This window comes from Mesorhizobium sp. WSM4817 (assembly GCF_055811135.1).
This window is the reverse complement of the sequence record NZ_JBVVQQ010000004.1, coordinates 55,887-112,698: the sequence shown is the minus strand read 5'-3', so window position 1 is coordinate 112,698 and position 56,812 is coordinate 55,887. Positions and strand designations below refer to the sequence as shown.

General features: G+C 62.2%; 57 protein-coding genes (2 of these 57 only partly in view). 37 read left to right on the top strand and 20 right to left on the bottom strand.

Features of this window, described 5'->3' with window-relative positions; all coding sequences use genetic code 11:
* Positions 1–3,644, bottom strand: the 5' portion of a protein-coding gene (locus tag AC0L2K_RS07625) for a kinesin (protein WP_473531024.1). 3,532 nt of this gene lie to the left of the window's left edge; only the first 3,644 of its 7,176 coding nucleotides appear in the window; it begins with the start codon at positions 3,642–3,644; its stop codon lies beyond the left edge, outside the window.
* 288 nt (positions 3,645–3,932) lie between these two features.
* Here AC0L2K_RS07625 and AC0L2K_RS07620 point away from each other — a divergent pair, with 288 nt between their 5' ends.
* The 3 genes from AC0L2K_RS07620 to AC0L2K_RS07610 all read left to right on the top strand — a co-directional run bounded on the left by AC0L2K_RS07620 (position 3,933) and on the right by AC0L2K_RS07610 (position 5,958).
* Complete coding sequence (locus AC0L2K_RS07620) at positions 3,933–4,301, top strand: Hpt domain-containing protein (RefSeq protein ID WP_027151987.1); 369 nt, start codon at positions 3,933–3,935, stop codon at positions 4,299–4,301.
* Between the two features lie 100 nt (positions 4,302–4,401).
* Positions 4,402–4,722: a 2Fe-2S iron-sulfur cluster-binding protein gene (locus AC0L2K_RS07615; protein WP_006334837.1), complete on the top strand. Its 321-nt coding sequence runs from the start codon at positions 4,402–4,404 to the stop codon at positions 4,720–4,722.
* Between the two features lie 207 nt (positions 4,723–4,929).
* Entirely contained in the window at positions 4,930–5,958 is a 1,029-nt protein-coding gene (locus AC0L2K_RS07610) for an NAD(P)/FAD-dependent oxidoreductase (protein WP_473531023.1), read from the top strand.
* A 42-nt stretch (positions 5,959–6,000) separates the two neighbouring features.
* Here AC0L2K_RS07610 and AC0L2K_RS07605 read toward each other — a convergent pair whose 3' ends face one another.
* Positions 6,001–6,618 carry a DUF922 domain-containing Zn-dependent protease gene (locus AC0L2K_RS07605; protein ID WP_031255671.1) on the bottom strand — a complete coding sequence of 206 codons (618 nt, stop codon included), beginning with the start codon at positions 6,616–6,618 and terminating at the stop codon, positions 6,001–6,003.
* An 84-nt stretch (positions 6,619–6,702) separates the two neighbouring features.
* Here AC0L2K_RS07605 and folP point away from each other — a divergent pair, with 84 nt between their 5' ends.
* The 3 genes from folP (at position 6,703) to folK (ending at position 8,510) form a co-directional block, all read left to right on the top strand.
* A complete protein-coding gene (gene folP / locus AC0L2K_RS07600) occupies positions 6,703–7,545 on the top strand; it encodes a dihydropteroate synthase (protein WP_473531022.1) in 843 nt (280 codons plus the stop codon).
* Positions 7,546–7,654: 109 nt separating this feature from the next.
* Positions 7,655–8,014, top strand: coding sequence for a dihydroneopterin aldolase (gene folB / locus AC0L2K_RS07595; protein ID WP_023801135.1), 360 nt, complete (start codon positions 7,655–7,657; stop codon positions 8,012–8,014).
* Entirely contained in the window at positions 7,998–8,510 is a 513-nt protein-coding gene (gene folK, locus AC0L2K_RS07590; RefSeq protein ID WP_473531021.1) for a 2-amino-4-hydroxy-6-hydroxymethyldihydropteridine diphosphokinase, read from the top strand. Before folB ends, folK begins: the two co-directional genes overlap by 17 nt.
* Before the next feature lie 48 nt (positions 8,511–8,558).
* Here folK and AC0L2K_RS07585 read toward each other — a convergent pair whose 3' ends face one another.
* Entirely contained in the window at positions 8,559–9,107 is a 549-nt protein-coding gene (locus tag AC0L2K_RS07585) for a DUF924 family protein (RefSeq protein ID WP_031255672.1), read from the bottom strand.
* Between the two features lie 18 nt (positions 9,108–9,125).
* On the bottom strand, positions 9,126–10,961 hold the full coding sequence (locus AC0L2K_RS07580) for a monovalent cation:proton antiporter-2 (CPA2) family protein (RefSeq protein WP_473531020.1): 1,836 nt from the start codon (positions 10,959–10,961) through the stop codon (positions 9,126–9,128).
* A gap of 253 nt (positions 10,962–11,214) precedes the next feature.
* Here AC0L2K_RS07580 and AC0L2K_RS07575 point away from each other — a divergent pair, with 253 nt between their 5' ends.
* Positions 11,215–11,481 carry a hypothetical protein gene (locus tag AC0L2K_RS07575; RefSeq protein ID WP_023801139.1) on the top strand — a complete coding sequence of 89 codons (267 nt, stop codon included), beginning with the start codon at positions 11,215–11,217 and terminating at the stop codon, positions 11,479–11,481.
* 242 nt (positions 11,482–11,723) lie between these two features.
* Here AC0L2K_RS07575 and AC0L2K_RS07570 read toward each other — a convergent pair whose 3' ends face one another.
* From AC0L2K_RS07570 to AC0L2K_RS07555, 4 genes are all read right to left on the bottom strand, one after another.
* Complete coding sequence (locus AC0L2K_RS07570) at positions 11,724–12,278, bottom strand: hypothetical protein (protein ID WP_023801140.1); 555 nt, start codon at positions 12,276–12,278, stop codon at positions 11,724–11,726.
* Positions 12,279–12,468: 190 nt separating this feature from the next.
* On the bottom strand, positions 12,469–13,557 hold the full coding sequence (locus tag AC0L2K_RS07565; RefSeq protein ID WP_128172363.1) for a YcjF family protein: 1,089 nt from the start codon (positions 13,555–13,557) through the stop codon (positions 12,469–12,471).
* Complete coding sequence (locus AC0L2K_RS07560) at positions 13,554–15,068, bottom strand: YcjX family GTP-binding protein (RefSeq protein ID WP_128172364.1); 1,515 nt, start codon at positions 15,066–15,068, stop codon at positions 13,554–13,556. Before AC0L2K_RS07560 ends, AC0L2K_RS07565 begins: the two co-directional genes overlap by 4 nt.
* Positions 15,069–15,296: 228 nt before the next feature.
* A complete protein-coding gene (locus AC0L2K_RS07555) occupies positions 15,297–15,800 on the bottom strand; it encodes a SixA phosphatase family protein (RefSeq protein WP_128172365.1) in 504 nt (167 codons plus the stop codon).
* 264 nt (positions 15,801–16,064) lie between these two features.
* Here AC0L2K_RS07555 and dksA point away from each other — a divergent pair, with 264 nt between their 5' ends.
* Entirely contained in the window at positions 16,065–16,481 is a 417-nt protein-coding gene (dksA, locus tag AC0L2K_RS07550) for an RNA polymerase-binding protein DksA (RefSeq protein ID WP_006202025.1), read from the top strand.
* Positions 16,482–16,579: 98 nt separating this feature from the next.
* On the opposite strand, the gene AC0L2K_RS07545 is transcribed toward dksA, so the two are convergent.
* Positions 16,580–17,326, bottom strand: coding sequence for a flagellar biosynthetic protein FliO (locus AC0L2K_RS07545; protein WP_287175215.1), 747 nt, complete (start codon positions 17,324–17,326; stop codon positions 16,580–16,582).
* 369 nt (positions 17,327–17,695) lie between these two features.
* On the opposite strand from AC0L2K_RS07545, the gene cckA reads away from it, so the two are divergent.
* Both cckA and AC0L2K_RS07535 read left to right on the top strand, forming a co-directional pair.
* Entirely contained in the window at positions 17,696–20,266 is a 2,571-nt protein-coding gene (gene cckA / locus AC0L2K_RS07540; RefSeq protein WP_287183352.1) for a cell cycle histidine kinase CckA, read from the top strand.
* A gap of 188 nt (positions 20,267–20,454) precedes the next feature.
* Complete coding sequence (locus tag AC0L2K_RS07535) at positions 20,455–21,165, top strand: purine-nucleoside phosphorylase (protein WP_473531019.1); 711 nt, start codon at positions 20,455–20,457, stop codon at positions 21,163–21,165.
* On the opposite strand, the gene AC0L2K_RS07530 is transcribed toward AC0L2K_RS07535, so the two are convergent.
* Positions 21,162–21,467: a ribbon-helix-helix domain-containing protein gene (locus tag AC0L2K_RS07530; protein WP_473531018.1), complete on the bottom strand. Its 306-nt coding sequence runs from the start codon at positions 21,465–21,467 to the stop codon at positions 21,162–21,164. The genes AC0L2K_RS07535 and AC0L2K_RS07530 overlap by 4 nt on opposite strands.
* A gap of 267 nt (positions 21,468–21,734) precedes the next feature.
* On the opposite strand from AC0L2K_RS07530, the gene AC0L2K_RS07525 reads away from it, so the two are divergent.
* The 3 genes from AC0L2K_RS07525 (at position 21,735) to AC0L2K_RS07515 (ending at position 24,374) form a co-directional block, all read left to right on the top strand.
* A complete protein-coding gene (locus AC0L2K_RS07525) occupies positions 21,735–22,130 on the top strand; it encodes a VOC family protein (protein ID WP_128244852.1) in 396 nt (131 codons plus the stop codon).
* 79 nt (positions 22,131–22,209) lie between these two features.
* Entirely contained in the window at positions 22,210–22,758 is a 549-nt protein-coding gene (locus AC0L2K_RS07520) for a gluconate 2-dehydrogenase subunit 3 family protein (protein ID WP_128244853.1), read from the top strand.
* Positions 22,759–22,802: 44 nt separating this feature from the next.
* The gene (locus AC0L2K_RS07515; RefSeq protein ID WP_287138575.1) at positions 22,803–24,374 is read left to right on the top strand and encodes a GMC family oxidoreductase; all 1,572 of its coding nucleotides are present in this window, start codon (positions 22,803–22,805) and stop codon (positions 24,372–24,374) included.
* 67 nt (positions 24,375–24,441) lie between these two features.
* Here the strand turns inward: AC0L2K_RS07515 and AC0L2K_RS07510 are convergent, their stop codons facing one another.
* Positions 24,442–24,837 carry a hypothetical protein gene (locus AC0L2K_RS07510; protein ID WP_473531132.1) on the bottom strand — a complete coding sequence of 132 codons (396 nt, stop codon included), beginning with the start codon at positions 24,835–24,837 and terminating at the stop codon, positions 24,442–24,444.
* A 292-nt stretch (positions 24,838–25,129) separates the two neighbouring features.
* Here AC0L2K_RS07510 and urtA point away from each other — a divergent pair, with 292 nt between their 5' ends.
* The 6 genes from urtA (at position 25,130) to AC0L2K_RS07480 (ending at position 31,553) form a co-directional block, all read left to right on the top strand.
* Complete coding sequence (urtA, locus tag AC0L2K_RS07505) at positions 25,130–26,440, top strand: urea ABC transporter substrate-binding protein (RefSeq protein ID WP_473508514.1); 1,311 nt, start codon at positions 25,130–25,132, stop codon at positions 26,438–26,440.
* 125 nt (positions 26,441–26,565) lie between these two features.
* Positions 26,566–28,182 (top strand): urea ABC transporter permease subunit UrtB, encoded by a 1,617-nt coding sequence (urtB, locus tag AC0L2K_RS07500; protein ID WP_473531131.1) that lies wholly within the window; start codon positions 26,566–26,568, stop codon positions 28,180–28,182.
* On the top strand, positions 28,179–29,411 hold the full coding sequence (gene urtC / locus AC0L2K_RS07495; protein ID WP_473531017.1) for an urea ABC transporter permease subunit UrtC: 1,233 nt from the start codon (positions 28,179–28,181) through the stop codon (positions 29,409–29,411). The genes urtB and urtC overlap by 4 nt, the downstream gene beginning before the upstream one ends.
* A 3-nt stretch (positions 29,412–29,414) precedes the next feature.
* Complete coding sequence (gene urtD / locus AC0L2K_RS07490; RefSeq protein WP_473531016.1) at positions 29,415–30,161, top strand: urea ABC transporter ATP-binding protein UrtD; 747 nt, start codon at positions 29,415–29,417, stop codon at positions 30,159–30,161.
* A 70-nt stretch (positions 30,162–30,231) separates the two neighbouring features.
* Positions 30,232–30,927: an urea ABC transporter ATP-binding subunit UrtE gene (gene urtE / locus AC0L2K_RS07485; protein ID WP_091593695.1), complete on the top strand. Its 696-nt coding sequence runs from the start codon at positions 30,232–30,234 to the stop codon at positions 30,925–30,927.
* A gap of 449 nt (positions 30,928–31,376) precedes the next feature.
* A complete protein-coding gene (locus AC0L2K_RS07480; RefSeq protein WP_287222160.1) occupies positions 31,377–31,553 on the top strand; it encodes a hypothetical protein in 177 nt (58 codons plus the stop codon).
* Positions 31,554–31,584: 31 nt separating this feature from the next.
* Here AC0L2K_RS07480 and AC0L2K_RS07475 read toward each other — a convergent pair whose 3' ends face one another.
* The 6 genes from AC0L2K_RS07475 to AC0L2K_RS07450 form a co-directional block, all read right to left on the bottom strand.
* Positions 31,585–32,391, bottom strand: coding sequence for a DUF72 domain-containing protein (locus AC0L2K_RS07475; RefSeq protein ID WP_473531015.1), 807 nt, complete (start codon positions 32,389–32,391; stop codon positions 31,585–31,587).
* Between the two features lie 201 nt (positions 32,392–32,592).
* Entirely contained in the window at positions 32,593–35,514 is a 2,922-nt protein-coding gene (gene uvrA, locus AC0L2K_RS07470) for an excinuclease ABC subunit UvrA (protein WP_473531014.1), read from the bottom strand.
* Between the two features lie 763 nt (positions 35,515–36,277).
* Positions 36,278–36,496: a hypothetical protein gene (locus tag AC0L2K_RS07465; protein WP_473531130.1), complete on the bottom strand. Its 219-nt coding sequence runs from the start codon at positions 36,494–36,496 to the stop codon at positions 36,278–36,280.
* Between the two features lie 157 nt (positions 36,497–36,653).
* Complete coding sequence (locus tag AC0L2K_RS07460; RefSeq protein ID WP_473531013.1) at positions 36,654–37,259, bottom strand: ATP-dependent Clp protease proteolytic subunit; 606 nt, start codon at positions 37,257–37,259, stop codon at positions 36,654–36,656.
* Between the two features lie 21 nt (positions 37,260–37,280).
* Positions 37,281–37,763, bottom strand: a complete 483-nt coding sequence (locus AC0L2K_RS07455; protein ID WP_473531012.1) for an SRPBCC family protein — start codon at positions 37,761–37,763, stop codon at positions 37,281–37,283.
* Positions 37,760–38,074: an ArsR/SmtB family transcription factor gene (locus tag AC0L2K_RS07450; protein ID WP_287214918.1), complete on the bottom strand. Its 315-nt coding sequence runs from the start codon at positions 38,072–38,074 to the stop codon at positions 37,760–37,762. Before AC0L2K_RS07450 ends, AC0L2K_RS07455 begins: the two co-directional genes overlap by 4 nt.
* A 237-nt stretch (positions 38,075–38,311) precedes the next feature.
* Between AC0L2K_RS07450 and AC0L2K_RS07445 the strand changes: the two genes are divergently transcribed.
* The gene (locus AC0L2K_RS07445; RefSeq protein WP_473531011.1) at positions 38,312–38,827 is read left to right on the top strand and encodes a single-stranded DNA-binding protein; all 516 of its coding nucleotides are present in this window, start codon (positions 38,312–38,314) and stop codon (positions 38,825–38,827) included.
* 132 nt (positions 38,828–38,959) lie between these two features.
* Complete coding sequence (locus tag AC0L2K_RS07440; protein ID WP_473531010.1) at positions 38,960–39,385, top strand: OsmC family protein; 426 nt, start codon at positions 38,960–38,962, stop codon at positions 39,383–39,385.
* An 86-nt stretch (positions 39,386–39,471) separates the two neighbouring features.
* Here the strand turns inward: AC0L2K_RS07440 and AC0L2K_RS07435 are convergent, their stop codons facing one another.
* Entirely contained in the window at positions 39,472–40,101 is a 630-nt protein-coding gene (locus tag AC0L2K_RS07435) for a MarC family protein (RefSeq protein WP_023801164.1), read from the bottom strand.
* Positions 40,102–40,179: 78 nt separating this feature from the next.
* Positions 40,180–40,716, bottom strand: coding sequence for a hypothetical protein (locus AC0L2K_RS07430; protein ID WP_473490241.1), 537 nt, complete (start codon positions 40,714–40,716; stop codon positions 40,180–40,182).
* 85 nt (positions 40,717–40,801) lie between these two features.
* On the opposite strand from AC0L2K_RS07430, the gene AC0L2K_RS07425 reads away from it, so the two are divergent.
* Both AC0L2K_RS07425 and gyrA read left to right on the top strand, forming a co-directional pair.
* On the top strand, positions 40,802–41,656 hold the full coding sequence (locus AC0L2K_RS07425; RefSeq protein ID WP_473531009.1) for a helix-turn-helix transcriptional regulator: 855 nt from the start codon (positions 40,802–40,804) through the stop codon (positions 41,654–41,656).
* A 190-nt stretch (positions 41,657–41,846) separates the two neighbouring features.
* Positions 41,847–44,657 (top strand): DNA gyrase subunit A, encoded by a 2,811-nt coding sequence (gene gyrA / locus AC0L2K_RS07420; RefSeq protein WP_473531008.1) that lies wholly within the window; start codon positions 41,847–41,849, stop codon positions 44,655–44,657.
* A gap of 60 nt (positions 44,658–44,717) precedes the next feature.
* Here the strand turns inward: gyrA and AC0L2K_RS07415 are convergent, their stop codons facing one another.
* On the bottom strand, positions 44,718–44,870 hold the full coding sequence (locus tag AC0L2K_RS07415) for a hypothetical protein (RefSeq protein WP_128168117.1): 153 nt from the start codon (positions 44,868–44,870) through the stop codon (positions 44,718–44,720).
* 325 nt (positions 44,871–45,195) lie between these two features.
* Between AC0L2K_RS07415 and coaD the strand changes: the two genes are divergently transcribed.
* The 14 genes from coaD to AC0L2K_RS07345 form a co-directional block, all read left to right on the top strand.
* Positions 45,196–45,696: a pantetheine-phosphate adenylyltransferase gene (gene coaD, locus AC0L2K_RS07410; protein WP_473531007.1), complete on the top strand. Its 501-nt coding sequence runs from the start codon at positions 45,196–45,198 to the stop codon at positions 45,694–45,696.
* A 73-nt stretch (positions 45,697–45,769) separates the two neighbouring features.
* Positions 45,770–46,360, top strand: coding sequence for a peptidylprolyl isomerase (locus AC0L2K_RS07405; protein WP_091594018.1), 591 nt, complete (start codon positions 45,770–45,772; stop codon positions 46,358–46,360).
* A 28-nt stretch (positions 46,361–46,388) separates the two neighbouring features.
* Positions 46,389–46,901 (top strand): peptidylprolyl isomerase, encoded by a 513-nt coding sequence (locus AC0L2K_RS07400; RefSeq protein ID WP_091593716.1) that lies wholly within the window; start codon positions 46,389–46,391, stop codon positions 46,899–46,901.
* Entirely contained in the window at positions 46,898–47,296 is a 399-nt protein-coding gene (locus AC0L2K_RS07395) for a hypothetical protein (protein ID WP_473531006.1), read from the top strand. Before AC0L2K_RS07400 ends, AC0L2K_RS07395 begins: the two co-directional genes overlap by 4 nt.
* A gap of 12 nt (positions 47,297–47,308) precedes the next feature.
* On the top strand, positions 47,309–48,421 hold the full coding sequence (gene queA / locus AC0L2K_RS07390) for a tRNA preQ1(34) S-adenosylmethionine ribosyltransferase-isomerase QueA (protein ID WP_473531005.1): 1,113 nt from the start codon (positions 47,309–47,311) through the stop codon (positions 48,419–48,421).
* The gene (tgt, locus tag AC0L2K_RS07385) at positions 48,418–49,548 is read left to right on the top strand and encodes a tRNA guanosine(34) transglycosylase Tgt (RefSeq protein WP_473531004.1); all 1,131 of its coding nucleotides are present in this window, start codon (positions 48,418–48,420) and stop codon (positions 49,546–49,548) included. Before queA ends, tgt begins: the two co-directional genes overlap by 4 nt.
* A gap of 181 nt (positions 49,549–49,729) precedes the next feature.
* The gene (locus AC0L2K_RS07380; protein ID WP_023801175.1) at positions 49,730–49,966 is read left to right on the top strand and encodes an Lrp/AsnC ligand binding domain-containing protein; all 237 of its coding nucleotides are present in this window, start codon (positions 49,730–49,732) and stop codon (positions 49,964–49,966) included.
* A gap of 171 nt (positions 49,967–50,137) precedes the next feature.
* Positions 50,138–51,550 (top strand): circularly permuted type 2 ATP-grasp protein, encoded by a 1,413-nt coding sequence (locus AC0L2K_RS07375; protein WP_236374179.1) that lies wholly within the window; start codon positions 50,138–50,140, stop codon positions 51,548–51,550.
* Positions 51,551–51,613: 63 nt separating this feature from the next.
* Positions 51,614–51,973: a four helix bundle protein gene (locus AC0L2K_RS07370; protein ID WP_077384036.1), complete on the top strand. Its 360-nt coding sequence runs from the start codon at positions 51,614–51,616 to the stop codon at positions 51,971–51,973.
* A gap of 63 nt (positions 51,974–52,036) precedes the next feature.
* Positions 52,037–52,978, top strand: coding sequence for an alpha-E domain-containing protein (locus AC0L2K_RS07365; RefSeq protein WP_473531003.1), 942 nt, complete (start codon positions 52,037–52,039; stop codon positions 52,976–52,978).
* Positions 52,979–53,094: 116 nt separating this feature from the next.
* Entirely contained in the window at positions 53,095–53,889 is a 795-nt protein-coding gene (locus tag AC0L2K_RS07360) for a transglutaminase family protein (protein ID WP_023801178.1), read from the top strand.
* A 32-nt stretch (positions 53,890–53,921) separates the two neighbouring features.
* On the top strand, positions 53,922–54,653 hold the full coding sequence (locus AC0L2K_RS07355; protein WP_023801179.1) for a proteasome-type protease: 732 nt from the start codon (positions 53,922–53,924) through the stop codon (positions 54,651–54,653).
* Positions 54,654–54,708: 55 nt separating this feature from the next.
* Positions 54,709–56,118 carry a pyridoxal phosphate-dependent decarboxylase family protein gene (locus AC0L2K_RS07350; RefSeq protein ID WP_473531002.1) on the top strand — a complete coding sequence of 470 codons (1,410 nt, stop codon included), beginning with the start codon at positions 54,709–54,711 and terminating at the stop codon, positions 56,116–56,118.
* 127 nt (positions 56,119–56,245) lie between these two features.
* Positions 56,246–56,812, top strand: the 5' portion of a protein-coding gene (locus AC0L2K_RS07345) for a DeoR/GlpR family DNA-binding transcription regulator (RefSeq protein WP_473531001.1). The gene runs 201 nt beyond the window's last position; only the first 567 of its 768 coding nucleotides appear in the window; it begins with the start codon at positions 56,246–56,248; the stop codon falls past the right edge of the window.

Here is a 56,812-nt window from a genome sequence, read left to right as displayed (position 1 = left end):
TGATCGGCGACGACACCCTTGATGGTATTGAGGTCTGCTTCCAACGCGCGTCTGAGCAGGTCGCGGCCTTCGGTCAGCTTCTCAACCTGGCCGGCAACCAGCCCGTCGATGCTCGACCGGCTTTCCGCCAGCTTGGCGAGATCGTCTTCGAGCGCCTGGGACAGGGTCGAGCGGTCTGCGGCGAGCCTGTTCATGTGATCGGAGATCAGCCCGTTCACATTCTGCAGGTCGGTCTCCAACGCCTGCGACAGTTGACCACGATCTTCCGCCAGCTTTTCGGACTGGCCTGATATGACCTCCTTGATCGTGTTGAGATCGGATTCGAGTGCTCGCTTGAGGATGTCGCGGCCTTCGGCCAGCTTCTCGACCTGGCCGGCAACCAGCCCGTCGATGCTCGACCGGCTTTCGGCCAGCTTGGCGAGATCGTCTTCGAGCGCCTTCGACAGGATCGAGCGGTCTTCCGCAAGCTTTTCGGACTGGTCCGATATAACGCTTTTGATCGTGTTGAGATCGGACTCGAGCGCGCGCTTGAGAATGTCGCGACCCTCGGCCAGTTTCTCGACCTGCCCGGTAACCAGCCCATCGATGCTCGACCGGCTTTCCGCCAATTTGGCGAGATCCTCTTCGAGCGCCTGGGACAGGGTCGAGCGATCTGCGGCGAGCCTGTTCATGTGATCGGAGATAAGGCCGTTCACGCCCTGCAGGTCGGTTTCCAACGCTCGCGCCAGTTGACCACGATCTTCCGCCAGCTTTTCGGACTGGTCTGATAGAACGCTTTTGATCGTGTTGAGATCGGATTCGAGCGCGCGCTTGAGGATGTCGCGACCTTCGGCCAGTTTCTCGACCTGCCCGGTGACCAGCCCATCGATGCTCGACCGGCTTTCCGCCAGCTTGGCGAGATCGTCTTCGAGCGCCTTCGACAGGATTGAACGGTCCTCGGAGAGCCTGTTCATGTGATCAGAGATAAGGCCATTGACGCTCTGCAGGTCGGTTTCCAACGCCTTCGAGAGCTGACCACGGTCTTCCGCCAGCTTTTCGGACTGGCCTGATATGACCTCCTTGATCGTGTTGAGATCGGATTCGAGCGCGCGCTTGAGGATGTTGCGGCCTTCGGCCAGCTTCTCGACCTGACCGGCGACAAGCCCGTCGATGCTCGACCGGCTTTCCGCCAATTTGGCAAGGTCTGCCTCGAGCGTTTGCGAAAGCAGGCTGCGATCGTCGGCGAGCCTGCCCGAATGGTCCTCGATCAGGCCTCGGATGCCCGACAGGTCGTCTTGGAGCGAACGCGAAAGCTCGCTGCGGTCTTCCGCCAGTTTGGCGGAATGGGTCTCGATGAGACCCTTGATGCCACCAATGTCGGTTTCCAGCGCCTTGGCGAGCAAGGCGCGACCTTCGGCGATCTTCTCGACCTGGCCAGCGACCAGGCCGTCGATGCTGGCGCGACTGTCGGCCAGCTTGCCGAGATCGGCATCGAGAGCGCGTGAAAGAATGCTGCGGCCTTCGGCGAGCTTTCCAACATGGCCGGCAACCATTTCGTCAATGATCGTGCGGGCTTGCACAAGTTTTCCAGAGTCTTCATTCAAGGCCTGCGAAAGCCTGTTGCGGCCCTCTTCGAGCCGTTCGAGATGGCTGCCGAGCGACGCATCGATGGCGGCGCGCGACTCGTTGACCTTGCGCAAATCCTCCTCCAGGGCGCGCGAGATCAGATTGCGGCCTTCGGAAAGCTTTTGCACCTGGTCGGTGACAGCCGCGTCGATGCCGGCGCGGCTTTCGGCGAATTTCTCCAGATCGGCCTGCATGGCCGCCGTCATGTGTTCGCGGCTTTCGGAAAGCTTGCGGCTGTGGTTCTCGACAGCCTCCTCGATGCCGACGCGGGCATCGGCAAGCCGCTGGATGTCGGCGTCGAAGGCGCGCGACACCACATGACGGGCCGCTTCCATGCGGCCGGCGAAATCGCCGGCGCGTGCTTCGAGCATCGACGAGGTCGACGAAACGATGTCGGCCATGTCGGCGCCGATCTGGGTCTTGCCCTGATCGATCATCGCCGAAAGCGTCTCCTTGCTCTCCTGGAAGGTATGGGCGATTTCGCGCGCACGCTCGACCAGGGTCTCGTTGATCTGGCGTGCGCGGGCCTCTAGCGCGGCGTTGAGCTTTTGGGTGCCGGTGTCCAGCGCTTCGGCGCGGGTCTGGAACTCACTGATCAGCACCTGGCCGCGTTCGGCCAGCGTCCGCTCGATGCCGTCAAGGCTGGCTTCAAATTCGGAGTTGAGCGTGCGTGCGGCGCCGCCGAGCAGCGACACCATGCCGGAGGTCCGATCGTCGAGCAGATCGGTCAGCGACCGGGTGAGGCCGTCGGTCGTCTCCGTCAGCTTGGCAATGCGTGTGTCGAGAAGGCTGGCGAAGGCTTCGCCGGAGGTCGACAGCCGGTCAGTGATGGATTCGAGCCGGCCTTCCACCGAATCGAAGATCGACAGCGAGCTTTGGTTGATCCTGTCGATCAGCGTGTCGCCGGAATTGGTGATGGTCATCGACAGGTTGGTCGAGGCGTTGAGGATGCTGTCGCGAATGATGTCGCTGGCAGCCCCGATTTCGTCCTTCAGCGTCTCATGCGCGCCGGTGATCGAGGCGCGCACGCGTTCGGCGTGGGTGACCACCGCTTCGCGCTCGCTGCCCAGCCCGTCGACAAGCGAGCGGATGCGGGATTCATTCTCCGAATAGGAGCGCTCGATCTGGTTGACCTCGCTGTGGACCAGGGTTTCGAGCTCGACGGCACGTGCAAGCGTGCGCTCGATGCCTTCACCCATGGCCGCAACCTCGCGGCGCACGGCTTGCCCGATCATCATGACGCGATCCTGGGCGATTTGCTCCGGCTCGGTCAGGCGGAAAGCCACTTCCGTCATCGACTGAGCGGCGATGCGCATCTCCTGTGCGCGGCGAATCATGGCTGCAAACGCCCAGAACAGGAGGACCGGCAGGATCGCAGCGATTGCCAGGCCAATCAGTTCGGGACGGGCGAAAAACTGGCCGGGCGTGCGGATTTGCCAAATGCCTGGGCCAAACAGCAGGTTTGCCAATGCACCGGCGCCCGCGACCCAGGCGAGCGAAACGAGCGCCACGACCCAGTAGATCGTGTTCGAGGCACGCCGATTGAGGGTGTGCAGCAGCGTCTTGTAATCTTTTTGACGAGGATCGTTGGCCGGAGTGAAGCCGGCCGACTGCGTGCCATTGCGCGTTTCAACAGGGCGCATTTCAACGGGGCGCGTTTCAACAGGGCGCAGCTCAGCAGGGCGCGGTTCAGCCGGCCTGGCGTTTGCCGCCTCTCTCTGGTCCTGGGCTTTCTTGTCCTGATTGGCGGCAAGCTCGGCATTCTGGCTCTGGTTGACGACAGGCTCGGCATTCTGATTCTGGTTGGCGACAGGCTCGGCATCCTGGCTCTGGTTGGCGACAGCCTCGGCATCCTGGTCACGGCCCTCGCGTGCCAACTCGTCGGCGGCCTGCGATATCTGCGCTTCCAAATCCTCCATCGACGCGGCGATGTCGAGGTCGCCGCCGGCATCGCCGTTCAGATCGATTTCAAGTGCTTTTTCGAGTTCCCTGGCTACGTCGTTGTCGAGCGTTCTTGTCGTCGTTGTTTTCTTCGCCATGCCTTCGCTACCCTGTACAAGCTGCCGCGGGACTTGTTGATTTTGCTTTTCGTGTCCCACGCAAGAGGCTGAAAATGGACCTTTCGTATCGTAATGACACACCGGGGTAAAGAAAACATGCATTCGGTACGATACGTAAAACTTTAAATATAAGGTTAACAGAACTGTGATTCCGGCGTCGCTATCGCAACATTTTTCCGGGCCAATCGTTAACCCGTCGTCCACAGGATGGGCCTATTTTTTGGCGGCTGCCTATTTTTGGCGACTGGAAGAACGGAGTGCAGAGTCATGCGTGGCGAAAACGGCATTGCCTTCTCGATGCCCGGCGGCGATGTGTCGGGAACGGCTGGGTCGCGGCCCGTGGACTTGGCGCATCTGGCGCGCCAGACGATGGGCGACCGCAGCCTCGAACAGGAGGTGCTGGCGCTGTTCGTGCAGCAGGCATTGTCGGTTCGCGACAGGATCGTCGACGCCGATGTGAAACAAAGACTGCTCCTGGCGCACGGGCTGAAAGGCTCGGCGCGCGGCGTCGGCGCCTTCGCTGTTGCCGATTGCGCCGGCGCGATCGAACTTCAACCTGAAGATACCAATACCCTCAAGCGGCTTGGCTCCCTGATCGAAGAAGTCCGCGATTTCGTCGCCGCCATCAGCCGTTAAACCCATTTCCGAAAAAAACGGTATAGAGCGCCGCTTTCGCGCCGCAGTTGACTTGTCTGCGGGAGTGATTATCTCGGCTGGGACTCCCTTCAGGTGACAAATGACCAAGCTGACCTTCATCGCCCATGACGGCACACATTTTGACGTGGATGCCGAAAACGGCTCGACCGTCATGGAGAACGCGATCCGCAACGCCGTGCCGGGGATCGAGGCCGAATGCGGCGGCGCTTGCGCCTGCGCGACCTGCCATGTCTATGTCGATGAGGCATGGACGGCGGAGGTCGGCGAGCCGGAAGCGATGGAAGAGGACATGCTGGACTTCGCCTACGACGTCCAGCCGAACTCACGGCTCTCCTGTCAGATCAAGGTGCGCGACGCTCTCGACGGCCTGGTTGTGCGCGTGCCCGCCCGCCAGGGCTGAAGCGTGGAGGCTTAAGCGGGGGATATAGCCGATTTTTCCGGCGCCGGCTTGGCAGCGGGCCAATGGTCATGCAGTGTCGCGCCGTTCTCTACAGCGCCGCACGTTCCCTGGACCACGCAAAGCACGCTGTAGCACGGTGATTTGGCGCAGGATCCCCGGCGAGAATCGATTCCGATTTTCGGGGTCATGCGCATCGAAGGCGCATTCATGACCGATATCATCAAGACGGACGCATTGATTGTCGGGGCGGGGCCCGTCGGCCTGTTCGCCGTGTTCGAGCTCGGCCTCTTCGACATGACATGCCATCTGATCGACATACTCGATCGGCCCGGCGGGCAATGCGCCGAACTCTATCCGGAAAAGCCGATCTACGACATTCCCGGCTGGCCATCGATCTCGGCCCAGGGCCTGGTCGACAGACTGCTTGAGCAGATCGCGCCGTTCAAGCCCGACTTCACCTTCAACCGCATGGTCTCGAGCCTCGAAAAGCTCGAGGACGGCAGCTTTCGCGTCATCACCGACGAGAACGAGGTGTTTGAAGCCAAGATTGTGGTTATCGCCGCCGGCGGCGGCTCTTTCCAGCCGAAGCGGCCGCCAATTCCGGGCATCGAGCTTTATGAGGGCAAGAGCGTCTTCTACTCGGTGCGCCGGATGGAGGAATTCCGCGGCCACGACCTGGTTATCGTCGGCGGCGGCGATTCGGCGCTCGACTGGACGCTGAACCTGCAGCCGGTGGCCAAGAGCGTGACGCTGGTGCACCGGCGGCCGGAGTTCCGCGCGGCGCCAGACAGCGTCAACAAGATGTACGCCATGCAGGAGATGAAGGAACTGGATTTCCATGTCGGGCAGGTGACCGGGTTGACCGGCACGGACGGCCATCTCTCGGCGGCGACCATCAAGGGACCCGACGGTGACACCGAGGTGCCGTGCACTCGGTTGCTGCCGTTCTTCGGCCTGACCATGAAGCTCGGACCGATCGCCGAGTGGGGGCTCAATCTTCATGAGAACCTGATCCCGGTCGACACCGAGAAATTCCAGACGTCGGTACCGGGCATCTTCGCCGTCGGCGACATCAACTGGTATCCCGGCAAGCTGAAGCTGATCCTGTCGGGCTTCCATGAGGTCGCGCTGATGGCGCAGGCGGCCAAGCGCATCGTCAGCCCCGGCGAGCGCATCGTATTCCAGTATACGACGTCATCGACCAGCCTGCAGAAGAAGCTCGGCGTCGCCGGCTGAGTCTCTTACTCGACGAGAATCGCCCTTACCGTCTGGCCGAAGCTAACCCGGCAGCCGGCCGTTTTCGATGCGCTTCATGCGATAGCGCAGCAGCCGCAGGATGCGGCTTTCGAAATTGATGGTTTCGACGCGATCGAACTGCATCTGAGCGCGGTCGTGCTTGGCAAGAATAGCGGCGGAGATCTCCGCTGCCTTGGCCTTGGCCTCCTGGCACGTCTTGCGCGGGTGGGTCGCCTTCAGCGCATCCTCGAGTTCGCCGGCATGGTTCTTGGCGATCTCGACATGGCGGTCCTCATGACGCTTGATGTCGGCCGACAATGTATCCCAAAACAGCCTTACGCCGGCATCAGCCTTGCGCGGGCGGCGCCACTCGGGAAGGATCACCTTGACCTTGACGGTGACATCGGCGTCGGCAATCGCGCAGGAGTTAGATCTTTCCGCATAGCTGACGCGGGTGGTGAACGCCATCTGCGTGGCGCCTGGATGCCGCATCCCGGTGCTTTTCACCCGAGGTCCAAGTTTCGTAAGCTGGGATCCGATATCATCGAGCGTTCTGCCGCCGATGCTGAAATAGCTATATGTCTTCACCAAATTCGCCGTGCCCGCCGGCAAGGCGGAACAAGCAAGCATCAGGGCGCAAAGCAGGGATCGTTTCATCATGTTGCCTCTTTGCCTACCTTGCGCTACGGCCGTTGCCGACGCAACGGAATTGATCTTTGGTGGATCACACATGGTTTATCGACAATGACGACAGGGCGATGGCAGCTGGCGCATGGGCGCCATCTCGACCTTGGCGGCAAGGCGGTGATCGTCGGTATACTCAATGTCACGCCGGACAGTTTTTCTGACGGCGGACTGTTCGTCGCGCCCGAACAGGCGATTGCCCAGGCGCGCCGGATGGCGGAAGCAGGGGCCTCCGTCATTGACGTCGGTGGGGAATCGACACGCCCCGGCGCATTTCCGGTAGCCATCGAGGAAGAGCAGGCCCGCGTGCTGCCTGTCATCAAGGCGCTCGCCGGGCTCGGCGAGGCGCTGATTTCGGTCGACACCTATCGCGAGGACACCGCCCGGCTTGCCGTCGCCGCCGGCGCCCACATCCTCAACGACGTCTGGGGCCTACAACGCGAACCAGGCATCGCGCGGGTCGCGGCCGAAACCGGCGCCGGCCTTGTCATCATGCACACCGGGCGTGACAGGCAAAAACTGCCCGACGTGATCGAGGATCAGTTTTTCTTCCTCGGCAAGTCCCTGGAAATCGCCCGGCGAAGCGGCGTTGCCGACGACCAGATCGTGCTCGATCCGGGCTTTGGCTTCGCCAAGGAAACCGCAGAGGAAAATCTCGACCTGATGGCACGGTTTTCCGAGCTCGATGTCTTGGGCTTTCCGCTGATGGCCGGTACATCGCGAAAGCGCTTCATCGGCGCCGTCACCGGCCGCGACGCCTCGGCCAGAGACGCCGGAACAGCGGCGACGAGCGTCATACTGAGGCTCAAGGGCGCGCGGCTTTTTCGCGTCCACGATGTCGCAATCAATGTGGATGCGCTGGCGGTTGCGGATGCTATGCTGGCGCGTGAAACCGCCGCATAGCTCGCAAATCGAAATCGATTCCAGCAGGATGCGTAGATTACAACCCTTAGAGCGTAGTCTGTGCGCCCAAGCGGACGCGCATCGCTCCAATCGAGCAGGACGCTGAGCGATGTATATCATCCGCATGAAAAATTGCGCCTTCTTCGCTCGGCACGGCGTGCTGGATGAGGAGGAGACGCTCGGCCAGCGTTTCTATGTCGACGCTGCGCTCACCGTCGAACCCGGCCGCGCGCTGGTCGATGATTCCATTGAGGATACCGTCCACTATGGCATTGCCTTCGGGGTGATCGAAAAGATCATCACCGGGGAGAGGCGTTTTCTGATAGAAGCGCTGGCGCTGGAGGTGGCCCGGGCGCTGACAGCCCGCTTTCCCCAGATAAAAAAGGCCGAGATCACTGTGCGCAAGCCGAACGCGCCGGTGCCCGGCGTGCTCGATCATGTCGAGGTGACCGTTGCCTGGCCCCAATAACACGGTCTACCTCAGCCTTGGCGGCAATCTCGGCGACCCGGCAAGGTCGATGGGCGCGGCGCTGCGCATGCTGGACGCCGACGGGAACACGCGCGTCGTTGTCGTCTCCTCGCTTTACCGCACGCCGCCCTGGGGCAAGCTCGACCAGCCGGATTTTCTCAATGCGGCCGCCGAAATTTCGACCGTGCTCGCGCCACATGCATTGCTCGATCTCTGTCTCGACGTCGAGCGCAGGCTGAAGCGGGTGCGCGAGGAGCGCTGGGGTCCACGGCTGATCGACATCGACATTCTGGTGTTCGGCGATCGGATCATCCACGAAACCGGGCTGGAAGTGCCGCATCCGCGCATGCTGGAGCGCGCCTTCGTTCTGGCGCCGCTGGCCGAGATCGCGCCTGACCTCACCGTCGACGGCAGAAGCGTGACGGAGCGGCTTGCCGCTCTCGACAGCGCCGGCATCGAGCGACTGTCGTCCGGCCGGAATTGGTGGCTGACCTAAAGCATCGAACCAAAACCTCTAACCATTTTTGGCTCCGATGCACTGAGCTCAGCCGGAAAACCCGCCGCCGTCGAGGAACACCTGTTCCTCCGGCGTCGTCTCGCGGCCAAGCATCCTGTTTCGATGCGGAAAACGGCCGAAGCGCTGAATGATCTCCAGGTGCTCGACGGCATACTTCAGATAGGATTGGGCTTTGGCGGTGGTGAGGTCCACCGATTTGAGCTGGTCGGCGAGATGCTCCGAATGCTCATAAGGCAAATAGAGGAAGACGCGAAGCTCTTCGTCGAGCGCCAGATCCTGGCCGGCGGCGATCGCCTTTTCGGCAAAATGCCTTGCCAGCGGGTCGGTGGCATACATATGGCCGGTGCCGCGAAAGCAGTTTCGCGGGAACTGGTCGAGCAGGATCATCAGCGCCAGTGAGCCTTCGGCATGCTCCGACCATCCGTCGCATTCACGCCGCGCGGCAGCGTAATGCAGCTCAAGAAACCAGTTGCGGAACTCCGCGTCGAAGGCGTCATTCTTCTCGAACCATGCATCTTTCCCGGCGTCACGCCAGAATTTGGTGACGGAGAGCGCGCGCTCGTCCAGTTCGATCATCTGTTTGCTCTCCAATGTTTAGTCGGCAGGCTCGGATTTGTGCAGAACGCCGGCGGTTTCTTCATTGAGCGCCTGACCGGAGCGGCGCGGCTGGCTGAGCGGTGTCGGAATGGGTGTGCCGATATTGCCCTTGAGGAAGCGCGCTCCGGCGCGAACCCCTTCGGCGAGCTGCAACTCGAAACGGGCGGAATCGCGGTGGCGGACGTCCTCGATCACCTCGGCGACTTCCTCGGGGTCGACGCCCAGTGCTTCCAGCGTGGAGCCGCCGAAGACAAGCGCTGATTCGAAGGTTTCGCGAATCTGGAAATCGACGTCGGCACGTATCAACTGCAGTGCGGTTCCGCGGTCGAAAGCGCGTGCCAGCACGGTGAGCAGGGGAAACTCCGCCTTGATCAGCTTTGCGATGCGGACGGCGACATCGGGCTTGTCGACGCAGATCAACACGGCGCGCGCGCGGCCGGCGCCGGCGGCACGCAGAATGTCCAGCCGCGTGCCGTCGCCATAATAGACCTTGAAACCGAAATCGGCCGCCGCCTGGATCATCTCGACCTCATTGTCGATGATCGAGACGTCGATCCCGCGCAGCAGAAGCGGCTGGCTGGCGATTTGGCCGAAGCGGCCGAAGCCGATGATCAGCACGCTGCCGGTCAGGCCATCGGCGATGTCGACGCCTTCGAGCGACTGCTCGTCGCGTGGCGTCAGATACCGCAATGCCAGAATGGCCAGCGGCGTCAGCACCATGGAGATGATGACGATCGCCGTCAGCGTCGCGTTAGCCTGGCTGTCGATGATGCCGACCGCCGCCGCGGCGGAATAGAGAACGAAGGCGAATTCGCCGCCTTGCGCCATGAAGACGGCGCGCTCGAGCGCCTCCCGGTGGCCGGTCTTGAGGATGCGGGCGACGAGATAGATGCCGATCGCCTTTATCACCATGTAGGCGACGACGTAGATGGCGACAAGCCGCCAGCTCTGGGCAACCACGTGCAGGTCGAGCGACATGCCGACAGCGAGGAAGAACAGCCCGAGCAGCACACCGCGGAAGGGTTCGATGTCGGCCTCGAGCTGATGGCGGAAGGTGGATTCCGACAACAGCACGCCGGCCAGGAAAGCGCCCATCGCCATCGACAGGCCGCTGAGCTGCATGGCAAGCGCCGACCCCAGAACGACCAGAAGGGCGGCGGCGGTCATCACTTCGCGGGCGCGGGCATCCGCCAGGATGCGGAAGAACGGATTGAGCAGGTAACGCCCGGCCAGCACCAGCCCGACGATGGCGGCAAGACCGATGCCCACCTCCGTCAGCCGCTGCGTCAAGCTCATATCGGCGCCGCCCGGTGCCAGGAAAGCGATCAGCGCCAGCAGCGGCACGATCGCCAGGTCTTCGAGCAGCAGGATGGAGACGATGCGCTGGCCTTTGGGCGCGGCCATCTCACCGCGTTCCTCCAGAAGCTGCATGACGATCGCCGTCGAGGTCAGCACGAAACCGGCGCCGGCGACGAAGGATTGCGAGACCGGAAAACCTCCCGCCAGTCCGACCCCGGTCAGCAACAGCGCGCACACGCCGACCTGCAATGCGCCAAGGCCAAAGATCTCTCGCCTGAGGCCCCACAGCCGTGATGGCTGCATCTCCAGCCCGATGATGAACAGGAACATGACGACGCCGAGCTCGGCGACGTGAAGAATGGCTTCCGATTCGGAAAAGATGCCGATGCCGAACGGGCCGATGACCACGCCGGCCGCCAGATAGCCGAGGATGGAGCCAAGCCCCATGCGCTTGAAGATCGGCACGGCGACAACACCTGCGGCGAGCAGCGCCACGACGTGGATCAAATCGCTGCCCGCTGCTTCTGCCGCCATGCCTGCCGTTCCGTTCTCTCTAGGGACCGCTGCACGTGCTGCGGCATCGAGCGGCAAAGATAGGGGCTTCGGTTGAGATCGAACAGTCCGAATCCGGAAACTGGTGCAGCAGTGTTGCAGGCGCGCTCCACAACTTTATCCACCGGCTGCGTTGTGTGTTGCAGAAATCGGGCGCTAAGGACGCCGCGGCCTTGGCCGTGAGGGGCGGATGACGATTAAGTCGGCCGCCTTTTTTTTGAGGGAGACGACTGACATGAAGACATTTTTGCTTGTTGCCGTTGGCATCGCGGCGCTTGCCGGATCGGCCTGCTCGAAGGCGCCGGACTGCACCACCGAAATGCTGACCAAGAAGGCCCAGGACATGACCGCAGCCCTTCAGGAGGCAATTACCAAGGATCCGGCCAAGGCAGCCGATCTCACCGCCAAGGTCCAGGCGGTCACAACCAAGTATCAGGGCGCGACGACGGCGGAGGAGGCCTGCAAGGCCTATGACGAGCTGACTGCCGCCATCAAGGCCTGAGAATCGATTTGAGTTTTGCTAAAAGAAGCGGTGGCCGTGGCTGCCGCTTTTTTGGTGAATAGTGAATAGTGAATAGTGAATAATGAATAGTGAATAGTGAATAGTGAGTAGTGAGTAGTGAGTAGTGAGTAGTGAGTAGTCAGTAGTCAGTAGTCAGTAGTGAATATCTAATTCCATTCACCATTCACCATTCACTAAATTGCACAGCGCGTTGCATTTTCACTGGATGCGCAGACGATCGTTCAGTTCGGCGCGATGGAGCCGACTTCGAGCGTATCGACGCGCTTCAGCTTCATGCCGATGACCGGCACCAATTGCTGGTCGACGCGCACCGCAACCGTCACTGTCATCGAATTGTCGTTGGGGACAAGAGCCTGCATGACGCCGCGCAACTGGTTACGGTTGATGGTGAAGACGACCTTGTTGGCGCTGACCACATTGCCGCCGATGATGTCGAGACCGGAACCGGCGGCACCGCCCATGAAGCTGCCCTTGTAGCCCTCGCGGCCCTTGTGCTGGATCGTCGCCGACATCTGCTGGGTGAACATGCCGACCCGGCAACCGCCGTCGAGCGACATGCCGATCTTGCCGTCCGGCGTCGAACCGGTGAAATTGCAGGTGAATTTCGTGCCCTTGTATTTGCCGGCGACGATTTCCCCCGGGCCGACCCATTCGCCTTTCACCGATTGAAAGAACTTCTTGTCCCGTTCTGCCGCAAAGGTCTTTTCGGCCATGCCGGCGGTTGTTGAAACCACGACTGCCATGGGCAGGACGCTAGACAAGATCACGCTTTTCATCGACGACACCCGGCAACAAAGAGACTGGTTTGGAACCCGTCCGACCATGAACAAGATTGGTTAATGCTTCGTCACCGGTTGCGGATGACCCCGAAAATCGGACGCGATTTGCGCTGGGATCATGGGCAAAACAAACGTGTTGCAGCATCCCTTGGCGCGCCACCAGGACGTGCCGCGTCGGAGACGGTCGTCAGGTGTCGGAAGCGGATGTTTCCTTCTGCTTTTTGGTTGCAAATGATGTCAGCGCGGACAGGAAATCGCCCATGCCGGGCCGCCTCGCGGCGCTGAAGGGCAGGGGCCTTGCGGTCTCCATCGCAGCAATGCCGATGCGCGCCGTCATCATGCCGTTGACGACGCCTTCGCCAAGTTTTGCCGAGAGCCGGGCGGCAAGGCCATGGCCGACGATCTGCTGCACGAAACTGTCGCCGACGGCAATCGAGCCGGTCACCGCCAGATGGGCGAGAACGCTGCGTGCCAGCCGGAAGAACCCCAGTGTGCCCGGCCGGCCGCCATAAAGCTCCGACAGGCGGCGAATCAGCCGGCCGGCTTCGAACACGACATAGGAGACGTCGACCAGAGCGCGAGGGCTGACCGCCGTCACCAGCGACACACGCTTTGCCGCTTCGAGGATCATCACCTTGGCGCGTGCATCAAGGGGGCCGAGGATTTCGGTCTCGGCCAGGCGCACCAGATTGCCGCCGTCGATGATCTCGTCGCGCAAGTCTGCCAGGGCGCGTCTGCCGGCCGCGGTTTCGGGTTTGGCCGCGACAAAGGCCGACAGTTCCTCGACCACTGCGCGAGCGGCTTTCGGATCGTCGCGGGCGATGGCGTCGAGCGCCCGCATCTGCAGCTTTTCGACCTCGGCGAGGCGGGTGATCGCCAGGAACTCGCGGACGAGGATGACCAGAAGCGCGAGCAGCGCGACCACGGCCATCCCGGCGGCCAGCCAGCCCAGCCATTCGGCACGGGCGAACAGATCGCGAATCAGCCGGTCGGTCCAAAGGCCGAGGGCCAGCGAAACCAGAACGCCCAATGCGCCGAAGAACAGGCTGACTGATATCGAGCGCTGCCGCGGCGCGGTCGCCGGCGGCGGTTCGGCGGCGATGATGTCCGGCTCGTCGAATACGTCGATTTCCGCCGGCGTGACGACGGCAAGGTCAGCGTTCACGGTGCGTGGTTTTCTGGCCGCAGCGGCGTCGGGCTGGCGCGAGGCCGCCTGTTGCTTTGGCGGGGCTTCCGGCTCGATGCGAAATGCCGCCGGCTTGCGGGGCGCGGTCATGCCAGATGATCTCCGATCAGGAACTGCAGGGCACGGTCGAGCCTGATATGCGGCAGCGACAGCGTGACGCCTTCGGCAGTGCGTTCGAGTTTTGGCGGGCGAAAGCGCACGAAACGGATCGCCGGGTCCTCATTGGCCTGCCGATGGCCTGGGCTCTGCCGATGGCCCCGGTTCTGCTGACGGTCTGGTCCGGAGACATCGAACAATGCATCAATTTTCTCCGGCAAGTCACCGGGAAATATGGCTGTTTCTGTTCTGCCATCAAATGTTTCGCCGTTGATCTTTTCACCTTTCAACGGTGTGCCGATGATGACCGGCAGCGTTTCGCGGCCTTGCTTGACCGTGCCTTCCCGAGTCGCTCGCACCGCCGCCAGGGCGACCACGTCGACATCAGCGCCGGTGAAATTCGCCCGCGCCACGGCGCGGTCGGCGAGCCGCCGCACGATCGCCTGCAGCCGGTCATGGCTTTCGTGATGCAGATGGTCCGCCTTTGTCGCCGCCACCAATATGCGGTCGATGCGCCTTGAAAAAAAGTCCGTCAGGAAATTGCCGCGACCGGGGCGGAAGCAGGCGAGGATTTCGGTCACCGCACGTTCGAGATCGGCCATCGCGCCGGGCCCGGCATTCAAGGCCTGCAAGGCGTCAATCACAACGATCTGACGGTCGAGGCGCGTGATGTGCTCCCGGAAGAACGGCTTTACGACATGCGTCCTGTAGGCCTCGTAGCGCCGCTCCATCATAGCCTGAAGCGACCCGGGCCGCGCCCGCCGCTCGCTCAGCCCCGGCAACGGCGCGAAGGTCAGCGCCGGTGAGCCCTCAAGGTCGCCGGGCATCAGGAAACGGCCGGGTGGCAGGGTCGAAAGCGCCCGCTCGTCGAGCTTGCATGCCTTGAGATATGCGGCGAAGCTCTCGGCGAGGCGTCGCGCCGTCATCTCATCGGCGTCGGCATTCGGGTCGATTGCGGCGGAGAGCGCGCGCCATTCCTGCGAAAGGTCGGCGCGCACCGGCAGCACGGCCATGTCAAAGGCTTCGCGTGAGAAATCGGCGTAGGATTTGCCGAGCAGCGGCAGGTCAAGCAGCCATTCCCCAGGATAGTCGACGATATCGATCGACAATCTGCCTGATGAGAACATGCGGCTCCAGCCGGAGGCCGATTCATATTCGATGGTAAGCCTCAGCTCGGAAATGGCACGTGTCGAATCCGGCCACAGGCGGTCGTTGACCAAGGCCGCGATGTGGTCCTCGTACTGGAATCGCGGCACGGCGTCATCGGGTTGCTCTTCGAGGAAGGCACGGGCAACACGCCCCGATTTCTGCGCCTCGAACAGCGGCAACCGCCCGCCGTGGATCAGATTGTGGACAAAGGCTGAGATGAACACCGTCTTGCCGGCGCGGGAGAGGCCGGTAACACCCAGCCGCAGCGATGGCGAAAAAAGCCCGGTAGCGCGCCCCGACAGCGTATCCAGGGCAATCTTCGCCTCGTCGGTGAAAGTGGTCAGCGATGATGCCAAAATGCGGTCTCTCGGGGCGTCGGTCCGCCCCGATATAGGCGCTGGCGGCTAGTGTGGCGAATCCGAAATTCGCAGTACCTTGGAGCATCGCAGTGAGCGAATTTCGGATTCTAAGTCACACTGGCAAACCATCGTTTCTAGCGTGGTTTTGGAATTTGAAGTTCCTGAACGCTGACGCCATTGAAGTGGCAGGAACGTCAAATCCACCACGCTACGTTTGAAAAGGCGTCAGATATCGGCCGGCGACAGGAAGGCTTCGAGATAGCCGGTGCCTTGCGCGGCGTTGGCAAGACTGCCTGGAAAACGGACGACCGCGAGGCCGGAGGTCGGGAAGCCGTGGTTCAGCATTCCCCTGGCAGCCTCCTCGCCATCGCCCGAAAGCGCGATGGTGAGATCTTCCGTCATTGGATTGTGGCCGACGACGAGCAGCGAGCCTGGCTCGCCATTGCCGCGGATGAGCTTGAGATAGCCGGCGGCATCCTCGCTGTAGAGCGTCTCCAGGAACAGGACCCGGCCCGTATCGGTGTGACCGGCCAGGCCCTCAAGCGTTTGGCGCGCTCGCTTTGCATTCGAGCAAAGGGTCAGGTCCGGAATGTAGTTGCAGGCCCGCATGACCGCACCCATCGTTTCGGCGTCGGCGACGCCGGATGCGTCGAGCGGACGATCGAAATCGCGCATGCCCGGCAGGGCCCATCCGGCCTTCGCATGCCTCAGCAGATAAAGCTTGCTCACCGGTCCCTCGCTTGTGCCAAACACCGAAACTCGTCAAAAGGCGCTGCGGGATTAGTCATGAGAAACGCCTTGCGCACAATGGCCGGCGCCCTACAAACCTAACGAATCATACGCGAATTCGGTCGCGCCCTTCATGCGAATGATGCGGCCCATGGCATTTTGGCCGAGATTAACAATTGCGTGAATCTGTCGTCGATTGCGCTTGTGCAGCATTCGGTCCGTGAATATATAGGCGCCAAATTTGGGGCTGTCTGGGTGAGTCGAATGAACGACATCGTTACCGCCGATTACGTACCCTCCGAAGACGAGCCGTTCATGAACGAGCGGCAGAAATCCTACTTTCGCCTGAAGCTCGTCACCTGGAAGAACGACATACTGCGCGAAGCGCGCGAAACTCTCGAAATCCTGCAGCAGGAAAACGCCAACCACCCCGATCTCGCCGATCGCGCCTCTTCGGAAACCGACCGCGCCATCGAACTTCGCGCCCGAGATCGCCAGCGGAAACTCATTTCAAAGATCGATTCTGCGCTTCAGCGCATCGATGAAGGCACTTACGGCTATTGTGAGGAAACCGGCGAGCCGATCGCGCTGAAGCGGCTCGATGCGCGTCCGATCGCGACCCTGTCGATCGAGGCGCAGGAGCGCCACGAACGCCGCGAGAAGGTCTACCGCGACGACTGAAGCACGGGCGAAGCGTCCAAGCGGGCGAAGCGTCTAAAAGCAGCCAGCGAATTTGTCATGGCCGGTCTCCGGCCATTTTTTTATTGGCTGTTGGCCGGTTATCTCTTCTGGCTGGACAACTCGCCGAGAAGCTTCGTCATCTCGTCATCGAGAGACGACGGCTCTTTCGCCGCCGGCTTGCTCTCCGGCTTGGCGGGGTGCGGGTCATCAAACGGGACCTCGAGCTCCCTCATCAGCGTATCGTCGATGGAATCCTCTTTTGCCGGGGAATTCGGCTTTGCCGGGGAATCCTGTCTTGCCGGCGATGGCGCGTACCGAACGGCATTGGTGTAGGCGGGCAGCGGCGTGATGGTCGTCGATTGAGGGCTTTGCGCTGCTGGCCTCGGCGCCGGGGCGGGCTGATGCGGCCGGCCCGGCGTTGGGGCGTTGCTTGCCGGCTGCGGAGACGGTGTTTGCCTCACTGGCGCGGGAGCCGGTTGCGGCGCGCGCGGCGGCGGTGCCGGCTGATGGCCGCCGCCATCTCCGGTCAGTGCAGGACGGCGCAGCGCCGACAGCCTGATGTCGCGTTCGACGACGACGTCGGTCGGGCCGCCGATCAGCAGCAGGTGCTCGATATCGTCGCGGCGCACCAGCACCAACCGGCGGTGACTGTCGACTGCGGTGGCGTCCATCACCGCCAGCCGCGTCTTGCGGTTCCTGCCGCCGGCAACGAATGTTCCAAAAGTCAGATTGCGGACCAGCTTGATGATGAGGAGAACGATGACCACAAGGACAAGCGCGACAACGGTCCACAGGATCGCCGCGGCATAACCGGGACCCGCCACGCTATCCAGCCACTGCAGCATTGGTGCACCCAAAATCAGCTTTCGAAGAAGACGCGACACTAGACTGTTGCGGCACGCGACTGCAAGTTACGTTTCGCGCTTCGTGAACAGCTTGAAACACCCATTTTGTGGATTTCAAGCTCCTGCGAATTGAGGGGGTCTGCGTTCCCACTTCAATCCACGACGCTGGATTTTCAGCAAGTTGCTGGCGTGGTGAATCCAAAATTCGCTCGCGTCGGACCAGGAATGATGCGAATTTCGGATTCGCCGCACCAGGCGCCGAACGGGTGTCATTTTTAGCGGACAGTGGCCGCCAAGGCCTTTTCCGGACCCTGAGAATGTGATTCAACCGGGCAGGGGCAAGTACCGGAATTCACGAGCAGGGGGCACATGGCCAAGGAAGCGCGCGGCGATTTCTATCCGGTACCGATCGTCGACCAGAACACGCGACCGGGCGCGGTCACCCGGCTCATCGTCTTCATCGTTGTGCTGACAGGAGCGGCGATCGTTTTCGGCCTTTTCCGAGAACGTCTTGGCGATCCATTCCTGCTTGGAATGCTTGGCGTGCTGGCGATGATCGGTGTCGGCTTCCTGTTCGCCACCGCCATCGGCTTCGTGCAGATCACACCGCGCTCGACGAGTGACGAGCTGTCGAAAGCCTTCGTCGATTCAATGTCGCAAGGCCTCCTGGTCACCGACACCAAGGGTCGTGTCGTCTACGCCAATCGGGCCTATGCCGAGATGACGGGCGCGGCTTCTGCGGCGGATCTAAAGACCGTCGAAGGGTTGCTGTCCGATGTTCCCGAGGCCTCGGTGACCATATACCGGCTCGCCTCCGGCCTGCGTGACGGCCAGCCCGGCGACGGTGAGTTTAGGCTTGCCCAATCCATTCGACCCGGCGCTGAGCCGGGCGCGCGCTGGTACCGTGTCCGCGCCCGCGCCTTCAGCGTTCCGGGCCAGCGGCTGCCCTTGCTCGCCTGGCAACTCGCCGACATCTCGAAAGAACGGGCCGAGCAGGAGCGCTTCTTCCTTGATCTGCAGGAGGCCATCGACCATCTCGACCATGCGCCTGCCGGCTTCTTTTCGGCCGACCAGGAAGGCCGCGTCACCTACATCAACGCCACGCTTGCGGAGTGGCTGGGCATCGACCTGACTAGCTTCACGCCTGGTGCCGTCACGCTTGCGGAGATCGTCGCCGGCGACGGCATGGCGCTGGTCCGCTCGGTCAAGGCCGATCCCGGCACCACCCGCAATGCGGTCATTGATCTCGATCTGACGACAGTGAAGGGCGAGGCGCTGCCCGTGCGTTTCATGCATCGGGTTTCGGCCAGCCGCGAGGGCGCCAACGGTCCGACGCGCACCATCGTGCTCAACCGGACGCAAGGCGAGGACGCTTCCGCCGATCTGCGCGCCTCGGAGATCCGCTTCACCCGCTTCTTCAATTCGACGCCGATGGCAATAGCGGCCGTCGACAACCGCGGGCGCATCCTGCGCACCAACGCGCCTTTCCTGTCGCTGTTTTCCTCCGTCGTCGACGGGGACGCGGTCGATCGGCGCGTGCGGCTGGACACTGTGATCCATGAGCGTGACCGACCCGCCTTTGCCGCGGCGTTCGAAAAAGCGCGACAACGGCAGGCCGATATCGAACCGATCGATACGCTGCTGCCCGGCAATGAAGAACGGCACATGCGCTTCTACGTCAACGCGGTTGCCGACGGCACCGGCGAGGGCGCCGAAGAATCGGCCATCGTCTACGCCGTCGAGACCACCGAGCAGAAGGCGCTCGAGGGCCAGATGGCGCAAAGCCAGAAGATGCAGGCGGTCGGCCAGCTTGCCGGCGGCATCGCACACGACTTCAACAATGTGCTGACCGCCATCATCATGGCGTCGGACCTGTTGTTGACCAACCACCGCCCGTCGGACCCGTCGTTCCCCGACATCATGAACATCAAGCAGAACGCCAACCGGGCGGCCTCGCTGGTGCGGCAGCTTCTGGCCTTCTCGCGCAAGCAGACGCTGCGGCCGGAGGTGCTCAACCTGACCGACGTGCTTGCCGATCTGCGGATGCTGCTGGCCCGTCTGGTCGGCAACGACATCAAGCTGAAGGTCGATCATGGCCGCGATCTGTGGCCGGTGAAGGTCGACATCGGGCAGTTCGAGCAGGTGGTGGTCAATCTGGCGGTCAATGCGCGCGACGCGATGCCGAACGGCGGCGAGCTCATCGTGCGCACCCGCAACGTGACCACACAGGAGAGCAAGAGCCTTCCCTACCGCGAACTTGCGCCTGCCGATTATGTGGTGGTCGAAGTTGAAGACACAGGCAGCGGCATCGCCCCCGAAGTGCTCAAGAAGATTTTCGAACCCTTCTTCACCACCAAGGAGGTCGGCAAGGGCACCGGCCTCGGCCTGTCGATGGTCTATGGCATCATCAAGCAGACAGGCGGCTTCATCTTCTGCGATTCCGAGGTCGGCAAGGGATCGGTGTTCCGCATCTTCCTGCCGCGCTACATTGCAGAGGCGCGAACGGCAGGCGAGCCCGGCGAGGCGCCGGCTGCACCGGCAAAGGTCGCCGACGCAGCCAAGGACCTGTCAGGTTCGGCCACGGTGCTGCTCGTCGAGGACGAGGATGCCGTGCGCATGGGCGGCATGCGGGCGCTGACGTCGCGCGGTTACACCGTCCACGAAGCGTCCTCGGGCGTCGAGGCGCTGGAAATCTTCGAGGCGCTCGGCGGCAAGGTCGACATTGTCGTTTCCGATGTGGTGATGCCGGAAATGGATGGGCCGACGCTGCTTGGCGAATTGCGCAAGCGGCAGCCGGACATCAAATTCGTCTTCGTTTCCGGCTACGCGGAGGACGCGTTCGCCAAGAACCTGCCGGCAGACGCGCATTTCGGTTTCCTGCCGAAGCCGTTTTCGCTCAAGCAACTGGCCACGATCGTCAAGGACGTGCTGGAATCTTAATGCATGTCGCGCAAAAGTGTGCAGCGGTTTTGCGATAACGACATGCATAAAACGACAACCTAAAGCGCGCCGCATGAGGCCGGTCAAACGCGACGCGCTTTAGGGCTCACTAATTCGCACTTGCGAAATGGCGTGAGACTGCCATGATTATGGGGCCAAACAGACGGCGGGTTTTGGGGGAGCATGCCGTGACGCCGCACAACGAGGCAGGCAAGGGTGATTATGCGGCAACAGTGCTGTTGCCGGGCGATCCGCAGCGTGCCGAATGGATGGCGGAAACCTTTCTCGAGGCGCCGCGCTGCGTCAACCGTCGAAGGCAGGCCCTCGGCTTTACCGGCCTGTTTCGCGGCAAGCCCGTCAGCATCCAGTCCACCGGCATCGGCGTCTCGTCATTCCTGATCTACGCCCATGAATTGCTGGACTTCCATGGCGTGAGGACACTGATCCGCACCGGTACCTGTGGTGCCCTGACTGCCGCGGTCAAACTGCGCAGTTTAGTGATATCGCAAGCGGTGCGGGGTGAGAGTGCCGAGAGCGGCCAGGTTTTTGGGCTTTATGGTGCTGATGCCGGACCCGATCCGGATCTGGTTTCCCAAGCCCTGGCCCGGGCTGCCGAAATCGGCATCGAACATCAGGCCGGACTGACCATCTGCAGCGACATATTCTATCACCCCAAGGGGCGCGACCGCTTCGCCGAAGCGCAGGCACAGGGCGCGCTGGCCGTGGATATGGAGACCAGCGCGCTCTATCGCATCGCCGGGCATTTCGGCGCCAGGGCCTTGTCGATGCTGACTGTCGTCGACAATGTGGTGACCGGCGAGCAAACCGATTATTCCGAACGCCAGGCGCTCTTCACCGATATGACCCGCCTGGCGCTCGATGTCGCGATCGAAAGTTAAGCTGCTTGCCGCTTCGGCGCCGTGTGGTCTTCGATGCCGGGCCGATGGCCGCGCAGATAGAGAGCACAGGTCGTGCGCAGCATCGAGGCGAAGTTCGGAATCTGGCCATTGATCTCGATGGCCTCGTCATAAAGCTTCGAGATGAATTTCGGCGTCGTCAGGCCCTGGCTGTTGGCGATCTCGTCGAGCAATGCCCAGAACGTCGCCTCGAGCTGGATGCTGGTCGAATGCCCGTCGATACGAATCGACCGGTTGATCTGCCGGTAGCCGTCCGGATCCTGCCCGGCAAAAACCCTGCACATCGTTACCTCCCGTTCTTATTGATCTGGCCGTTCTTATTGATTTTGGGCGCAACCGGCAGTGATTCGCGCCTTTGGCAGTGCCTGTCGTGGCCATTTATCTTCAACTGGAAAGCGGAAAACAGCAATCGGAGTTTCGTCCTTAGAGACTCTTAGCGGTTCCCACCCCGTCGTTAGATTAGCGCGTGGTAATCGGCTGCCACCACGTTTGCCGCAACCCGCGCATAATCACGCCGACGCGCACATCGCGCTTACCGCACGGAGTGTCATTTGGCGAAGGCGATCCACACCATGATCCGGGTTCTCGACGAGGCCCGTTCCGTCGACTTCTACCGGAAAGCGTTTGGACTGGACGTCGCCGAACGGCTCGATTTCGAAACCTTTACGCTCGTCTATCTGAGCAATGCCGAGGCGGAGCTCGAGGTCGAGCTCACCGTCAACAAGGGCCGGCAGGAGCCTTATGCGCTCGGCGACGGCTACGGCCATCTCGCGGTTTCGGTCGCCGATCTGGACAGCGAGCATGACCGGCTCGGCGCGCTTGGCCTGAACCCGAAGAAGATCGTCGAGTTCAACCGCGACGGAGCGGTGCTCGCACGCTTCTTCTTCATCGAGGATCCCGATGGCTACAAGATCGAGGTCCTGCAGCGTCAGGGCCGGTTCAAATAGGAGATACGACGGCCGCGCCGGCCAGCGCGGCGCCAGCCAGGGCACCTTCGGGTGCAGACAGCAAGCAAGGGAGGAACAATTGGTCACAATTTATGAGAGCAAGCCGGTCCATGAAACGAAGCCAGTTCTATCGCGCCGCGAGCTACTGAAGCGCGGCGGTGTCGGCGCGCTGCTGGTCATTTCAGGCAGTGCCGTCATCAGCCCGGAACATGCCTGGGGTCTCGAAACATCCGCGCTCAAGCCCGAAACCATGGCGACCCTGATCCAGATGGCGCGCGACATCTACCCGCACGACCAAGTGCCTGACAAATATTACGCAATCGCCGTCAAGGCGCATGATGAGCAGGCCGGCAAGGACCCTGCCCACAAGGACCTTGTCGAAAAGGGCATCGCCGATCTCGATTTGAAATCGGGCAAGGACGGCTACACCGGTCTCGGCTGGGAGGAGCAGCGCGTTGCGGTGCTCAGGGATATCGAGGACACGCCGTTCTTCCAGGCCGTCCGCGGCGGGCTTGTCGTCAGCCTCTACAACCAGAAGGAGGTCTGGCCGATCTTCGGCTACGAGGGCGAGTCCTACTCCAAGGGCGGCTACATGGCGCGCGGGTTCGACGACATCGAGTGGCTCTGAGCCCCGTCGTCGCAACCGCACACAGACATCAATGGGAGGAAACCTTGGCGGCACCATTTGATCTCAACAACGACGGCGTGGTCGTCATCATCGGCTCGGGCGCCGGCGGCGGCACGCTCGGCAATGAACTTGCGCAGAAGGGCATCGATGTCGTCATGCTGGAGGCGGGCGCCCGTCACGAATACGAGGATTTCATCAATGACGAGTGGGGTTCATTCGCCCAACTCGCCTGGACCGACAAGCGCACGACCTCGGGCGACTGGCGGGTGGCGAAGGATTTCCCCAACCTGCCGGCATGGATCGTCAAGGCGGTCGGCGGCTCGACCACGCACTGGGCGGGTGCCTCGCTGCGCTTTCAGGAGCACGAATTCAAAACGCTTTCGACCTACGGAAAACTGGAAGGCGCGAACCTGCTCGACTGGCCGATCACGCTTGCCGAGCTCGAGCCCTACTACGCAAAGGCCGAAGACAAGCTCGGCGTGACGCTCACCAACAACATCCCGGGCCTTCCCGGCAACAACAACTTCAAGGTGATGAAGGCCGGCGCCGACAAGCTCGGCTACAAGGAGTGCCACACCGGCCGGATGGCAATCAATTCCGAGCCGCGCGACGACCGCAATGCCTGCCAGCAGACCGGCTTCTGCTTCCAGGGCTGCAAATGGGGCGCCAAATGGTCGACGCTCTACAGCGAAATTCCCAAGGGCGAGGCGACCGGCCATCTCGAGGTCAGGCCGAATGCCATGGCCATCAAGATCAACCACGATGCATCAGGCAAGGTAACCGGCGTCGTCTATGCCGACAAGGACGGCAAGCTGAGGGAACAGAAGGCCCGCATCGTCGCCGTCGCCGGAAATTCGATCGAGAGCCCGCGGCTGCTGCTCAATTCGGCATCGAGCCAGTTTCCCGACGGCCTTGCCAATTCGTCGGGGCAGGTCGGCAAGAACTACATGCGCCACACCACGGGCTCGGTCTACGGCATCTTCGACAAGCCGGTGCATATGTATCGCGGCACCACCATGGCCGGTATCATCCGCGACGAAGCCCGCAACGATCCCTCGCGCGGCTTCGTCGGCGGCTACGAACTCGAGACGCTGTCGCTCGGCCTGCCGTTCATGGCCGCCTTCCTCAATCCCGGCGGCTGGGGGCGTTCCTTCACCACGGCGCTCGACCACTACGACCACATGGCCGGCATGTGGATCGTCGGCGAGGACATGCCGCGCGAGGAAAACCGCATCACGCTGCATGCCGATATGAAGGACGCGCACGGCATGCCGGTGGCGGACGTCCATTTCGACGACCATGCCAACGACACGGCGATGCGCAACCACGCCTACAAACAGGGCTCGGCGCTCTACGAGGCGGTCGGGGCGACGCGGACCTTCCCGACGCCACCCTATCCCTCGACCCACAATCTCGGCACCAATCGGATGAGCGAGAAGGCGGCCGACGGCGTCGTCAACAAGCATGGCCAGGCACACGACATCAAGAACCTGTTCGTGTCGGACGGCAGCCAGTTCACCACGGGCGGGGCTGAAAATCCGACATTGACGATCGTGTCGCTGGCGATCCGTCAGGCCGAGTACATTGCCGGACAAATGTCGGCCAAAAGCATTTAGCCATAGCCTCCCGACTGCCTGCTGGCGCGGAACCTCACAAGGTTTCGCGCCTCTTTCTTGTCGGCTGTCAACGCTTCGTGCAAGTCGAGGCGGTGAAGGCGCCGTCAGGCTGCTTCATGATGATGTCGAAGGACGGGCTGGTTTGGCCGTCCAGGGTGGCTTGCGTGAGCGAGATCGAGTTGCCGCCGGTCGTGTAGCCGCCCAACGGGCCCAACCAGGTGATCTCGCCATTTGCATTCATCTGATAGTTGTAGCCCTGCCGGGCGGTTCCGAAGCTCACCGGGCCGCTATAGACATTGCCCTTGACGGTGATGTCGCCAAGGCTGAGGAACATGCCAAGCAGATAGACTTCGCAGTGATAGGTGCCGTCCGGCAATTTGCCATCGGTGAAGTCGGCGCGGGCGCTGCCGGTTGCCGCAACCAGAAGCATGGTGCTGAAAATGCGAGGAATCCTGGAGGTCATGCGGTCGCTCTTTTGAAGATCGATCTTGCCCCATTTTCCTGCAGCGCCGCAACGGTTCGCCGTCTTTTGCTCAAAATTCATGCATTAATTCGCGAGTGATCAAAAATTGGGCGATAGCGGGGGACTTTTTCTCAAGCAGAGCACTGGCAGCGGCGCTTATCTTTGGCGGCTAATATATTAACCGGCTGACAGGGCTACGAAATCCAGACCCGCTTGATTTTGCTCCTGCGGTTGGCACAGCCGTTGCATGGTCTGTTCGCGATGCGATCAACCAGTCAGGGAGTTTTGAAATATGCGGGGCAGTTTCTCGACAATAACAAAAATGTTTTCGGCAGGCGCGGTCACGGCCGGCCTGCTGATGAGCGTCCCGGCCAGGGCGGCTGACGACACGATCAAGGTGGGTATCCTCCACTCGCTGTCGGGGACCATGGCGATTTCGGAGACGACGCTGAAGGACGCCATGCTGATGCTCATCGAAGAGCAGAATGCAAAGGGCGGCCTGCTCGGCAAGAAACTCGAAGCGGTCGTCGTCGATCCGGCTTCGAACTGGCCGCTGTTCGCCGAAAAGGCGCGCGAGCTGATCTCCAAGGACAAGGTCGCGGCGGTGTTCGGGTGCTGGACCTCGGTGTCGCGCAAGTCGGTGCTGCCGGTGTTCAGCGAACTCGACAACATCCTGTTCTACCCCGTCCAGTATGAGGGCGAGGAGAGCGAGCGCAACGTGTTCTACACCGGCGCGGCGCCGAACCAGCAGGCAATTCCGGCTGTCGACTATCTGATGAGCGAGGACGGCGGTTCGGTGAAGCGCTGGGTGCTTGAAGGCACCGACTACGTCTATCCGCGCACCACCAACAAGATCCTCGAAGCCTATCTGAAAGCCAAGGGCGTCGCTGCCGAAGACATCATGGTCAACTACACGCCGTTCGGCTTCTCCGATTGGCAGACCGAGGTCGCGGCGATCAAGAAGTTCGGCTCCGCCGGCAAGAAGACCGCCGTCGTCTCGACGGTCAATGGCGACGCCAACGTGCCGTTCTACAAGGAGCTTGGCAACCAGGGCGTCAAGGCCGAGGACATCCCGGTCATGGCCTTCTCGGTCGGCGAGGAAGAGCTTGCCGGTCTCGATACCGCGCCGCTCGTCGGTCATCTCGCCGCCTGGAACTATTTTCAGAGCATCGATACGCCCGAGAACGCCAAGTTCATCGCCGACTGGCACAAGTTCATCAAGAGCGACAAGCGCACCACCAACGACCCGATGGAAGCCCATTATGTCGGCTTCAACATGTGGGTGAAGGCGGTCGAGAAGGCCGGCACCACCGATCCTGACAAGGTCATCGACGCCGTGATCGGCGTCTCGGTGCCGAACCTGACCGGTGGCTACTCGACCATGATGCCGAACCATCACATCACCAAGCCGGTGCTGATCGGCGAAATCCAGGCCGATGGCCAGTTCGAGACCGTGTCGCAGACGCCTGGCCTGGTGATGGGCGACGAGTGGTCCGACTATCTGGCCGATTCGAAGGACCTGATCTCCGATTGGCGCGCGCCTCTGTCCTGCGGCAACTTCAATGTCGCGACCGGCAAGTGCGGCGGCAAGGGAACCAACTGATCCTCCCGGGTCTGACGGTCGTGGATTTCTCCACGACCTGGACCGCGACGCGTCCGGGCGAACTCGTCCTCTCCTCCAGTCCGCCCGGACGCGAAGTTTCAACCCTCAAGAATCGCAAGAAATCGATGATCCTCACCCGCGCGATCGGCCTGACGCTGCTGCTCCTCCTGGGGATGCTGTCGCCGTCGAACGCTGCCGAAGCGGATCTGCGCGCCATCATTGCCAAATTTGCCACTGCCTCGAATTTCTCGGCCACCGAAGCTGTCGTGCGCGAGCTGGCGGCCACCGGTGATACTGCCGTCGAACGTCCGCTTGGCGCGCTTGCCGAGGGCGATCTTTACGTCCGCAAGGCCGATTCGCTGGTTTTCATCGGCAAGGCAGCTGGCGGCAGCGTTGAGCTGCTCGACCCGCTGAGCGGTGAAAAATCCGGTGACGCGGCCAAAAGCGAGATCACCAAGATCAAGGTCAACAACACGCTGCGCCGCGCCATCCGCGATGCGCTGGGCACGCTGACGCTCGGCGCAAAAGATCCGGCCGCGCGCATTGCCGCCGCCGACACCATGTTCAGGACGCCCGACGCGACAAACATCGAGCCGCTCGATGCCGCAATCGCCAGCGAGAGCGTGGCAAGCGTCAAAGCGCTGCTCGAACAGGCCCGCGCCGCATCGGTTCTGGTGTCCGACAGGCCGGAGGCCGACAAGCTGGCGGCGGTCGCCCTGATCGGCGGGCGCGGCGATCGCAACGCGCTGTCCCTGCTCACCGCTGTCGAGGCCAATTCCGAAGGCGCGGTCAAGGACGCGGCGACGGCGGCGATCGCCAACATCAATGCGACGCTGGCGCTGTGGGATGCCGGCCAGAACATCTGGTACGGCATCTCGCTCGGATCGGTGCTGCTGCTGGCGGCGATCGGTCTCGCCATCACTTTTGGCGTCATGGGCGTCATCAACATGGCGCATGGCGAAATGGTGATGCTCGGCGCCTACACGACCTTTGTCGTGCAGGAGGTGATCCGAACCTCCTTTCCCGGCCTGTTCGACTGGTCGCTGGTTATCGCGCTGCCGCTCGCCTTCTCGGTCGCGGCGTTCGTCGGCCTCGTCATCGAGCGGGGCGTGATCCGTTTTCTCTACGGCCGGCCGCTGGAGACGCTGCTGGCGACATGGGGCGTCTCGCTGATCCTGCAGCAGGCCGTGCGCACCATCTTCGGGCCGACCAACCAGGAGGTCGGCAATCCGTCGTGGATGTCGGGTTCGTTCGGCATCGGCCAGCTTGCGGTGACCTGGAACCGGCTCTGGATACTGGTATTCGCGCTCGGCGTGTTCGCGGTGCTGCTTTATGTGATGAAGCGCACCCCCTGGGGCCTGCAGATGCGCGCCGTCACCGCCAATCGCCGCATGGCCGCTTCGATGGGCATCAGGACGCCGTGGGTCGACGCGCTGACCTTTGCACTGGGATCCGGCATTGCCGGCATCGCCGGTGTGGCGCTCAGCCAGATCGACAATGTCTCGCCCAATCTCGGTCGCGGCTACATCATCGACAGCTTCATGGTCGTCGTCTTCGGCGGTGTCGGCAATCTCTGGGGCACGCTGGTCGGCGCCTTCTCGCTCGGCATCGTCAACAAATTCCTCGAACCCTATGCCGGGGCGGTCCTCGGCAAGATCGTCGTGCTCGTCCTCATCATCCTGTTCATCCAGAAACGCCCGCGCGGCCTGTTCGCGCTGAAGGGCAGGTCGGTGGAAGCATGATCACCGGACGCTTCTTCGCCGCCGGCGCCGACCGCCGCATCGCCATCACGATCTTCATCCTTTTGGCGGTCGCCATCATCGTGCCGCTGCTCAATCTTGCGGTCTCGCCGACGAGTGCGTTCTACGTGCCGTCCTATGTCGTCGCGCTCACCGGCAAGTATCTCTGCTATGCGCTGCTCGCCCTGGCGCTCGATCTCGTCTGGGGCTATTGCGGCATCCTTTCGCTCGGCCACGGCGCCTTCTTCGCGCTCGGCGGCTATGCGATGGGCATGTATCTGATGCGCCAGATCGGCTCGCGCGGCGTCTACGGCAATCCGCTGCTGCCGGACTTCATGGTGTTCCTGAATTATGGGGAATTGCCGTGGTTCTGGTACGGTTTCGACCAATTCTGGTTTGCCGCGATCATGGTTCTTGCGGTGCCCGGCCTGCTCGCCTTCGTCTTCGGCTGGTTCGCCTTCCGCAGCCGCGTCACCGGCGTCTATCTGTCGATCATCACCCAGGCGATGACCTATGCGCTGCTGCTTGCTTTTTTCCGCAACGACATGGGTTTCGGCGGCAACAACGGCCTGACCGACTTCAAGGATATTCTCGGCTACAACGTGCAGGCCGATGCGACACGCTCGGCATTGTTCGCGGCCAGCGCCGTCACCCTGGCGCTCGCCGTCTTCGTCACCTGGGCGATCGTCGGTTCCAAATACGGCAAGCTGCTGATGGCGGTCCGCGACGCCGAGAGCCGCACGCGCTTTCTCGGCTGGCGGGCGGAAAACGTCAAACTGTTCGCCTTCACCGTGTCGGCTGTCATGGCCGGCATTGCCGGGGCGCTCTACGTGCCGCAGGTCGGCATCATCAATCCAGGCGAGTTCGAGCCGTCCAATTCGATCGAGGTCGTGGTATGGACGGCCGTCGGCGGGCGCGGCACCATCGTCGGGCCGATCATCGGCGCGCTCGTGGTCAATGCCGGCAAATCCTGGTTCACCGGCGTGCTGCCGGCGTTCTGGCTGTTTGCGCTGGGCGGACTGTTCGTCGCCGTCACGCTGTTCCTGCCAAAGGGCATTGTCGGCATGTGGGATTCCTGGCGCGGCAATGCCAGGGCGCTGCGCGCAGCCTCGATTGCCGAGGAGGCCGGCACCGACCCTGACGTCCCGCCACCGCCGAAGATCGTTCGCTCGGCTGCGAGAACGCCTGGCGACTGGTCCGCATCCCGCCCCGAACCGCAGCCGGCGGAGTGAGCAATGTCGAAGAGCAACACCATCCTCTATCTCGACGGCGTCTCGGTTTCCTTCGACGGCTTTCGCGCCATCAACAATTTGTCGCTGGTGCTCGACAAGGGCGAGATGCGGGCGATCATCGGTCCCAACGGCGCCGGCAAGACCACGATGATGGACATCGTCACCGGCAAGACGCGCCCCGACGCGGGCGAGGTTTACTTCGATGGGCAGGTCGACCTGACGAAACATGACGAGGCCGAGATCGCCATGATGGGCATCGGCAGGAAATTCCAGAAGCCGACGGTCTTCGAAAGCCACACGATCGAGGACAACCTGATGCTGGCGCTGAAGGGCCCACGCTCGATCTTCCCGGCACTGTTCCATCGCCGCTCGGCTGCGGAGGCGCGGCGGATCGACGACATCCTCGGCATCATCCGGCTCGGTGACAAGCGCGACGAGCTCGCCGCCAATCTCAGCCACGGCCAGAAGCAATGGCTCGAGATCGGCATGCTTTTGGCGCAGGATCCGAAACTGCTTTTGGTCGACGAACCGGTCGCGGGCATGACCGACGCCGAGACCGAGGAGACCGCGCGGCTGCTCAGGGATATTGCCCGCGACCACTCGGTCATCGTCGTCGAGCACGACATGCATTTCGTGCGCGAGCTCGGCGCCAAGGTCACCTGCCTGCACGAAGGCTCGGTGCTTTCCGAAGGCTCGCTCGAGTTCGTTTCGGCCGACGAACGTGTCGTCGAAGTCTATCTGGGGAGATGATCATGGTCTGGCGCGTTCCGTTCCATCATTTCGATCTTTCGTTCTTCAGGCGCTGGAGAAGGCGCTGACCATGCTCGAAGTCTCCAACGCCACGCTGCACTACGGCGCCGCCCAGGCGCTGCGTGGCGTCTCGCTGAAGGCCGGCGCCGGCAAGATCACCTGCGTGCTCGGCCGCAACGGCGTCGGCAAAACCAGTTTGATGAGATCGATCGTCGGCCACCACCGGCTGACGAGCGGAAGCGTTGCCTTCGAGGGGAAGGCGCTCGACCGGAGCGCGGCGTATGATCGCGCCCGGTCGGGCATCGCATTCGTGCCGCAGGGCAGGGAGATCTTCCCGCTGCTCACCGTGCGGGAAAACCTCGAATCGGGCTTTGCGCCATTGAAGCGCGCCGACCGCAACATCCCCGGCCACGTCTTCGAATTGTTCCCGGTGCTGAAGCAGATGCTCGGCCGCAGGGGCGGCGATCTTTCCGGCGGCCAGCAGCAGCAGCTTGCCATTGGCAGGGCACTGGTGATGCGGCCGAAACTGCTGGTGCTCGACGAGCCGACCGAGGGCATCCAGCCGTCGATCATCAAGGATATAGGCCGCGCCATCCGCTATCTGCGCGACCAGGCCGATATCGCCGTGCTGCTGGTCGAACAGTATCTCGATTTCTGCCGGGAATTGGCCGACGAGGTCAACATCATGGACCGCGGCCTGATCGTCCACACCGGCCCGGCCGAGGATCTCGACCGGGCGGATGTGAGGAAATTTCTTACGGTGTAGGTTCATCCCATCGTCATCCTGGGGCGAAGCAAGGAGCAAAGCGACGCGGCGCACACCCCAGGATCCATGCCGTGCAGTCAGCCAAAGAGTGCAGCGGTCAAGAACAGAAGCCGTTTTCCAGCGTACAGTATCCTGGATTCTGCCCCGTGGCGACGCTCTGAAGTTACGGCATGGATCCTTGGGTCTTCGCTCCGCTTCGCGTCGCTGCGCCCAAGGATGACGAAGTCGCGAGATCTGCTCAGTTTTTCTTCAACGACACCGTGTGCAACTCTGGCGCGCTGAAGATTGCGTGCTAGGCTTTACTTGGCCTTGTTGAGTCGGCCGCTTTCCATATCAGTCACGTCGACAGATCAGGCGCAGGCTCAGCCGGCACGTTTCGTGCAAACAGCCTCCTCCTGCGATCTGATCGTTGTTCAAACGCATTTGGGGCACTTGGGCCAGGGCAGCCGATGGAACGTTACGTCGAGGACTACCAGAAACGACGGCTTACCGAGCGCGTCGACATCATGACCGCCATCGATATTTTGAAATCGCAAGGATACGACCACGACGAACTGATCGCGGAGCTCACCAAGGTGTTCTTCGTCGATCTCGATGCCTACAACGAAGTCGTGGTTGCGGCATGACCGAAGGGGTGGACGCGATGTGCCGCCAACGTCAGCCTGTGACGCGCTTCATCAGCGCCATGGCGCCGAACGGCGCGCGGGCCTTGCCTTCGGTGATGAAGTAGACGAACACATCACGCGGTTTGAGCGGCGCTTCGGTTGAGGGATCGGCACACGGCAGGTCGGCCGGCGCCTTGCCCTGGGCCCAGATCTTTGCCCGCGCCGCCCATTCGTCGAGCGTCTTTGGCGTGTAGCAGTCGGGATTGTCGTCGCTGCCGGTCTGCAGCCGGGCATAGATGAAATCGCCGGTGACGTCGGCTATTGCTGGATATTTGGCGTGGTCGGCATAGACGATCGCGACCTTGTATTGGCGCGCCAGGGCGGCGAATTCCGGCACGACGAAACTGTCGTTGCGCACCTCGACCGCATGGCGCAGCGCAACGCCGTCCTGCTTCTCAGGCAACAGCTTGAGGAAAGCCTCGAAATCGTCCGGGTCGAATTTTTTGGTTGGCGCGAACTGCCACAGGATCGGCCCGAGCTTGTCGCCGAGCGCGGCGACGCCCGATCCCAGGAAACGCGTCATCGACTCGCCGGCTTCACCGAGCACGCGGCGGTTGGTGACGAAACGGTTGCCCTTCAGCGAATAGACAAAACCGTGCGGCGCTTCGTTTGCCCATTTGACGAAGGTCGGCTCCTTGAAACTCGAATAATAGGTGCCGTTGACCTCGATGCTTGGCACCTGCCGGGTTGCATAGTGCAGTTGCTTCGCCTTGGACAACTTGTCCGGGTAGAAAGACTTGTCCCAGGGCTCGAAGGTCCAGCCGCCCATGCCGGCGCGGATTTTTCCAGATTGAGTCATGGTCGTCCTCCCGAGTTGAAATGGATCAGACCGTAGCGAGCGTCTCGACAGCTTTAGCCATGTCGACAAGCGTCAGCCGGTACGAATTGGGCGTAGGGCGCAAAGACGGCTTGCGTCAGCCGGACGACAGCATCAGGATCACCGGCAAGCGCTCTTCTGATCTTCATTTGAAGGTTCTTCCAAACGCCAGCCAGTCTTCACTCACTCCGCCGCTTCGCGCTTGCCTCCGGGGCGCCGCTCCAAAAGTTCCCTGAGGAACTGGCCGGTGTAGCTGCGTTTTTCGCGGACGATATCCTCCGGCGTGCCTGAGGCCACCAACTCGCCGCCGCCGTCTCCGCCCTCGGGACCGAGGTCGAGCACCCAGTCCGCGGTTTTTATCACCTCGAGATTGTGCTCGATGACGACCACTGTGTTGCCCTGGTCGACCAGCTCGTGCAGCACTTCCAAGAGCTTGGCGACGTCGTGGAAATGCAGGCCGGTGGTTGGCTCGTCGAGGATGTAGAGCGTCTTGCCGGTCGCCTTGCGCGACAGTTCCTTGGCCAGCTTGATGCGCTGCGCCTCGCCGCCCGACAAAGTCGTCGCCTGCTGGCCGACATGGATGTAGCCGAGGCCGACCTGCTTCAGCGTCTCCAGCTTGTCGCGCACGCCGGGCACGGCGGCGAAGAAATCGACGCCTTCCTCGACCGTCATGTCGAGCACGTCGGCAATCGACTTGCCCTTGAACAGGACGTCGAGCGTCTCTCTGTTGTAGCGCTTGCCGTGACAGACGTCGCAGGTGACATAGACGTCGGGCAAAAAGTGCATCTCGATCTTGATGACGCCGTCGCCCTGGCAGGCCTCGCAGCGGCCGCCCTTGACGTTGAACGAGAAGCGACCTGGCTGATAGCCGCGCGCCTTGGACTCCGGCAGCCCGGCGAACCAGTCGCGGATCGGCGTGAAGGCGCCGGTATAGGTGGCGGGATTGGAGCGCGGCGTCCGCCCTATAGGCGACTGGTCGATATCGATGACCTTGTCGAGGAATTCGAGGCCCTCGATGCGGTCGTGCTCTGCCGGGTGCTCGCGCGAACCCATGATGCGGCGCGACGCTGCCTTGAACAAGGTCTCGATCAGGAAGGTCGACTTGCCGCCGCCGGAGACGCCGGTGACGGCGGTGAAGGTGCCGAGCGGGATTTCGGCGGTAACATTCTTCAGATTGTTGCCGCGCGCGCCGACGATCTTCAGGCGCCGGTTCTTCTTGGCCTCGCGCCGCACCGCCGGCGTCGCCACTTCGAGCTCGCCGGACAGATATTTGCCGGTGATCGAGGCGGGGCTGGCCATGATCTGCTGCGGCGTTCCCTGCGCGATGATGTGGCCGCCGTGGATGCCGGCGGCCGGGCCGATATCGACGACATAGTCGGCATGCAGGATGGCGTCCTCGTCATGCTCGACGACGATCACCGTGTTGCCGATGTCGCGCAAATGCTTCAGCGTGTCGAGCAGGCGCGCATTGTCGCGCTGGTGCAGGCCGATCGACGGCTCGTCCAGCACATAGAGCACGCCGGTGAGGCCGGAGCCGATCTGCGAAGCCAGCCGTATGCGCTGGCTCTCGCCGCCCGACAGCGTGCCGGAATTGCGCGACAGCGTCAGGTAGTCGAGCCCGACATCGTTGAGGAAGCGCAGCCGCTCGCGGATTTCCTTGAGTACGCGCACCGCGATCTCGTTCTGCTTGTCGCTGAGTGCGGCGGGCAGCTCGGTGAACCATTGGTCGGCCTTGCGGATCGACAGCTCGGTGACCTCGCCGATATGCTTGCCGGCAATCTTCACCGCCAGCGCTTCCGGCTTCAGCCGGTAGCCGCGGCAGGCCGGGCAAGGCGTGGCCGACATGAAGCGCTCGATCTCCTCGCGCATCCAGGCGGATTCGGTTTCCTTCCAGCGCCGCTCGAGATTGGGGATGACGCCTTCGAATGTCTTTGTCGTCTGGTAGGAGCGCAGGCCGTCATCGTACTGGAAAGTGACCTCGCGCTCGCCGGTGCCGTGCAGGATGGCTTGCTTTGCCTCTTCGCTCAGGTCGCGGAACTTGTCGCCGAGCTTGAAGCCATAAGCCTTGCCCAGCGCCTCGAGCGTCTGCACGTAATAGGGTGAGGTCGATTTCGCCCATGGGCTGACGGCGCCGGCGCGCAGCGACAGATTGTCGTCGGGCACGATCAGGCTGGCGTCGATGGCGCGCTGGCTGCCGAGGCCGTCGCAGGTCGGGCAGGCGCCGAACGGGTTGTTGAAGGAAAACAGCCTGGGCTCGATCTCGGGAATGGTGAAGCCGGACACCGGGCAGGCGAATTTTTCGGAGAACAGGATGCGCTCATGCGTCTCATTCTTCGATTTGTTGACCGAATCCTCGCCGGTCTGGCTGGCGTCGAGCGGCCGGTCGGCGAATTCGGCCACCGCCAGCCCGTCGGCGAGCTTCAGCGCGGTCTCGATGGAATCGGCAAGCCGCGTCGCCAGATCGCCGCGCACAACGATGCGGTCGACGACGACGTCGAGGTCATGCTTGTACTTCTTGTCCAGCGCCGGCACGTCGGCGATTTCGTAAAAAACACCGTCGACCTTGACGCGCTGAAAACCCTTTTTCTGCAGCTCCAGCAGTTCCTTGCGGTATTCGCCTTTGCGGCCTCGCACCATCGGCGCCAGGATGAACAGACGCGTGCCTTCCCCGACCGCCAGCACGCGGTCGACCATCTGCGACACCGTCTGGCTCTCGATCGGCAGGCCGGTGGCCGGCGAATAGGGGATGCCGACGCGCGCGAACAGCAGCCGCATATAGTCGTAGATCTCGGTGACGGTGCCAACCGTCGAGCGCGGGTTCTTCGACGTGGTCTTCTGCTCGATGGAGATGGCCGGCGACAAGCCGTCGATCTGGTCGACATCAGGCTTCTGCATCATTTCGAGGAACTGCCGCGCATAGGCCGACAGGCTCTCGACGTAGCGGCGCTGGCCCTCGGCATAGATGGTGTCGAAGGCAAGCGACGACTTGCCTGACCCCGACAGCCCGGTCATGACGATCAGGCTGTCACGCGGCAGGTCGAGATCGACATTCTTCAGATTGTGTTCGCGCGCCCCGCGAATGGAAAGATATTTATGGTCGGCCATCGCCGGTCGCCGCCTCAGATCTGGAATCTCGTGGGATGGCAGGTTGTCCCGACCATCCCCTATGTAGGTAATTTCGCCACCGTTTCGAGAGAACTCTCGACCAAGCCTTTAACCGTCTTTCGCGCGGGCGAGCAAGCGGAAAGAACAAAGGCCGAACACGCTCCTGACAAATGCGTTCATGTAAACCACAGCCGACGTCGCGCTGCTCAAAACGGATGCAAAGTTCGGATTCGCCACACAAGCGATCACGTTTTTGATAAATCGGCTATCCAACTGTTGACGTCTCGGGCTCAGGGGGGCAGACTCCAAACGTCAACCGAAGCCGACCGTCTTTCGATGGCCTCGCCGCCCCAAGGCGGCCTGCGAGACGCCGCAGGCTTTGCGATATGCGCTTCGGACGACACCAGTCGCAATGGACAGAAAAGGAGAGCAAAGGAATGACTCCACCGGACAGTCCCTTGAGGCTCCACGTGTCGCTGGAGCCGCGGCAGGCATAAGTGCCAGGGCCAGGCGTCTGCGCCGCCCGACAAACCGTGACCTGCCGATCCCATTAAAATCAGAGACTACTAGTCGGATCGTCGGCTGAATGCCGCGAAGCATCCGAAATCAAAAGCCGGCAGTGTACTCCCGGCAAGTTTGGATTTCAGATCCAAAAAAGCCCCGACCGTTTGCGGAAGCAGCGGCGGGGCTGTTCGTTTCAGAGCCGCAGGCGCACGAGTGCCTTGAGATTGTGGCAGCGATGAAGGCCGATGGAGGTGTCCTATCACCGGGGGGCCTTCATCGAGCCCGCGCCGACATCGAAGGTTATGCTGCCGGAAATCCTGACATCGGTATCGCCGATCTTGAACTGGCCGTTGCTGGACACGGCCTCGTCGGGTTCGGCAGCCGGCTTGGCGATGCGATAGTCGTTGGTCACACCGGGCAGCGTGCCGTTCTGCGAAGGCGGTGAACTGTCTTCGGCGAACGCCGCGCCGGAGGTCATCGCCGCGACGGCGATACCGATAATCAGCCGGTTCAAGCAAATGCGTGAGATCTCAGACATCGGCGGACTGTATCGCCGCACTCTGGCCGAAGCCAGACCGGTGGCGATCAAACTAGCCGAACGGCTGACCGACGTTGCTTATGAGCCGGCTACCCTTTCACGCCGCTCTCTTACGCGTGTCAAAAACATGGTCGACAAGGCCCCATGTCTTTGCCTCCGCGGCGGTCATGAAATGATCGCGGTCGAGCGTGCGTTCGACTTCTTCGAACGTGCGACCACAGTGGTGCACGTAAAGCTCGGTCATGCGCCGCTTGGTCCTGAGGATGCCTTCGGCGTGGCGCTGGATGTCGGAGGCCTGGCCCTGGAAACCGCCTGACGGCTGGTGCAGCAGGATGCTGGCGTTGGGCAGCGCGATGCGTCGCCCCGGTGTGCCGGCCATCAGCAGGAACGAGGCCATCGAGGCGGCAAAGCCCATGCAGACGGTGGATACCGGACTGCTTATATACTGCATCGTGTCATAGATGGCGAAACCGCTGGTCACCACGCCGCCCGGCGAATTGATGTAGAGGGAAATCTCCTTATCGGGATTGTCGGATTCCAGCGACAGGAGCTGGGCACAGACCAGCGCCGACACATTGTCGTCGATCGGACCGTTGATGAAGACGATGCGCTCGCGCAGCAGCCGCGAAAAAATGTCGAAGGCGCGTTCGCCGCGGCTCGACTGCTCGATCACCATCGGCACCAGATTGGCAAAACCGCTCATCGCTTTTCTCCGTTGTGCTGCTCAGGCCGCGCGCAGGACGAGGCGAGGCGTGTTTGCGGCTATGGTCTGTCTGGGGCTGTGTGCGTTGAGCGAAACCCGGCAACCGGCGCCGGCAATCGCAGGCGTGGCTACTCGCGCAAAGCCGTTGTGGACGATGCGCAGATGGGTGCCGCCCGACACAGTGCGGTCGAGCGTGAAGGTGACGATACTGTCCAGCGGGCTGGTGAGCGGATCCGCTGTATCGCCAAGCGCCGGCCGCTCCCGCCAGGAATAACGCAGCAGGCGTTCGGGCTCGGCGTCGAGGATTTCGCACTCGATCGGTGCATCCGCCTTGGCAACGGCAAAGCGGCCGCCGATCTCCGGCTTGATGTCGTTCGGCATCATCCAGGCCGCGAGCAGGTCCGGCACAGTCAGCGCCCGCCACACTTTTTCCGGCGGATCTGGAAGCTCGCACTCGAACTCGATTGAATCTGCCGCCATGTCGGAATGCTGTTTTGCCGTCATTGGTCCATATCCTTCAAAACCGCCTTGAGCCGTTCGATACGCTCGGGCCAGAACGCACGGTAACGCTCGATCCAGCCGAGCAGAGGGTCAAGCCCTTGCGGATCGGCGCGATAATAGGCGTTGCGGCCGGCTCGCCGCTCGGCCACCAGGCCGGCGCCGCGCAGCACTGCAAGATGCTGCGACACGGCCGGTTGCGACACGCTCATGCCGCTGCGCAGTTCCGACACCGTCATCTCGCCGGCGGCGAGCCGTTCGTAGACGGCGCGGCGCGTCGGGTCGGCAAGCGCTCGAAAAATCTCGGCTTCGATCATGCCGGAAGCATAAGTCTACGCTTATTGATTTGGCAAGCAGTCTTTTCGCGCCCATATGGAACGGTACGGCGGAACCCATCGATTGCTGACATTCCTTGACAAAACGGATTGATGGTTATAGAACGAAAAGAGAACAAAAACCTTGTGGGAAAAGCCAGCCACGGCAGGCGGGGAATGTCCGCAGTCTATAAGGTGAGAGCGAGAAAAAATTGTTTCGGATGAGCGCGGAGAAGTATCATGGCGGGTAGCGTCAACAAGGTCATTCTGGTGGGCAATCTCGGGGCGGACCCGGAAATCCGCCGTTTGAATTCGGGTGAGCCGGTCGTCAATATCCGCGTCGCCACGTCGGAAAGCTGGCGCGACAAGACTTCCGGCGAGCGCAAGGAAAAGACCGAGTGGCACAATGTCGTGATCTTCAACGAGCAGCTCGCCAAGGTCGCCGAGCAGTATCTGAAGAAGGGTGCGAAGGTTTATGTCGAGGGCCAGTTGCAGACGCGCAAATGGCAGGACCAGACCGGCAATGACCGCTACACGACCGAAATCGTGCTGCAGAAATTCCGTGGGGAACTGCAGATGCTCGACGCACGCGGGCAGGGCGAGGGCGGTCAGGTCGGCAGCTATGCCGGTGGCGGCAGCAGCCGCGGTTCCGATTTCGGCCAGTCCGGCCCGGGCGAGAGTCTCAATCGCGGCGGCGGCGGCAACAAGGGTGGCGGCGGTTCGTCGCGCGTACTCGACGACGAAATTCCGTTCTGATCGCTTGGAGCGAGCGGCTCTGCGCGAGCTGACAGCCAGCTATTTGAGGCCACGCATTGGCGTCCCGAAAATCTATCTTGGATTTTCGGGACGTTGTGCGTTTGAGCGGTGTGCGGTGAAAGGACGTATCAGGTGAAAGCACGGGTCAAATGGGTCGAGGAGCGCACTTTCGTCGGCGAGTCCGGCAGCGGTCACAAGATGGTGCTGGGAACCGCGTTCGGACCGGACGGCAAGACGCCGGGGCCGAGCCCGATGGAACTGGTGCTGCTCGGCACTGGCGGCTGCTCGGCCTATGATGTCGTCCACATCCTCGAAAAGGGGCGAGAGGCGGTCGAAGACTGCGTGGTCGAACTCGATGCCGACCGGGCGGAGAAGGAGCCGCGGGTGTTCACCCGCATCCATATGCGTTTTGTCGTCAAGGGCCGCGCGCTTTCGCCTGACAAGGTCAGGCGGGCAATCGATCTTTCGATCGAAAAATACTGCTCGGCCTCGGCAATGATGGCCAAGACCGCCGAGATCACCCACGACTTCGAAGTTATTGATACGACGGCGAAGTAGGATAGCGTCCAGTGGCGGTTCGTTGCGCGAGCTGGACGACGAAAATGACGGCCTCGGCGGCGATCAAGCGCGAGACCGCCTCATTTTCATGCTGCCATCAACGCTTTGACGCCATCGGCGACGAACTGAACGGCAAGCGCCGCCAGGATGACGCCGAGCAGCCGTGTCAGGATCGAGCGGCCGGTCTGGCCGAGAATACGGTCGATGCGCTCGGCCAGCACGAACACCAGGTAGGTGATGACAAGGCAGATCGCGATGATGCCGACAAGGGCTGCCTGCGCGCCAAGACCTGGAAACGAGCCGGACAGCAGGACCGTCGCTGAAATCGCTCCCGGACCGGCGATCAGCGGGATCGCCAGCGGAAAGGCGGCGATGTTGTGGATCATGTCCTTGGTGATGGCGACGTCGCCGATCTTCTCCTTGCGGTCCTGCCGGCGCTCGAACACCATTTCGAAGGCGATGAAGAACAGCAGGAACCCGCCGGCGACGCGGAACGCCGGCAGCGTGATGCCGAACACCGACAGGATCGATGCGCCGGCGATTGCAAACAGCGCCATCACCAGGAAAGCGATGATCGAGGCACGCACGGAAACCTGGTTGCGCTCCTCGCGGTTCATGCCGCGCGTCACGGCGAGGAAGAGGGGCGCCAGGCCAGGCGGGTCGATGGTCACCAGAATGGTGACGAAGGCGTTGAACAGGCTGTCGAAGCTCGGCATCTCTGACCCTCCCCGCCGGGCAGTGCCCGAGATCCCAGCATTGGTAGAGCAAAGCGGCGTCAGGGGAAACCATGCAGGTCAGGCGCTGGCGGTGCGCCGCGCCAGGAACTCGACTTCGAGCCGCCAGGTCGCGCCGTCGTCCTGCGAGCGTTCGCCTAGCCAGCGGAACGAATTTTCGGTGATCCGGGAAAAGCTCCAGCGCACCGAGGCGCCGGTGCCGTCGGCGCCTTGCTGGACGATGGTGTCGCCCTCGGCGCGGCCGAGCTGGCGGCTGTAATACTGGGTGCGCGGATCGCTCCAGAAGATATGCCAGGCGTCGACGCCGGGGTCATAGACGCGCAGTGTCGTGCCATAAAAGGTCCATTTGCCGAGCGAGCTCTGTGCGCCACTGTTCCGCACGGGCAAGATCCATACGTCCTGGATCGCGCGGCCCTCGAGCACCCAGCCGAAATGCACCTCGCCGCGTCCGGTCAGCACCTGGCCGTCTTCGAGATGGCGCGTGGCATCGAACGTCCAGGCGCCGACGAAGCGGCCGTAAAGGTTCAGTTTTTCGGCAAGGCCTGCGGCTGGCCCGTCACTGTGCAGGGCTTCGGCAAAGGAGGATGAATTGAACATGGTTTCTGCCCACATTGTCAGGAGACCGGGAAGAATAGGCCCTGGCAGTCTTCTTGCGCTTGGGAAAAATTGCTATCTTTCGGCCATGACGACGAGCGTGCATACACTGGCGTCCGGAAAAGGCTGGCGGGTGTCGGACGTGGTCTGCACTGCCGGCGTCGCTGATCGCCCGTTCGAGGAAGAGCATCGCACCTTCTGTGTCGCAGTGGTGACCAACGGCACCTTCCGCTACCGCGCACGCCAGGGCACGGCGATGCTGACGCCGGGCGCAATTCTGCTCGGCAACCCCCGCACTTGCTACGAGTGTGGGCACGAGCATGGCGCCGGCGACCGCTGCATCTCCTGTCATTTCAGCCCGGCCTATATGGAACAGATCGTCGCCGATGTGCCGGGCGCGAAGAAGCTGGCCTTCAAGACGCCGCTTCTGCCGCCCTTGCCGGCGCTGGCACCGCTGCTGGCCGAGGCGGAAGCCGCGCGCGAAATGGCCGATAACGAGGCGTTCGAGGAACTCGGACTGCGGATTGCCGGCGCAGCCGTCGCCTCCGGTCTCACGCCCGCTGCCCGGTCACCGAGCCGCCGCGATCAGAAACGCGTCGCGGAGGCGGTGCGGCGCATCGAAAAGGATGCCGAAAGCCCGGTCTCGCTCGCCGAGCTTGCAAGCGAAACGGCGACCAGTCCTTACCATTTCCTGCGCAGCTTCCGGCATGTCGCGGGCATGACGCCCTACCAGTTCGTGCTGAAAACCCGGCTGCACAGGGCGGCGGTGCGGCTGCGCATGTCGGACGAGGCGATCTCGACGATCGCCTTCGAGGCCGGGTTCAACGATTTGTCGACCTTCAACCGCCGTTTCCGCCGCGTGATGGGGGAGGCGCCCGGTGCCTACCGGCTCCGGCGGCGAGGCGATAAATTGCCGAACGCGTCCGTGGTTCCGGCTTTGTGAAGCAAAAAATGCCTGACAATGAGCTTTGCCCCGGCGGCCACGAAAGCGCCTCGGCCATATCGTCGCAATCAGTGATATCCTTTTGAAATCACCACAAAAACCGACACTGGAAAACTGCCGCGGACGTTGGAGTTTCGGCCCGGCTTCCTATATAAGCACCGAGTGATTCCCGATTTGATTGTGACCTGATTTGACCGACCAGAAGACACCGCGCGGCGCCGACGGCGGGCCCACCGGCATCGAGCCGATATCCATTATCGAGGAGATGCAGCGCTCCTATCTCGATTACGCGATGAGCGTGATCGTCAGCCGTGCGCTGCCCGACGTGCGCGACGGGTTGAAGCCGGTGCATCGCCGCATCCTCTATGCTGCCCACGAGAGCGGCTATCACTGGAACCGCAAATATGTGAAGTCGGCCCGCCCGGTCGCCGACGTGATGGGTAAATACCATCCGCATGGCGATGCCTCGATCTACGACGCCTTGGTGCGGATGGCGCAGGACTGGTCGCTGCGCGTGCCGCTGATCGACGGGCAGGGCAATTTCGGCTCGATCGACGGCGATCCGCCGGCGGCGATGCGTTACACCGAATCGCGACTGACCAAGGTCGCGCATGAGTTGCTGGAAGACATCGACAAGGACACCGTCGATTTCCAGGACACTTATGATGCGTCCGGCAGCGAACCGAAAGTCCTGCCGGCGCGCTTCCCGAACCTGTTGGTCAACGGCTCCGGCGGCATCGCCGTCGGCATGGCCACCAACATCCCGCCGCACAATCTGGGCGAGGTCTGCAACGGTGCCATTGCCCTCATCGACAATCCGGCGATCGATCTGCCGGCGCTGATGGAGATCATTCCAGGGCCGGATTTCCCGACCGGCGGCATCGTGCTCGGCCGTTCCGGCATCTACAGCGCCTATTCGACCGGCCGCGGCTCCATCGTCATGCGCGGCCGCGTCAACGTCGAGGCGCGCGGCAACGACCGTGAATCGATCGTCATCACCGAGGTTCCCTACCAGGTGAACAAGTCGTCGATGATCGAGAAGATGGCCGAACTGGTGCGTGACAAGCGCATCGAAGGCGTTTCCGACATCCGCGACGAGAGCGATCGCCAGGGCTACCGTGTCGTCATCGAACTGAAGCGCGACGCGGTCGCCGACGTCATCCTCAACCAACTCTACCGTTTCACGCCGCTGCAGACGTCGTTCGGCGCCAACATGGTGGCGCTGAACGGCGGCAAGCCGGAATTGCTGACGCTGACCGACATGCTTAAGGCGTTCGTCGCCTTCCGCGAGGACGTGATCAGCCGGCGCACGAAATTCCTGCTGCGCAAGGCGCGCGACCGTGCCCATGTGCTGGTCGGCCTCGCCATAGCCGTCGCCAACATCGACGAGGTGATAAAGCTGATCCGCAGCGCGCCGGATCCGCAGACGGCGCGCGAGCAGTTGATGGAGCGGCGCTGGCCCTCGGGCGACGTCGAATCGCTGATCCTGCTGATCGACGATCCGCGCCACCGCATCAACGAGGACGGCACCTACAACCTGTCCGAGGAACAGGCGCGCGCCATCCTCGAACTGCGCCTGCAGCGGCTGACCGCGCTCGGCCGCGACGAGATCGCCGACGAGTTGAACACAATCGGCGACGAGATCAAGGATTACCTGGACATCCTGTCGTCGCGCGCCCGCATTCAGCAGATCGTCAAGGACGAGCTTGCCGCCGTGCGCGACGAGTTCGGCACGCCGCGCCGCACCGAGCTGTCCGAGGGCGGGGCGGATATGGAAGACGAGGACCTGATCCAGCGCGAGGACATGGTCGTGACGGTCAGCCATTCCGGCTACATCAAGCGTGTGCCGTTGTCGCTCTACCGGGCGCAGCGCCGCGGCGGCAAGGGCCGCTCCGGCATGTCGACCAAGGAAGAAGATTTCGTCACCCGGCTGTTTGTCGCCAACACGCACACGCCGGTGCTGTTCTTCTCCTCGCGCGGCATCGTCTACAAGGAAAAGGTCTGGCGCCTGCCGATCGGCAACCCGCAGTCGCGCGGCAAGGCGCTGATCAACATGCTGCCGCTGGAGCAGGGCGAACGCATCACCACCATCATGCCGCTGCCCGAGGACGAGACCAGTTGGGGTGAGCTCGACGTGATGTTCGCCACGACGCGCGGCACGGTGCGCCGCAACAAGCTGTCGGATTTCGTCCAGGTCAACCGCAACGGCAAGATCGCCATGAAGCTGGAAGAGGAGGGCGACGAGATACTCGGCGTCGAGACCTGCACCGACAATGACGACGTGCTTTTGACCGCAAGCTCCGGCCAGTGCATACGCTTCTCGGTCAGCGACGTGCGCGTTTTCCAGAGCCGCAACTCGGTCGGCGTGCGCGGCATCGCCATGGCTGCCAGCGACCGGGTGATCTCGATGGCGGTGATCGAACATGTCGATGCGTCGCCGGCCGAGCGCGCCGCTTATCTCAAGCGGGTGGCGGCCGAACGGCGGCTCGCCGCCGGCATTGCGGCGGGCGAGGACGAAGACTTCCAGCTCACCAATGAGGAGGTCGGCGAGGAGACGGAGCTTTCCGACGAGCGCTACGAATTCCTCAAGGCACACGAGCAGTTCGTGCTGACGGTGACGGAATATGGCTACGGCAAGCGCTCGTCTTCCTATGATTTCCGCCAGATAGGGCGCGGCGGCAAGGGCATCCGCGCCACCGATGTGTCGAAAGTGGCTGAGATCGGCCGTCTGGTGGCGACTTTCCCGGTCGGCAATGACGACCAGATCATGCTTGTCTCGGATGGCGGCACCGTCATCCGCGTGCCGGTCAACGGAATTCGCTTCGCCAGCCGCGCCACCAAGGGCGTGACCATCTTCAACACTGCTGACGGCGAGAAGGTCGTTTCGGTGGAGCGGATAACGGAACCGCAGTCGGACGAGGAAGCCGAAGAGAGTGTCGAGGGCGACGCAACTCTGGATACCGGTACTGAAGGCGCTGGCCCGGACAACAACGCCGAGTAGGTCTTGATTTGGGGAGTGCCGGCCAGATGGGGCCGGCGCCGTCAACAAATAGCAGCCGCTTCAGAAGTGGCGTGAAGGCTTGCGGATACCGAAGCCTCCGAACCGCTTGGCATTGGACTTGGCGCGGACGCGCTCTGCTTCCTGATGCAGCCCGAATACGGTGGCGATCAGCATGGCGACGGTCATTGCGGTGGCGAGCATGTAGATCAGCATGTGCGTGTTCTCCTGCACCTAGCAACGATCAAATGGGGTTTTGGTTTCATCTTCTGAAGCTGCAATCTAATGAAGGCTGCGTGAAGCCTTCGTGATCGGCCCATTCATTGGTCGTTCATCTCGGCCAAAAGGTTCACTCAAAGCGCATCGCGATTACCGTGGCTCAGGCGATGCGCTTTGAAGCCCCGTTTGGGTGGATGCCGTTGTTCCAAACCGCTGCGCACCCTCGGGTCAGGCCCCAAAGGCAGGCGTTTGCGGCGACTTGCATTGGCGGCTCGCCGATCGGATTTGCCTTTGCGAGAGAGGCTCGCTAGAAGCACCTGCCATGACCGAACGCATCGCCCTTTATGCCGGCTCCTTCGACCCGCCGACCAACGGCCATCTCGACGTCCTGAAGGCGTCGCTGGCTGTGGCGGACACCGTCTATGCAGCGATCGGCATTCATCCCGGCAAGAAACCGCTGTTCTCGTTCGAGGAGCGGGTCGGCCTCATCGAAGCTGCGACGAAGGCCGAATTCGGCCGCGACGGCGCGCGCATCAAGGTCGTCGCTTTCGACGGGCTGGTCATCGACGCTGCCAGGAAGCAGGGCGCCTCGATCATGATCCGCGGTCTGCGCGACGGCACCGATCTCGACTACGAGATGCAGATGGCCGGTATGAACGAGACCATGGCGCCTGAACTGCAGACGGTTTTTCTGCCCGCCAGCCCTTCGGTGCGAACCATTACCGCCACACTTGTCCGTCAGATAGCCTCGATGGGCGGCGACGTCCGCGCCTTCGTGCCGGCGGCCGTGGCTGGCGCACTCACCGCCAAATTTGCGAAATAATGCATGTCGCCCAAACGTGGAACCCGGTTTGAGCAACGACATGCGTGAAACAAAGGTTTTCGGAGAAAGATCCATGCAGCTCAAAAGGCTCGCCACCTGCTTTGTCGTTCTTTTCGGTCTTGTGACCGCATCCGTTTCGGCGTTCGCCGCCGATCCGGAAAACACCATGATCATCACGCTTAAGGACGGCGACGTGACCGTCGCGCTCAGGCCCGATCTCGCGCCGAAGCATGTCGAGCAGATCAAGAAGCTGGTGCGCCAGGGCGCTTATGACAACGTCGCTTTCCACCGTGTCATCGACGGCTTCATGGCGCAGACCGGCGACGTGAAGTTCGGCAACATGAAGAACGGCTTCAGCGCCGACGCTGTCGGCACCGGCGGTTCCGATCTTCCCGACCTGCCGGCCGAATTCTCTCAGACCGAGCGCTATCAGCGTGGCGTGGTCGGGATGGCCCGTTCGCAGGACCCGGATTCCGCCAATTCGCAGTTCTTCATCATGTTCGCGCCGGCGCCGCCGCTCGATGGCCAGTACACCATCGTCGGCAATGTCGAGAACGGCATGGAGTTGGTGGACAAGATCAAGAAAGGCGACGCGGCGCAGAACGGGGTCGTCACCGATCCCGATCGCATGATCAAGGTGCGCATCGCCGCCGACGGCAAGTAAACCCATTTATTTCAAAGGATATTCTGAAATGGCCGAGATCAAGGACCGCGAGAACGCACTCATCATGGAAACGACCAAGGGCAAGGTCGTCATCGAACTGTTTCCCGATCTGGCGCCTGGCCATGTCGGCCGCATCAAGGAACTGGCGCGCGAAGGCGCTTATGACGGCGTGGTGTTCCACCGCGTCATCGACGGTTTCATGGCGCAGACCGGCGACGTGAAATTCGGCAATTCCAGCAAGCCCTCTTTCGCACCGGCGCGCGCCGGCACCGGCGGCTCCGACAAGCCCGACCTGAAGGCGGAGTTCTCCAACGCCAATCACGGCCGCGGCACCTGCTCGATGGCACGCTCGCAGAATCCGAACTCGGCCAACTCGCAGTTCTTCATCTGCTTCGACGATGCCGCCTTCCTCAACCGCCAATACACGGTCTGGGGCCAGGTCATCGAGGGCATGGACAATGTCGACAAGATCAAGCGCGGCGAGCCGGTGCCGGATCCCGACAAGATCGTGTCGCTGAAGGTCGCGGCCGACGTGAAATGACCTACCGGGTTGTCGCGGCTATCACTCTGATGCTTGTCGCGGCGGCCACTCCGGCGTTGGCGACGGAATCGATCGTTTGCAGCGCTGAAGACGACGCGGCATCGATCGACGTCCTGATGGGGCACACTGCCGTCATCGCGGTTGCGCGTGTATGGCTTGAGGCCGGCGGCAGGCACTGGACCACCGACGGTCAGCCGGGTTCGACAAAAGTCATCGTCGGACAGGCATTCGAGGACGACCAGCACATGGCGATCGATCTCACCGATGAGGGCATCAGCTCGATCGTCGCCAGATTGCGACTGGTCAAGGCCAGCGAACAGTCCAATTTCGCGATGGGCGGCACGCTGAGCATCGGCGGTGTTGGCGCCTGGGCGGTGACCTGCCCGGAATTTTGAGGCGGGATTTTCTTGCGCGTCGATCTTTTCGACTTTGATCTGCCGGAGGAGCGCATTGCGCTTCGACCGGCCGAACCGCGCGACAGCGCCAAAATGCTGGTTGTCAGGCCGGGTGAGAGGCTCGAGGACCGGACGGTTCGCGAGCTGCCGTCCCTGCTCGAGGCTGGTGACGTGCTGGTCTTCAACGACACCAAGGTTATTCCGGCACAGTTGAAAGGCATCAGGCGGCGCGGCGAAGCGGCGGCGCAAGTCGAAGCCACGCTGCACATGCGGGTGGCTCCCGATCGCTGGCTGGCTTTCATGCGGCCGGGCAAGCGCATCGCCGCCGGTGACCGCATCCATTTCGGCCATGACGCCAATTCCTGCTTTCTCGGCCAACTCGATGCCACGGTGATCGAGAAGGGCGAGGCCGGCGAGGCTTTGCTCGGCTTTGATCTGTCAGGTCCGTTTCTCGACGAGGCGCTGCACGCCGTCGGCCACATTCCGCTGCCGCCTTATATCGCTTCGAAGCGCGACGACGACGAACGCGACCGCAGCGACTACCAGACCATATACGCCAGGGAGGAGGGGGCTGTCGCCGCCCCCACGGCCGGCCTGCATTTCACGCCCGAGCTTTTCGCCGCGCTCGATGCCAAGGGCGTCGAACGGCGTTTCGTCACCCTGCATGTCGGCGCCGGCACGTTTCTGCCGGTGAAAGTCGACGACACCGCCGATCACAAGATGCACGCCGAGATCGGTTCGGTCAGCCCGGCAACCGCCGAGGCGCTGAACGCGGCAAAGGCGCGTGGCGGGCGCATCATCGCCGTCGGCACGACATCGTTGCGCCTGCTGGAGAGCGCCGCGCGGGAGGACGGCACGCTGGCCGGATGGTCGGGTCCGACCGACATCTTCATCACGCCCGGCTATCGCTTCAAGGCCGCCGACATGCTGATGACCAATTTCCATCTGCCGCGCTCGACGCTGTTCATGCTGGTTTCGGCGTTTTGCGGTCTGGAAACGATGCGTGCGGCCTATGCGCATGCCATCGAGAACCGCTACAGGTTCTACTCCTATGGAGATGCAAGTCTGCTGTTCAAGCAGGAGAACGATGGACGCGCGCCCGGTATAGAACAAGGAAATCAATGACTAAAGCGTTCACCTTCAAGGTGCTGGCGACCGACGGCAAAGCGCGGAGCGGCTCCATCACCATGCCGCGCGGAGAAATCCGCACGCCGGCCTTCATGCCGGTCGGCACCGGCGGCACGGTCAAGACCATGTATATGGATCAGGTGCGCGGCGTCGGCTCGGACATCATCCTTGGCAACACCTATCATCTGATGCTGCGGCCGGGCGCCGAGCGTGTGGCGCGGCTTGGCGGTCTGCATGAATTCGCCCGCTGGCCGCATCCGATCCTGACCGACAGTGGCGGCTTCCAGGTGATGTCGCTGTCGAAGCTGAGGAAACTGACCGAAAAGGGCGTCACCTTCCGCTCACATATCGACGGCGCCGCCTATGAGATGTCGCCCGAGCGCTCGATCGAAATCCAGGGACTGCTCGGCGCCGACATCCAGATGCAGCTCGACGAATGTACCGCGCTGCCGGCCATGGAGAAGGAGATCGAGCGGGCGATGGAGCTGTCGCTGCGCTGGGCCGAGCGTTGCAGGACGGCGTTCGGCGACCAGCAGGGCAAGGCGATGTTCGGCATCGTCCAGGGCGGCGACATATCGGCCCTGCGGCTGCGCTCGGCGCAGGCGCTGAAAGCGATGGACCTCAAGGGCTACGCGATCGGCGGGCTGGCGGTCGGCGAGCCGCAAGCGGTGATGCTCGAAATGCTCGACATCACCTGCCCGGAGCTGCCGGCGGACAGGCCGCGCTATCTGATGGGTGTCGGCACGCCCGACGACATATTGAAATCGGTGGCGCGCGGCATCGACATGTTCGATTGCGTGATGCCGACACGCGCCGGCCGTCATGGCCTCGCCTATACAAGGCGCGGCAAGGTCAATCTGCGCAACGCCCGCCATGCGGACGATCCGCGGCCGCTGGACGAGGAGAGCGACTGCCCGGCCGCCAGAGATTATTCACGCGCCTACCTGCACCATCTGGTCCGCTCGCAAGAGGCGCTGGGAGCGATGCTGCTGACCTGGAACAATCTTTCCTACTACCAGAAGCTGATGCAGGACATTCGTGCCGCCATCGAAGCCGGTATCTTTGAGGCGCGGGCGGCGGAGATTTCCGAGGGCTGGGCCAGGGGCGATATCCCGGCGATGTGATCGAGCCCTCAGGTGCTCAGCAGAGATGCACGGTTTCAGCGCCCGCGTACATCCGCCGTTTGGCTGCACTAAGGCTTCCCCCCAGGTCGGTTTCTGCCTGAGCGCTGTCCTGATGCTTGAAAGCCGGGCGGCAGTCTGCCACAAGGGCGGCCTAAGCGGGCAAGCTGAGCAGGATCGGGCAATGAAGGCATTTTTCGTGCAGATAAAGTGCGATCTGGGCAAGTCCTATGACGTTGCCGGCGCATTGGCCGATGCCGAGATCGCCTCGGAAATCTACTCGACAGCCGGCGACTACGATCTGCTCGCCAAATTCTATGTCGACGACGATGAAGACATCGGCCACTTCGTCAACGAGAAGGTGCAGAGTCTTCCCGGCATCAAGGACACGTTTACGGTCGTCACCTTCCGCGCGTTCTGAGCGGCGCCTGCCGCCTGCCCGGGCACAAGGCAAAGCCTGACCCAGCCATATCGGCGCTGCCCTAATTTTAGGCAGGTCGCGACATACTGATCGCCAACATCCTCCAAATCGCCGATTGCGCTTGATTTTCTCCGGTGACGCCAGTGAAATGGCCTCACAGGGAGTAAGCGATTGGCAGCGTTCGACGAAATGCTTCCGGAAATCTCCGGATTGAGAAAACCGTATTCGGCTTACGATCGCTGGCTGAAGGAGCAGGATCCGGCCAGGCTTACCGAAAAGATGCAGGACGCCGAACGCGTCTTTCGCAAGACCGGCATCACCTTTGCCGTCTATGGCGAGCAGGAAGCCTCCGAGCGCCTTATCCCCTTCGACATCGTTCCGCGCATCATTTCCGGCAATGAATGGCGACGGCTGACGCAAGGCATCGAGCAGCGCGTCCAGGCGCTGAACGCCTTTCTCGACGATATCTATCACCGCCAGGAGATTTTGCGCGCCGGGCGCGTCCCCAAGGAATTGATCGCCAAGAACGAGGCATTCCTGCCGGAGATGATCGGAGTGAGGCCGCCGGCCGGCGTCTACACCCATATCATCGGCGTCGATATCGTTCGCATCAGCGAGAACGAATTCTACGTGCTGGAGGACAATGCGCGCACGCCGTCCGGCGTCTCCTACATGCTGGAGAACCGCGAGACGATGATGCAGCTCTTTCCCGAGCTGTTCCAGCAGATCAAGGTGCGGCCGGTGGAAAACTATCCGCAGCTCTTGCGCCAGTCGCTGGCGGCAGTGCGGCCGCAAGGCACCAAGGGCGCGCCGACCATTGCCGTGCTGACGCCGGGCAGCTTCAACTCCGCCTATTTCGAACATGCCTTCCTTGCTGACCAGATGGGCGTGCAGCTTGTCGAGGGGCAGGATCTGCGCGTCGTCGATGGCCACGTCGCGATGCGCACGACCGAAGGCTACAAGCAGATCGACGTGCTTTATCGAAGGGTGGACGATTCTTTCCTCGATCCGCTGACCTTCCGTCCGGACTCGGCACTGGGTGTGCCGGGCATCATGGATGTGTACCGTGCCGGCAACATCACCATCGCCAATGCGCCGGGAACCGGCATCGCCGACGACAAGGCGATCTATTCCTACATGCCCGAGATCGTTGAATTCTACACCGGCCGCAAAGCGATCCTCGGCAACATCCCGACCTGGCGCTGCTCGGAGCCGGACAGCCTGAAATACGTGCTCGAACATATCGACGAGCTGGTGGTGAAGGAGGTGCATGGCTCCGGCGGCTACGGCATGCTGGTCGGGCCGGCGGCGACCAAGAAGGAATGCGAGGATTTTTCCAGGAAACTCGCGGCAAGACCGTCGAACTACATCGCCCAGCCGACGCTGGCGCTGTCGACCTGTCCGATCCTGACCGACAAGGGACTGGCGCCGCGCCATGTCGATCTCAGGCCCTACGTGCTGGTATCCGATCGCATCCAGATCGTGCCGGGCGGGCTGACGCGTGTGGCGCTGAAGGAAGGCTCGCTGGTGGTCAATTCGTCCCAGGGCGGCGGGACGAAGGATACGTGGGTGCTGGATGATTAGAGTGGGAAGTAGCGAGTAGGGAATAGCGAATAGCGAATAGCGAATAGGGGGTGTGCGACGGCGATCAATTCTTACAGGGACCTGATTGTTTGGAAGGCAGCCATCGAATTGGCGGTAGATTGCTATTCTGTGACGACAGGGTTCCCGAGCAAGGAAGCATACGGAATGACCTCTCAGATAAGGCGCTCGGCGGCGTCAATCGCAGCAAACATCGCGGAGGGTCACGGACGAGAAAATACGGGAGCCTTCATTCAATTTCTGCGCATTGCTCAAGGTTCTCTTAAAGAATTGGAAACGCACCTGATCTTGTCCGGGAGAGTGGGCTTGGTGGTTGAGAAAGAGGGTGGTCGGTTGCTTAACCAAACCGAGGAGATCGGAAAAATGTTGCGTTCGATGATCAGGAGTCTGCAACAGAAGTCATGAAGTCTTTTTTCCCCTATTCGCTATTCGCTATTCGCTATTCGCTCGAGATCGAGGCAGATTGAGATGCTTCTCGGCCGCACCGCCAACGGGCTCTACTGGATGAACCGCTACATCGAGCGGGCGGAAAACATGGCGCGGCTGGTCGATGCCGGGCTGCGCATGGCGCTGACCCGCACCCAGAACGCCTCCGAAGAGTGGAATTCGGTGCTGCTCAGTGCCGGTTCGGACGCCGCCTTCACGCAGAAATATCAGGACTATACCGCCGCCAACGTTGCCGATTTCCTGCTGCGCGACACATCCAACCCGTCGAGCACGATGACGTCGATCGAAACGGCCCGTAACAATGCCCGCATGGTGCGCACCGCATTGACGCGCGAGACCTGGGAAAGCATCAACGAAGCCTGGATGTCGCTGAAGCGCATGCTGGCCAAGCCGATCGACGAACGCGACCTGCCCAGCGTGCTCGACGCGATCAAGCGCGAAACGGCACTGATCCGCGGCTCGTTCTACGGCACCATGCTGCGCAACGAGATCTTCGATTTCTCGCAGCTCGGCACCTATGTCGAACGCGCCGACAACACGGCGCGCATCCTGGACGTGAAATACTACGTGCTGTTGCCGTCGATCTCGTGGGTCGGCTCCACGCTCGATAATTACCAGTGGGAATCGATCCTGCGCTCGGTGTCGGCGCATCGCTCCTATCGCTGGGTCTACGAGGCCGACTATAAGCCGACCAACATTGCCGACTATCTGATCCTCAACGTTCGCATGCCGCGCTCGCTGACCTTCTGCTACCGTTTCCTGACGGAGCATCTCAGATTCCTGGGCGACGATTATGGTGAGCGCCATGCCTGTCATGTGACAGCCGGCAAGACCCAGGCGATGCTGGCCGCCGGCTCGATCAAGGACATATTCGATGCCGGCCTGCATGAATTCCTGGCCAATTTCATCCTCGACAACATCAGGCTCGGCGACGAGATCGCGCAGGACTACAGGTTTTATTGAGCATGATCCCGGAAAGTGGAAGCCGGTTCCGGAAAAAATCATGCTCAGGGGACGAGCATGATCCCGGAAAGTGGAAGCCGGTTTCCGGAAAAGATCATGCTCAGGGGACGAGAGCAATGCGGCTGAAGATCACTCACCGGACCGAGTACCGCTACGATGCGCCGGTGCACTATCTGTTGCAGCGGCTGCGGCTGCTTCCAGTCAGCGGTCCGACACAGACCGTCTTGTCCTGGGCGCTGAAGATCGAAGGGGCGCGCGAAGAGGTGCGCTTCACCGACCATTTCGGCAACGACACGCGGCTTTTGAGCGTCGAAGGCGAGCGCGATTTCATCACCGTCGAGGCATCGGGCGAGGTGGTGACACGCGACACATCAGGCGTCAGCGGGCCGCATCAGGGTTTCGCGCCGCTGTGGTTGTTTGGCCAGGAAACGCCGTTGACCACGATCGGCGGCGGTATTCGCGAACTCGCGGCGTCGGTCGGCGAGGGGGCCGATATCGAAAGGTTGCACCGGCTGATGGCGGTGATCGGCGAGCGCGTGGCCTATACGATGGGCACCACCAACGCGGCGACCCCGGCCGAGGACGCGCTGGCGCTCAAGACCGGCGTCTGCCAGGACCACAGCCACATCTTTGCCGCCGCCGCGCGGGCCATGGGGTTTCCGGCCCGCTACGTCAGCGGCTATTTGATGATGGATGCGGCGGTCGAGCAGGCGGCGAGCCATGCCTGGGCCGAAGCGCATGTTGCGGGCCTTGGCTGGGTCGCGTTCGACGTCGCCAACGGCATTTCGCCCGACGAACGCTATGTGAAGGTGGCAACCGGCCGTGATTACCGCGATGCCACGCCCGTATCAGGAATTCGACTGGGACAAGCGGAAGAACAGCTTGCGGTGACCGTCACCGTGGAGCAGTAATCCCCGGCAAGATTTGCTGCCAAAGGGATTCGATGACCTATTGCGTCGGCTTGAAGATCGATCGCGGGCTCGTGTTCATGTCGGACACGCGCACCAATGCCGGCATGGATTCGATCTCTACCTTCAAGAAGATGCATGTCTGGGAGCAGCCGGGCGAGCGCGTCATCGTGCTGATGTCGGCCGGCAATCTGGCGACGACGCAAGCTGTCGTCAGCCTGCTCGACGAACGCACGAAGGCGGTGGCCGATCGCCACGCCACGCTGCTTGAAACGCCGTCGATGTACCAGACGGTGCGGCTGGTCGGCGACACCGTCAAGGAAGTCATCGCCAGTTCGTCGCCGGCGGGCGAAAAGGCCGATTCCTACTTCAATGCCTCCTTCATCCTCGGCGGCCAGATCAAGGGCAGCGCGCCGCGGCTGTTCATGATCTATCCGGAAGGCAATTTCATCGAATCGACCGAAGACACGCCGTTCTTCCAGATCGGCGAGACCAAATACGGCAAGCCGATCATCATCCGCGCCTATGAGAAGGCGATGAGTTTCGCCGAGACGGTGAAACTGCTGCTGGTGTCGTTCGACTCGACGCTGAAATCGAACCTGTCGGTCGGTCTGCCGCTCGACCTGCTGTTCTACGAAAAGGACGCCTTCAAGGTCAGCCTGAAGAAGCGGATCGCCCAGGACGACCAATATTATCGGACGATCTCGGACGGCTGGTCGAATGCACTGAAGGCTGCTTTTGCGAGCCTGCCTGACTTTCCCGAGTGAAAGCCTCCGTTTTTCGTGCTCTTTGATCGCTGGGCCCGATGCGACGGAGAGCAAGATGAATAGCAACGAATTCCGGGAATGGTCGCTGCGCGCGGCCGAATGGGGTGCCGACTACAGGAGCACACTTCGCGAAAGGCCGGTGCGGCCGCTCGTCGAGCCGGGCGAAATCTCCAGAAGCATCGAAGTCTCGCCGCCGGAACATGGCGAAACGATGCAGGCAATCTTCGCCGACTTCGAGCGCAAAATCCTGCCCGGCATGACGCATTGGCAGCATCCGCGCTTCTTCGCCTATTTCCCGGCCAATGCCGCACCGGTCTCGGTGGTGGCCGAATATCTGGTCTCGGTGATGGCCGCGCAATGCATGCTCTGGCAAACTTCGCCGGCAGCGACCGAACTCGAGACGCGCGTCGTCGACTGGATGCGTCAGGCGCTTGGCCTGCCGGAAGGGTTTTCCGGCGTCATGCAGGATTCGGCATCGTCGGCGACGCTCGCCGCCGTGCTGACCATGCGCGAGCGCGCGCTCGACTGGCAGGGCAACAAGAAGGGCCTGCAAGGCCAGCCGATATTGCGCGTCTATTCTTCCGATCAGGTCCACACCTCGATCGACCGGGCGATCTGGGTGTCGGGCGTCGGCGAGGACAATCTCGTGCGCATTCCGGTTGGCGGCCGCTTCCGCGCCATGGATGTCGCAGCGCTCGAAGCGGCTGTCGTCGCCGACCGGCAGGCGGGCATGCTGCCGGCCGGCATCATCGCCTGCGTCGGCGGCACCAGCACCGGCGGCACCGACGATATCGCCGGCGTCGCCGCGGTGGCGAAACGGCACGGGCTCTATCTGCATGTCGATGCCGCCTGGGCCGGATCGGCGATGATCTGCCCGGAATACCGGCATTTCTGGGCGGGCGTGGAGCAGGCGGATTCCATCGTCTTCAACCCGCACAAATGGCTGGGCGCGCAGTTTGATTGCTCGATGCAGTTCATCCGCCGGCCGGAAGACCTGGTGCGGACGCTGGCCATCAAGCCGGATTACCTGGAGACGCATGGGCGCGACGGCATCATCAACTATTCCGAATGGTCGGTGCCGCTCGGGCGGCGCTTTCGCGCACTGAAACTCTGGTTCCTGCTGCGCGCCCACGGGCTGGAAAATCTGCGGACCATCATCCGCAACCATGTCGCATGGAGCGAAGGGCTGGCCGAGCGGCTGGCCAGGGAACCGGATTTCGAGATCGCCTCGGAGCCGATGCTGTCGCTGTTCTCGTTCCGGCATCGGGCGGCCGGCACCGATTCGGACGAACACAACCTGCGGCTGGTCAACGCGATCAACGACGATGGCCGCATCTACCTGACGCAGACACGGGTGGACGGGCAGGTCGCGATCCGCTTTCAGGTCGGCCAGTTCGAGGCGACGGCGGCGGATGTCGACACCGCATTCGGGGTCATCACCGAAATCTCCCGCCGGCTGGCCTGAATTGGTCGGCGAAGTTGCGTCGAGGTTTGTCTTTGGACGCGTGCATTTTTCGTTAGCCGGCCCTTATGCCTTTTCACCGCTTTCGTTTTTCGCTATAGACAAGGAAAACGAAAACGGGAGGTCACCGATGTATCTGTCGCCGCGTCATTCCGAGATCATCCAGATGGCCAAGGACAATGGCCGCGTGCTGGTCGAGGATCTGGCAACGCATTTCAACGTGACGCCGCAGACCATCCGCAAGGACCTCAACGATCTGTGCGACCAGCGCCTGCTTTCCCGTATCCATGGCGGGGCGCTGTTCCCGTCCGGCATCGAGAACATGGAATATGAGGCGAGGCGCAACATCGCCGCCGACGAGAAGGAGGCGATCGGTCGCGCCGCAGCCAGGCTGATACCGGACAACGCCTCGCTGTTCATCAATATCGGCACCACGACGGAGTCGGTCAGCAAGGCGCTTCTCGATCATGCCGGCCTGATGGTCATCACCAATAATATCAATGTTGCCAACAGGATGCGTATATATCCTTCCATCGAAGTTGTAATTGCCGGCGGCGTCGTGCGCGGTTCCGACGGCGGTGTGGTCGGCGAAGCGGCGGTCGATTTCATCAGGCAGTTCAAAGTCGACTACGCGGTGATCGGCGCCTCGGCGATCGACCATGACGGTGCGTTGCTCGATTTCGATTTTCGCGAGGTG

Coding starts and splice junctions, on each gene's coding strand:
- AC0L2K_RS07620 (WP_027151987.1), top strand. CDS start 3,933: ATGCGTGGCGAAAACGGCATTGCCTTCTCGATGCCCGGCGGCGATGTG.
- AC0L2K_RS07615 (WP_006334837.1), top strand. CDS start 4,402: ATGACCAAGCTGACCTTCATCGCCCATGACGGCACACATTTTGACGTG.
- AC0L2K_RS07610 (WP_473531023.1), top strand. CDS start 4,930: ATGACCGATATCATCAAGACGGACGCATTGATTGTCGGGGCGGGGCCC.
- AC0L2K_RS07605 (WP_031255671.1), bottom strand. CDS start 6,618: ATGATGAAACGATCCCTGCTTTGCGCCCTGATGCTTGCTTGTTCCGCC.
- folP (WP_473531022.1), top strand. CDS start 6,703: ATGACGACAGGGCGATGGCAGCTGGCGCATGGGCGCCATCTCGACCTT.
- folB (WP_023801135.1), top strand. CDS start 7,655: ATGTATATCATCCGCATGAAAAATTGCGCCTTCTTCGCTCGGCACGGC.
- AC0L2K_RS07585 (WP_031255672.1), bottom strand. CDS start 9,107: ATGATCGAACTGGACGAGCGCGCGCTCTCCGTCACCAAATTCTGGCGT.
- AC0L2K_RS07580 (WP_473531020.1), bottom strand. CDS start 10,961: ATGGCGGCAGAAGCAGCGGGCAGCGATTTGATCCACGTCGTGGCGCTG.
- AC0L2K_RS07575 (WP_023801139.1), top strand. CDS start 11,215: ATGAAGACATTTTTGCTTGTTGCCGTTGGCATCGCGGCGCTTGCCGGA.
- AC0L2K_RS07570 (WP_023801140.1), bottom strand. CDS start 12,278: ATGAAAAGCGTGATCTTGTCTAGCGTCCTGCCCATGGCAGTCGTGGTT.
- AC0L2K_RS07565 (WP_128172363.1), bottom strand. CDS start 13,557: ATGACCGCGCCCCGCAAGCCGGCGGCATTTCGCATCGAGCCGGAAGCC.
- dksA (WP_006202025.1), top strand. CDS start 16,065: ATGAACGACATCGTTACCGCCGATTACGTACCCTCCGAAGACGAGCCG.
- AC0L2K_RS07545 (WP_287175215.1), bottom strand. CDS start 17,326: ATGCTGCAGTGGCTGGATAGCGTGGCGGGTCCCGGTTATGCCGCGGCG.
- cckA (WP_287183352.1), top strand. CDS start 17,696: ATGGCCAAGGAAGCGCGCGGCGATTTCTATCCGGTACCGATCGTCGAC.
- AC0L2K_RS07530 (WP_473531018.1), bottom strand. CDS start 21,467: ATGTGCAGGGTTTTTGCCGGGCAGGATCCGGACGGCTACCGGCAGATC.
- AC0L2K_RS07510 (WP_473531132.1), bottom strand. CDS start 24,837: ATGACCTCCAGGATTCCTCGCATTTTCAGCACCATGCTTCTGGTTGCG.
- urtA (WP_473508514.1), top strand. CDS start 25,130: ATGCGGGGCAGTTTCTCGACAATAACAAAAATGTTTTCGGCAGGCGCG.
- urtB (WP_473531131.1), top strand. CDS start 26,566: ATGATCCTCACCCGCGCGATCGGCCTGACGCTGCTGCTCCTCCTGGGG.
- urtC (WP_473531017.1), top strand. CDS start 28,179: ATGATCACCGGACGCTTCTTCGCCGCCGGCGCCGACCGCCGCATCGCC.
- urtD (WP_473531016.1), top strand. CDS start 29,415: ATGTCGAAGAGCAACACCATCCTCTATCTCGACGGCGTCTCGGTTTCC.
- urtE (WP_091593695.1), top strand. CDS start 30,232: ATGCTCGAAGTCTCCAACGCCACGCTGCACTACGGCGCCGCCCAGGCG.
- AC0L2K_RS07480 (WP_287222160.1), top strand. CDS start 31,377: ATGGAACGTTACGTCGAGGACTACCAGAAACGACGGCTTACCGAGCGC.
- AC0L2K_RS07475 (WP_473531015.1), bottom strand. CDS start 32,391: ATGACTCAATCTGGAAAAATCCGCGCCGGCATGGGCGGCTGGACCTTC.
- uvrA (WP_473531014.1), bottom strand. CDS start 35,514: ATGGCCGACCATAAATATCTTTCCATTCGCGGGGCGCGCGAACACAAT.
- AC0L2K_RS07465 (WP_473531130.1), bottom strand. CDS start 36,496: ATGACCTCCGGCGCGGCGTTCGCCGAAGACAGTTCACCGCCTTCGCAG.
- AC0L2K_RS07460 (WP_473531013.1), bottom strand. CDS start 37,259: ATGAGCGGTTTTGCCAATCTGGTGCCGATGGTGATCGAGCAGTCGAGC.
- AC0L2K_RS07455 (WP_473531012.1), bottom strand. CDS start 37,763: ATGACGGCAAAACAGCATTCCGACATGGCGGCAGATTCAATCGAGTTC.
- AC0L2K_RS07450 (WP_287214918.1), bottom strand. CDS start 38,074: ATGATCGAAGCCGAGATTTTTCGAGCGCTTGCCGACCCGACGCGCCGC.
- AC0L2K_RS07445 (WP_473531011.1), top strand. CDS start 38,312: ATGGCGGGTAGCGTCAACAAGGTCATTCTGGTGGGCAATCTCGGGGCG.
- AC0L2K_RS07435 (WP_023801164.1), bottom strand. CDS start 40,101: ATGCCGAGCTTCGACAGCCTGTTCAACGCCTTCGTCACCATTCTGGTG.
- AC0L2K_RS07430 (WP_473490241.1), bottom strand. CDS start 40,716: ATGTTCAATTCATCCTCCTTTGCCGAAGCCCTGCACAGTGACGGGCCA.
- AC0L2K_RS07425 (WP_473531009.1), top strand. CDS start 40,802: ATGACGACGAGCGTGCATACACTGGCGTCCGGAAAAGGCTGGCGGGTG.
- AC0L2K_RS07415 (WP_128168117.1), bottom strand. CDS start 44,870: ATGCTGATCTACATGCTCGCCACCGCAATGACCGTCGCCATGCTGATC.
- coaD (WP_473531007.1), top strand. CDS start 45,196: ATGACCGAACGCATCGCCCTTTATGCCGGCTCCTTCGACCCGCCGACC.
- AC0L2K_RS07405 (WP_091594018.1), top strand. CDS start 45,770: ATGCAGCTCAAAAGGCTCGCCACCTGCTTTGTCGTTCTTTTCGGTCTT.
- AC0L2K_RS07400 (WP_091593716.1), top strand. CDS start 46,389: ATGGCCGAGATCAAGGACCGCGAGAACGCACTCATCATGGAAACGACC.
- AC0L2K_RS07395 (WP_473531006.1), top strand. CDS start 46,898: ATGACCTACCGGGTTGTCGCGGCTATCACTCTGATGCTTGTCGCGGCG.
- tgt (WP_473531004.1), top strand. CDS start 48,418: ATGACTAAAGCGTTCACCTTCAAGGTGCTGGCGACCGACGGCAAAGCG.
- AC0L2K_RS07380 (WP_023801175.1), top strand. CDS start 49,730: ATGAAGGCATTTTTCGTGCAGATAAAGTGCGATCTGGGCAAGTCCTAT.
- AC0L2K_RS07365 (WP_473531003.1), top strand. CDS start 52,037: ATGCTTCTCGGCCGCACCGCCAACGGGCTCTACTGGATGAACCGCTAC.
- AC0L2K_RS07360 (WP_023801178.1), top strand. CDS start 53,095: ATGCGGCTGAAGATCACTCACCGGACCGAGTACCGCTACGATGCGCCG.
- AC0L2K_RS07355 (WP_023801179.1), top strand. CDS start 53,922: ATGACCTATTGCGTCGGCTTGAAGATCGATCGCGGGCTCGTGTTCATG.
- AC0L2K_RS07350 (WP_473531002.1), top strand. CDS start 54,709: ATGAATAGCAACGAATTCCGGGAATGGTCGCTGCGCGCGGCCGAATGG.